Here is a 57671-nt window from a genome sequence, read left to right as displayed (position 1 = left end):
TCGGCGAGAAGTTCCCGATCGGAACGATCATCGAAGGTCAGGTCAAGAATATTACCGATTTCGGTATCTTTGTCGGGGTTGACGAAGGGATTGATGGTCTGGTTCATATTTCCGATCTGTCGTGGATCAAGCGCATTAAACATCCTTCGGAGCTCTATAAAAAAGGGGACACAGTCAAGGCTGTGGTACTTAACATCGATCGTGAAAATGAGCGTTTTTCACTCGGTGTTAAACAGTTGACCAGTGACCCGTGGCAGGATATCCCGAAGAAATACTTGCCGGGAACTATCGTTAACGGTGTCGTGACATCGGTAACGGACTTCGGTATTTTCCTTGAGATCGAAGAAGGGATCGAAGGGCTGATTCACGTTTCTGAAATCAGTAAAGAAAAAATTGATTCGCCGAAGAATTTCGCCAGTGTCGACGAAAACCTCGAAGCTGTCGTGTTGAATGTTGATACGGTTGATCGCAAGATCGCGCTGTCGATCAAGCATCTGGCACACCAGAAGGAGAAAGCGGAAGTTGATGCATTCCTTGGTGCCCAACAAACCGCGACGTCGAATTTCGGTGATTTATTGCAAGGGGCCATGGATAAATCAAATAGCGGATCTGAAGGCAAGGGAGTCAAGTAAACAGCGCATCGGGTGCTGCCGCCGGGCGGCTGCACCCGATGCGCGCTTTTTGTCTTGTTTTTTCGGTTCAGTATGCTCAATGTTATCATTGTGATGTTTGGTTGTTGAGCGGATAATCCTTGTTCCGCTGGAGGTGAAAAATGACGAAAAGTAAGTTGATTGAACAATTAATGGAGTCAAACGATATTCTGAACAAGCGTGATGCAGAATCGATTGTCAATACGATATTCGACAGCATCGGTGATGCATTGGTTGCCGGTGAACGTGTTGAGATCCGTGGCTTTGGTTCGTTTACAGTGCGTTGTCGTGATGCCCGCGAAGCAAGAAATCCAAAAAGTGGTGAAGTGGTGCGAATTCCGGCAAAAAAGACACCATTCTTCAAAACGGGGAAGGATCTGCGTGAAAGAGTCGCAAGCACATGAGTGTCGACCTCTGGCGGGACAACAGCGGATTATACAAAACTCGAAAGCCCTGTCATCAGACGGGGCTTTCGAGTTTTGTATTTCGGGATGGCGACGGTCACGCAATCATGACCCTGCGAAACAGTTAGGTTCAGGTAGCGGAACTTAAGGCGTCCCGTTCTTTACTACGGGCTTGCTCACCATTCCCTGAGTTGAACCTGCTTGGGTGTGTTGGTCATGCTCCTATGCCAATCATCCATCCCGAAGTTGTTGGCACTTCTTTGCCACGATATCATGGTCGAGCTCCAAGTCAATCTGTGAACAATCTTTTTTCGGTATATTATGGCGGATGTAAATAGAAAAACATATCGACGCTGTGTTGATGCCAGTCATTCCGGGATGCGCCTGGATCAATACCTGCCGGCCGTTGAACCGGAATTGAGTCGCACACTCCTGCGCAAGATTATTGATATCGGCGGTGTGAGTCACAATGGACGACGGATCAGGAAATGCGGTATGGACGTTGTTTGTGGTGATGTGCTTGAGGTCACACTCGACGGTTTACCGCTCATTCCATATCGCGTCACGGCGGATGATATTCTCTATCAGGATCAGTATTTGCTGGTTTTGTCGAAACCGCCACTGGTCGAAACACAACCAACTGCCGCACGTTATAAAGGGACACTTTACGAGGCGGTACTGACTTTGCTCGGCACTGATCGCAGTCGGCATGCGCAGAAGAAACCCGAGTTGGGGATGATTCAGCGACTTGACCGGGAAACTTCCGGGGCGATTCTTTTCTCAACTCATGTTCGGGCACATCGGCCATTGACCCAGGCATTTTCTGAACGACGGGTGAAAAAAAGCTACCTGGCGCTGGTTGCGGGACAGCCGCCGACTGCGGAACGGGAGATCGTTTCCAACCTGGCGCGAACACGCGATGCAAACCGTGTAAAGTCCGTGCCGTACGGTGGCAAGGAAGCGGTTACCCGCTACCGCGTGATTGAACAATTTGCCGACACGGCGTTGCTTGAAGTGGAAATCCTGACCGGTCGGTCTCATCAGATCAGGGTTCATCTGGCTGAAACCGGGTGTCCGATTCTGGGCGATCCCTTTTATGGAGGGGCCGTTGCATGGCACGAGCAGGATGTGCCACGCACGATGTTGCATTCGAAAACCCTTGCCCTGGCTCATCCGTTCAACGGTGAAATGTTAAATTGTACGGCACCGATACCAGCTGATATGGCCGATTTGTTGCGTAAAATTCGAGAACTGACGTAAACCGCTGAGATGTTCAGGAGGAGACATGCTTTCCTATCCACACTTTGATCCGATAATTTTTCGCCTCGGTCCATTGGCTGTTCGCTGGTACGGTCTGATGTACTTGTGCGGTTTTATCGGTGGGTACCTCTACATAAACTATCTGGTTCGCTTGCGTCATTTTGCGCTGTCCAAAGATGATGTCGGGGATCTCATCTTTCAATGTGTCATTGGTGTTGTTGTCGGTGGTCGGCTTGGTTATGTGCTGTTCTACAATTTGTCTTATTTTTTGGCTAATCCGCTGAGCATGTTTGCGGTATGGGAAGGGGGCATGAGCTTTCATGGAGGTTTTCTCGGGGTTTTTGTTGCCGGGATGATCTTTTGCTGGCGGCGCAAGTTGTCGCGGTTGATGGTCGGTGATCTGCTCGCTGGTGCGGCACCGATTGGCCTGTTTTTCGGGCGCATCGGAAATTTTATTAATGCTGAATTATGGGGAAGAACAACCACGGTTACATGGGGGATGATTTTCCCTGGGGCAGGGCCGCTACCGCGACACCCCAGTCAATTGTATGAAGCATTTTTTGAAGGGGTGTTCCTCTTTCTCCTGCTGTGGTGGTTTCATCGCCGCCATTTCCCGCTGGGTTTCGTTTGTTTCGCGTTCCTTTTCGGGTATGGGTTATGCCGCTTCGGAATAGAATATTTTCGCCAGCCGGATGCTCATCTGGGGCTCCTTGCTGCAGGATTGAGTATGGGGCAGTGGTTGTCTTTGCCGATGATGCTGACAGGTGTTGCCGGAATTTATTACGTCTGTCAACGCGGAGCGAAACAATGCCGGTGACGCGTGGTGTAGTCTTCGATTGCGACGGCGTTTTGTTTGAAAGTCGTGCCGCCAATCTTGCTTACTATAATACTGTTCTGGAATATTTTGGCGTCGCCCCGGTCCAGGCTGATGAAGAAGACCGGCAACGCGCCTACCTTTGTCATACGGCTGCAAGCCCGGTCGTTTTTGCGGAATTGCTCGGTCAGGAGCGGGTTTCCGCCGCACTTGATTTCGCAGCGACACTCGGTTTTCGGCAATTTATGCCGTTCATGCAGCTGGAGCCGGGGATTGAAGAGGCGTTGATCACATTGACGAAGCGGTTTCGGTTGGCTGTAGCAACTAATCGCGGCACGAGTATGCATGAAATTCTCGAACATTTTGCGTTACGACACTATTTTTCAGCTGTGGTTACCAGCCGCGATGTTGCCCGGCCCAAACCTTGCCCCGATATGTTGCAGCTGGTTTCACGACAACTGGGAATCGACCCGGATGAACTTGTGTTTGTTGGTGATTCACACCTCGATCAACTCGCTGCGCAACGTGCAAAGATTCGTTTTGTCGGGTATCAGACCAGTTTCCCCGGCGAATGTTGTGTCACTCACCATAAAGAGCTTGCGCCATTGATTGGTTGTTGGTTGTGACGAGAATTGTGCTGAGAATTGATCTGAGTTGTGTTGTCAGGCAGAGAGCGATTTGACCATGACGAGCACATAGCCGTTCTTCGACTTTTTATAGCTGATACGATCCATGAGGGAGCGCATAATATAAATACCGCGCCCTGACTCATGACAACTGTCCGGGTTATGGGCGGGCAGTGCGTCGATATCAAACCCCTGCCCCTGATCAAACACCTCAATGGTCAACACCCGCTCAAAAACTGATATCCGGACGTGTACTTCGGGATCCGGTGCATCCCGGTTGGCGTGGAGAATGGCGTTTGCCATTGCCTCGGTTAGTACGACGTTGACATTGTAGGCGAGCTTCTCCCTGTCACCATCGAATCTTTTGATGGTGCGTGCCACATCCTCACCAATCTTCCCGATCAAGCTTAAATAGCGGGTCTGATTTGGCACCTTGATGTCAATGTCGATACGTTCACGCATCACTTTCCCGAAAATCAGAAACTGCTGAAGGCTTCTTCACTGTCGGTGAATATTTCAAAGACTCGATGCAGCCGGGTCAATTCGAACATCGATTTAACCTGTGGCTGTAGTCCGCAGAGCTTCAGGCTGCCATTGCGCGCACTCGCGTTTTTAAAGCCTGATACCAGGGCACCAAGCCCTGAAGAATCAACAAAACGAACAGCCTTGAGGTTGACAATGATGTTACTTTTCTCATCCTCGAACAGGCTGGTCATTCTGGTTTTCAGTTCGCCACTGTTGTGTGCATCAAGGCGTTCCTCTTCTACGGTGATGGTGACGATGCCGTTTTTTTCGTCAAGAATCAGTTCCATTTTTTGCTCCTCGGTATACTTTCTGTCGCGGTTATTCAAACTACCTGAATATTAACATAGTTATGGATTTTCAGTCTGTAACTTTCATAATCAAGAGAGAGATGTCATCTACAAAAGAATGCAGCCCGGTAAAAAGTCTGACCTGTTGCATAATCGTATCAATCATTTGTTGTGCCTGTAAGGTATGGTGCTCATTGAGCAGTGCGCTCAGTCTTTCGATACCAAAGAAATCCCCTTGTGAGTTTTCTGCTTCAACAATTCCGTCTGTGTAGAGGAGGAGGGTGTCTCCCGGCTGCATGACGGTCTGATGTTCTTCAAAAACAACATTTCTCTTGATCCCCAGGATCATTCCTTCGGTATCAAGGTGTTCGCATGCTTCAGTGGCTTTTCTCCAGAGCAGAGGCTTGTTGTGCCCGGCGTTGGTGTAGGTCAGGGTTCTCCTGCCATGGACATAACGAAGGTAAAACATGGTAACAAACAGTTCGGCGCGGGACAAATCATCATGAAAAAATTCGTTCAGCTGATTAAGCATGACCGACAAGGGGTAATTCTCATTGATTTTAGAATGAATGAATGTTCTGGTTTCCGCCATGATCAGTGCCGCACCGACATTATGACCCGAAACGTCAGCAATCACCAGGTCAATAGTATCACGGTCAGTAGGGAGGATATCGTAGTAATCCCCCCCCACCTGACGGGCGGGCACGCAGATACCGGCAAGGTCAATTCCTGCAATGTCAGGGGCCTTTAAGGGGAGTAGCCCGAGTTGAATTGTTTTGGCGATCTGCAGCTCTTTTTGCTGTTCATGTGCGGCAATGAGGTGTTCGGTTTGATCCGCATTGCGTTTGGCGATACCAATCTGTACGGCGAGGCTGTGGAAGAGTTCGATAAACTCGGGAGTGAATATTCCTTTGACACTTTTTGAAAAAACTGAAAGGACGCCGATCGGCTGGCCTTCAATGGTAATCGGCATGTGGGCAAACGATTTGATACCTTCACGCTGGATAATGCCGATAAATTGTGATCGTTTCATCAACTCGACATCGTTGATGACGGTTTCCTTATTCGTCAAGAAGGTTGCACCGACATAATTGTTCATCGTCAAATCACGGTCCGCGTTATCGAAATGCTCGGTGCTCATGCCATCCTGGGCGATGACGGTCAGCAGTGAACGGTCTTCGTCCAACAGCCGGATCGTACACAGGTCAAATTTAAACTGCTGGCGCAATATATGTAAAATGTTGTCGAGGATTTCATTTAAGTTGTCGCCCCCGGAAACCGCACGGGCGGACTCGTAGAGAACACTGAGTTGCTCCCGGCTACTGGTACGGCTGAGCGTGACCGAGCCAAAAATATCGAAGACGTCTTCCATGGTACTGCCCCGGGTGACAAGGTAGTTGTCAATGATGATTCTGGCCGGTGCGGCACCGACGGACCCGGCTAACGTGCGTTCGGCAAAGCTTTTCAGGGTTAATAACTCATTCTCGGAAACGCTGCCTTTTTCGTCAATGTCACGATCGCCAAGATACTCGGAGATCGCTGCATGAGCTTGTTTCTCACCGATAAATTTGGCCATTAATTCGACAAATTCGAGCAGGGAGGGGGCTTTGTTGAAACGTTTACGTTCAATTTGGGGAACACGGGTTGAAAAAACATCAACGAATTTATGGACTTGTTCTCTTTCGGTCGCACTCGGAGTGGATAGTAATGAAATGGTCAGATAACACCCGAGATTAAAAAACAACGTCCAGAAAAGAGAATGGGTCCACATATCAAAACCGCTCAGGCCAAATAACTCAAGCGGTTTGAGCAAGGTGATGCCAAATAATCCATGGTCGATGATATCATTCGGCAACCAGTTTGAGCGACAGAATGCCGGGATCAGCAAGGTATAGAACCAGATAGTAAATCCCGCAATCATGCCGACACTTGCTCCAAATCGGGTCGACTGCCGCCAATAGATACCGCCGATCATCGCCGGGGCAAACTGGGTTGCGGCAATAAAAGAGATCAGGCCGATATTGACCAGTGCGTAGGAGTCGCCGATGATTTTGTAATAGATGTAACCGATCAGGACAACGGCCATGATTGCACTGCGCTTGATATTGATCAAGATGCGCGAAAGGTTCTTGTTCGCCAGGGACGGAATCCGCAAGATAATCGGCATGACCAGATGGTTGAGAATCATCGTGGCGAGGGATACTGAAGAAATCATGACCATTCCCGCTGCCGCGGAAAATCCGCCGATGAAGACGAAGAGTGCCAGCCATGGGTGATTGGCCTGCAACGGAATGGAAATCACGAAGTAGTCTGCCGCTGAGTTGTCTCCGCCAAACAGGAGCAAACCGCCCAGCGCAATCGGAATCACAAAAAGATTGATCAGAAAGAGATAGGTCGGGAATTGCCACATGGCCGATTTGATGTGGTCTTCCTGTGAATTTTCGATGACCATAATATGGAACTGGCGGGGCAGGAACATGAAGGCCATCATTGAGACAAAGGTCAGGGTGAACCAGGTTGAGTAGGGGACCTTTTCGGTATTCAACAAAAGCAGGTCGGCGCGTTCTGGAAAGCGTTCAAGAAAACGACTGAAAATATCCCCGAACCCGTCAAATATCCCGTAAGTGACAAAAATACCGACAGACAAAAAGGCCACCAGTTTAACCAGTGATTCGAACGCAACCGCCGCGACCAGCCCCTCGTGACGATCCGTGGCATCAAGACTTCGGGCTCCAAACAGGACGCCGAACACGCCAAGGATGATGGCTGCGAACAAGGCGGTATCGATGAAAGTCGGAAATTGGAGTGCATAGTCGTCAACTGCTGAATGGGAAGATAACGCGATCAGGTTGAAGGTGTGGGCAATGGCCTTTAGTTGCAGGGCAATGTAGGGGGTAATGCCGACAATCGCGAAGATTGTAACAACCACACCAAGAAAAACAGATTTTCCGTAACGGCTGGAGATAAAGTCGGCGATGGTGACGATATTTTGTTCTTTACTGATGCGCACCATTTTGCGTAGCAGAAACCACCAGGAGAACGCTATCAGCGTTGGTCCGACATAAATGGCAATGAAATCAAGACCGCTGGTTGCGGCCCGGCCAACACTGCCATAGAAGGTCCAGGACGAGCAGTAAACCGCCAGCGAAAGGGCGTAGATGTTGGGGTTTGAGATCAGGCTGCGACCGCTCTTGCGGCGCTGGTCCGCGTAGTAGGCGACCGAGAAGAGCAGCACAAAATACAAAAAAGTGATTGTAGTGACTATGCCAGTTGGAATCATAAGCTCTCAATGGGGGTTTTTTCTTTCTTTTCCCCTTTGGTGGTCAGCGAACGAGAAAAGAAAAAGATGACCAGGATCGAGATTGGCCAGCCAATGAAAAAATATGCAACCAGCAGGGGAATCCCCATGACTTGCACGGTTTTGTTGAATATCTCCAGAAAGGGATAGTTCAGCATGATGATGCCGAGGATGAAAAACAGAATCCACGCATCACGCAACCGTTCCTTGTTGATTCGTTTCATGTCAGACTCTCATGGATTGTGACAATTCACTTTACGGTTAAGTATAATGGAGCTTTTCCCCGGTGTCGATACCCTTGTTGGATTTGGCTGAAGTTACTGTTTTGAGCCGATTCAGAGCGGATGAAGAACTAAAAGAAAGTTTGACCACTTAAAGGCGAAATGATAATTTGATGACAGTTATGTTAAGAACATAAATGCTTTGAAGTTGGGCTGCAATCTAAATGTCGAAATCCGTTTATTTATTTTTCACAGGCCTCTTGTTTTTGTCCGGCTGTGCTCTCCCCCTGATTGATGGTGGACATTCTGCTGATACCGTTGTTGCCGACAGGTATCACTCTGTTTTTGATGCACCTGAGTCGAAGAGCCTTTATTTTTATGGCCGGGCTCGGCTGCAACTTGCCCGTGGCGACTTGTCAGCCGCGTTCAGTTCGATGCAACAGGCCGTGGACGCCGCTCCAGAGTCAATTTATCTGCGCAGGTTTTTTATTGAATTGGCACTTCGCAGCGAAGCTTATCCAGCCGCCCTGGAGGCAGCGGAAATTGTCGATCAACTGGACCCCGACAACCTCGAAACCTTATGGCAACTAGGTACGCTTGCTTTTCGAACCGGTCATTATCAAGACGCGGTACGTTACTTTGAGCGCCTGGTGATCTTGTCCCCTGAGATCGAAAAGCCTTATATTCATCTCGCCCTTGCTTATGACAAACAGGAAAACTTTTCAGCGGCTGAAGCCACTTTGCGCCGTCTGCTCGAATTACATCCTGCTACCCTGACCGGACGCATGGTCCTGGCGCGAATCCTTTTGAAAGAAAATTCGCCAGCTGCGGCGGAAAGGATGCTGCGCGAAATTTTAACGGATCAGCCCGATTACGAACCGGCGGTTATTGATCTGGCTATGATGTTGAATGAGCGCGGGGAATTTGCTGCTGCCAAGAGACTGTTAAACACGGCAATCAAAGCTACAGACGACAGCACCACCTTGCGGCGGAAACTGATAGACCTCTACATTGAACGAAATTTACGCACTGAGGCGAAAAGAGAATTGAAATTACTGCTTGTCGCAGACCCGCTTGATCTTGAGGCGCATCGAAAACTTGGTCTGCTGGAAATTGAGGACGGTCATTATCAGGCTGCGGCGGCTTCGTTTGCAACCATTCTTGCAGTTAATCCCGATTTGACTGAAATTCGTTACTATTACGGGTCGGCGCTTGAACGAGACGAACGTTACGGTGAGGCGCTTGACGCATTTGCTTCGATTCCGGAAAACTCGTCTCTTTATCTTGATTCACTCTATCACCGGGGATTCCTTTATCATATGTTGCAGCAGCGCGATGCTGCCATTGCGACTTTCCGGGAGATTATTGCTCACCACGAGGCGAGAGCTGAAGTCTATTCAGCTCTCGCCTCAGTGTATGAAAACGAGGCAGATTATTCTGTCGCAATCGGCATTCTCGGTCAGGGGTTGGAACGTTTCCCCGCAACGGTAGATCTGCTTTATCACCAGGGGGTTGTGCTGGAACAGATGAAGCAGCGTGATCGGGCGCGTGAGGTGATGCAACAAGTGCTCCTCGTTGAGCCAAAACATGCGGATGCACTCAATTACGTTGCCTACTCTTATGCTGAAGAAGGGATCATGCTCGAAGAAGCGTTGCGGATGGCACAAGAGGCCTATGCCTTGAATCAGGGAGCACATATTGCCGACACGATAGGATGGATTTATTTCAAGTTGGGACGCCTCGAAGAAGCGCGAGGTGCATTGGAAAAAGTCATGCTTGAACTTCCTGATGACATGGTTGTCACTGAACATCTTGCCGATATTTGTCGGGCAATGGGGGACGGGGATAGCGCGCGAGCTCTCTACGAGAAAATTATTGCGCGTGTCCCCGCCGAGACAAAACGTATCCGGCAGAAGATGGAGGCACTCCCCTGATGGTTCATGGTTCAAGGATGATGCGTTATTGGTACGGCATGTTCACTCTTCTGGTGGTGTTTGTCGGCGGGCTTCTGGGCGGATGTTCATCACTGTTTTCGACATCTGGAACACCAGCTTTTGAACAAGATCTCCTGCAAGAGGATTTTGCAAAATACTTCACGACCTTCTCATCCGTTACCGGTCTGGCGGATATCAGGATCACGATGGGTGACAAGAGCATCAGCGGCAATCATGCCCTGTTTGCTGAATCTCCCGATAAATTAAGAGCTGAACTTTACAGTTTGTTCGGACGCCCGGTCTATATTCTGGTGAACGACGGGGAGTCGCTCAGCTATTTTCTCCCCGCTGAAAATCGTTATTTCAAAAGTCCCGCCTCGGTTGAAAGTTTTTATCGTTTGACGCACATGCCTCTTGCCGGAAGCGATTTTGTCGCGCTGTTGCTGGGACGTTTGCCGTCGATCGGTCGTGCGGCGTTTCACGCGGAGATTGATGCTGACGGTCATCACGTAGTGACTTTGTCCGGTGACAGTTTGTCACAGGAGTTACGCTTTAATCAGCAGAAAATGCTGACTGCCGGGCGCTTGTGGCGCGGGGACCAGATACTGTTGACGGTCGAATATTCCGCTTTTACGGCGGAAGGCTTTGCATCCGTTATTCATCTCAAATTTCCGGCTGCCCAAAGTAGTGTGCTGATAGAATTTGATTCGCCGACCGTGAATGGCATCATTCCCGCGCAACGTTTTGAATTGGATGTTCCTGAAAGTGCGGTTAAATTCGAACTGAACGATATTTGATGGCGTCGCAAAAAGTCCGCCCTACTGCGTTACGCTGATTTTTCAGGATCTCAACCTACCTGATGTAGGTCTTCGCCCCTGAAAAACCACCAGGCCTTGCAGGACGAAATTTTGCTTAGCCATCCCATGAGTTTTTGCGAGAGCATCATATTTGAGGATCGAGAATTATGCACCGGTTTATGGTTATTTTTATCATGGGTACACTATTTATTGCGGGCTGTGATCGTCAGTCGGTGCCTGTCCAGCGCACGGCTGAAGATAAACCGGCGTTCGGTGACACGTTTATCGAGGCATCTATCGGCGAACCGAGCAACCTTCTGCCGGTGCTGTCCTCCGACTCTGCATCGGCTGACATTAACGGGTTGATTTATAATGGCCTGGTTCGTTATGACAAGGAGCTGAAGATCGAGGGAGACCTGGCGGAATCATGGGAGATTTCAGCAGACCAGAGAACGATCACATTTCATTTGCGAAAGGGGGTATTGTGGCATGACGGGACACCTTTTACGTCCGCTGATGTTCTCTTTACCTACCGCATGTTCATTGATCCGGCCACGCCCACCGCTTATGCCGAGCGCTATCGCCAGGTAACCAGGGCTGAAGCACCTGACCCCGGCACCTTTCGTGTCAGCTATGATCAACCCTATGCTCCGGCGCTGATCAGTTGGGGGGTGGCTATTCATCCGCAACATTTGCTCGCAGGACATGACATTACGACGAGTCGTTTGTCGCGTGCTCCGATCGGTACTGGCCCTTATCGGTTTAAAGAGTGGGTGAGTGGTGAAAAGCTTGTCCTTGAGGCGAATCCTGACTACTTTGAGAAACCACCCTACATAAAACGCATCGTTTATCGTTTGATCCCTGATTTGTCGACACAATTTCTGGAACTGCAATCAGGAGGGCTGGACTTCATGGGGTTGACGCCGATGCAGTATCAAACGCAGACCGATACCCCGGCATTTTCGCGCAACTTTAATAAATTTCGTTATCTTTCATTTGGCTATACGTATCTCGGCTACAATCTGCGTAACCCGCTCTTTCAGGATAAACGGGTGCGTCAGGCGTTGTCGCACGCGATCAACAAGGACGAAATTGTTGACGGCGTCCTGCTTGGTCTCGGTCGCCCGGCAACCGGGCCCTACAAACCGGACTCATGGGTCTATAACGAGCGGGTGAAGCACTATCCTTATGATCCGGTGATGGCCAGGAAGCTGTTGGCGGAAGCTGGCTGGACGGACACCGATAGCGACGGAATCGTTGATCATGATGGAAAACCGTTCACTTTTACGATCATCACCAATCAGGGGAATGATCTGCGTGTCAAAACGGGAGAGATCATTCAGCGGCGCTTTCGTGAAATTGGTGTCGACGTCAAGTTGCGGGTCATTGAGTGGGCCTCGTTTCTGCAGGAATTTATTAATCCGGGAAACTTCGACGCGACGATTCTCGGCTGGTCCGGAACACCTGAACCTGATCAGTACAACATCTGGCATTCAAGCAAGACTGGCCCGCGTGAATTAAATTTTATCGGGTTTAAAGATGATGATGTCGATGACATGCTGGAAAAAGGGCGGCGTACTTTCGATTTGGTCGAACGCAAAAAATATTATGATCGTTTTCAGGAAATTTTGGCTGAAGAGCAACCGTATACTTTTCTTTATATTGCTGAAGCGTTACCCGTTGTTGCCAAGCGTTTTCGAGGGATAAACGCGGCGCCTGCCGGTATCAGACATAACTTTATTCGCTGGTACGTTCCCGCCGCCGAGCAAAAGTACTCTCGATAGGGGGGGCATGATGCTGCGGTATATTTTTCGACGTCTGCTGATGATGATTCCGCTCTTGCTCGGAATCACCCTCATTTCTTTTGTAGTTATCAATCTCGCGCCCGGCGAGCCGACCGACTTGCAGACCCAGATGAACCCCGACGTAAGCGCGGAATTCCAGCAACGGCTGCGGCTCCAGTACGATCTGGACAAGCCGTTGCTGGTCCGCTATGGAAAGTGGCTCGGGCGGCTCGCGGTCCTTGATTTCGGGCGTTCCTTTGCGTCCGATCACCGGCTGGTGCGAGACAAGGTGCTTGAACGTTTGCCGGTAACAATCATGATTAACCTGTTGGCCATTCTGGTGATTCTCGCGGTCGCGATTCCCCTGGGAATCGTTGCGGCTATCCGGCGTAATTCATTTTTCGATAAATCAACAACGATTCTGGTTTTTATCGGCTTCGCGATGCCGTCGTTCTGGTTGGCCCTGCTGCTGATGGATTTGCTTGGCGTTCGCTACGGTTTATTGCCGGTTTCCGGTATTAAATCACTCGGCTACGAATACCTTGGTCCAGTCGGACGTTTTTTTGATGTTGCCCGCCACTTGATCCTTCCGGTACTGATCTCCGCGTTTGGCGGACTGGCGGGGTTTTCCCGTTATATGCGATCCAATATGCTTGAGGTCATCGGGCAGGACTTTATTCTCACCGCTCGCGCCAAAGGGTTGCCGGAGCAGGTTGTTATTGGCAAACATGCCTTGCGTAACGCCCTTCTTCCGCTCATTACTCTTCTTGGCTTGTCGGTTCCCGGCTTGATCGGAGGCAGCGTGATCTTTGAGACAATTTTTGCTATTCCTGGCATGGGCAAACTTTTTTATGACGGGGTGATGATGAGAGACTATCCGTTAATCATGGGGGTTCTGGTGATGGGCGCCGTATTGACTCTGGCCGGGAATTTATTAGCAGATATCGCTTATGCTATCGCTGACCCGCGCATTCGCCACTCGCCTGCTTCGCGCTAGCGAAGAGACCATTGATTTTTATTATGTTTTCCTGTAACTATGTCCTGTTACTTTTAACTTGACAAGAGATTGATCTATGTAATTTTTATGGGGGATGTGATGCGTATAATGTTGTTTAACGCAAAATTGGTTGCGCTTTTGTTGGTTGTTTTTGCCTGTCCGTTCACGGCTTTTTCAGAAAACCGGGGTGGTGCGATTACCGTTAGTCCAACGATAGGGTATTACCATTTTGACAACGATCAGCCCTGGCGTGATACTAAAATCTATACCCTCGGCCTGGGGTATAACTTTACCGAGCACTGGCAGATGGAAGCTTCGGCGGCAGTCGCGGATGATGTCTACAGTCGCGTTGGTGCGGCGCATATTCCCGACATGTTTTTTCTCAAAACCGACGTACTCTACCACCTGAATCCTGCGGATTTGTCTGTTTTTTATCTTGCTGGCGGGGTTGGACGCTGGAGCGTTAACCCCAGCAGCGGATCCTCTTTCTCTGAAGAGTTTGTAAATTACGGCGCGGGGATGAAGATTGACGTTTTTCCTGGGCTGCCAGTCAGAATTGATGTTCGTCACGTTCTTTTCTGGAGCGAGACGATGCAGGATAAGCGCAACGTTACCTACTCAATCGGAATCAATTCTCAATTTGGTGGCGTAAAACCACAACCTGCCGATACTGATGCCGATAACGACGGAATTATCGACAGCCTTGATCGTTGTCCGGCGACACCGCTCGGGACGCCGGTTAACACGGTGGGGTGTCCGCTTGTCAGTGACGCGGAAGCTGTTACCCCTGCGGATGATGGCCACCGCCCCGCCACGTCAGCGGGCAGGGTCGATAATGAACCTGTCAGTGTTGCCGAGGATGTTGCCGTGCCTGCACCTGTCAATGCCGTAGCAACAGCTCCGGTGGTTCCGGTTATGGAAAAGGCCGTTCCACAACATGCTGTAATTCGTTTCCAACCGGGGTCGAGTGGCGTGCAGGAACGAGACCGGGAGATGTTGAAAAGCATTGCCGAATACTTGAATGAAAATCCGCAAAAAAGTTTACGTGTCGAGGGGCATACAGACAGCACTGGGTCAGCGGGTGTCAATCAGCGCCTTTCACAAAAGCGTGCGGAAAAGGTTCGTCAGCAGCTGATTGATGCGTTTAATATCGCGCCGGAGAGAATCCGGGCGATCGGTTTTGGTGAGGGAAAACCGCTGGAGGACAACTCAACACAGTTTGGTCGGCAGATCAATCGACGCGTCGAAATCATTCTTGAATAATGTAGACGGCACTGGTCGTCAGGAGCATTAACACACTATGTCACGAAAAAGTCTGAAACTTGGAGAAATTCTCATCAATGCAGGCGTTATTGACGAATTTCAATTGAATTCGGCGCTGTCCCATCAACGCAACTGGGGGGGGAGACTTGGTAACTCCCTGATTAAACTTGGCTATGTTACCGAGGAAATACTGCTGAAATCACTGTCTGATCAACTGAAGTTGCCACGAGTCAATCTGGCCGGTAAAGATATCCCTGATAGCGTGATTAAATGTATTCCGGTGGCCAAAGCCAAGGAACACAATATTATCCCGGTCGCCAAGAAGGAAACCAACGGCGTGCAGTTTCTGTTGGTGGCGATGAATGATCCGACAAATCTTAATATTATTGATGAAATTCAGTTTATGACAGGCTGTCGGGTCAGAGCTGCCTTATCCACCGAGGTTTCTATTCAGAAGGCGATCAGTAAGTTTTATGACAAGGAAGAGATCGACAGCGCCGTTGATCAATATAACTCGATTCAAATGATTACCCCGGAAGAGGATGAGGTCGCCGGACGCACTCTCGATAATTTACAGAAACCGGTTGTAAAACGCGCGGAGACCATGGAACAGAGGATGGATCTGCTGTGCAAGATATTGCTTGATAAGGGGATTATCACCTTAGGTGAGTATGAACGTTTGAAGTGATTCTCTTCGATATGACGGTTATTTGGGTACAGCAAAATTTTATTGCGCGGATGTTGCGTAATCGCATGGCAGTTTGCGGTGCTATCATCGTGTTGTTCATGTTTTTTTTGGCTTTTGTTGCTCCGTTTTTTTGCCAGGATCCTGGTGCCATCGATGTCTCCCGACGTCTCTCCCCCCCCAGTTCCGCACATTTGCTCGGCACCGATGATCTTGGCCGTGATGTTTTGACCAGGATCGTCCATGGCGCACGGATTTCGTTGCTGGTCGGTTTTGTTGCGATAGGCATTGCTTCCGTAATCGGTGTAACGTATGGCGCGCTTGCCGGTTACTACGGGGGGAAAACAGATGCGGTGATGATGCGTCTGGTCGATATCATGCTCTGCTTTCCAACCTTTTTTCTGATCCTCGCGGTAATCGCGTTACTTGAACCCTCTATCTGGAATATTATGATTATTATCGGTCTGACCGGATGGATGGGGATCGCGCGGATGGTTCGCGCTGAATTTCTCTCTCTGCGTGAACGAGACTTTGTCCTCGCCGCCAGGGTCGTGGGGGGGAGTGATCTGCGCATTATTTTCCGTCATATTCTGCCCAGTGCCTTGTCGCCGGTGCTGGTTGCCGCGACACTTGGAATTGCTGGAGCCATATTAACTGAAAGTGCGCTGTCTTTTCTCGGGATCGGCGTGCAGCCGCCGACGCCTTCCTGGGGGAATATGTTGATTGCCGGAAAACAGACGCTGGGGACGGCCTGGTGGTTATCCTTCTTTCCTGGTTGCGCTATTCTGGTCACCGTCCTTGGTTATAATCTGCTCGGGGAAGGGGTGCGCGACGCACTTGATCCCCGCCTCGGCGACTGATGATCGTTATGGACAGCCTTTCTCCGCAACAGGTTATTGAAAAACGTGTTGTGGCGCACGCTGCTGGCGATTTTGTCGCGATTTACAACAGCGCCCACAGCGCTTCGAACTTTCGTGCTTATTTTCCCGGCGTTGATGATTATCTTGATCATGCTCGTCAGCACCAGCTTGAGCTCCTCCATGTTGAAGACTTTGCTGTTGAATTTTTGTCCGTAGACGGTTCGTCTGCCTCTGTTGGTGCAACATCCAGATGTGTTGTCACCGGCGTGACTGAATATTTTTTTGAGTTGCATGAGTTACAGCGGGAAGATGGTTGCTGGCGTTTGCTGTCGAGTTGTCGTCTGGTCGTCACTGAAGAAATTTATCGACAGAACTTGGTTACCGCCGATTGTTTTAAAGGACATCCCTGGTTTTGAGCAGAAAGATATAACCGTGCCGGAACTTCCTGAAGTTGAAACAAGTCGTCGCGGCATCGCCCGCGTTGTCGAAGGGCAGACAATCACATCGGTGGTCTGTCGTGTCGCGCGCTTGCGTCTGCCACTGCCGGCCGATTTGTCATCGCGGTTGTCTGGACGAAAAATACTTAAACTTGACAGACGTGCCAAATACCTGCTCTTTCGCCTTGATGTTGGCACCTTGCTGATTCATCTTGGCATGTCAGGTCATCTCAGGATTGTGTCGCCGGGAACACCTTGCGACCGCCACGATCATGTCGACATTCACCTTGGCAATGACACCGTTATCAGATTTCACGATCCGCGCAAATTCGGACTGGTGGCGTTGATCGGTGATTCTGCTGAAGAACATCCGCTGTTATGCCATCTCGGGCCGGAACCCTTAACCCGTGAATTTGACGGTCAATACCTGTTTCAAAGATCACGTGGCCGTAAAATCGCGGTTAAACCTTTTATCATGGATCAGCAGATCGTTGTCGGGGTCGGGAACATTTACGCCAGTGAAGCGTTGTTCCGGGCCGGGATCCATCCGCTACGTGCGGCAGGGAGAATAGCCGCCACCCGCTATCAGCTGTTGGCCGCATCGATCAAGGATGTTCTCAACGAAGCGATCGATGCTGGCGGCACAACCTTGCGCGATTTTTTCGACAGTTCGGCCAGGCCGGGCTATTTCAGGAATAATTTACTTGTTTACGGCTGTGGCGGGCAACCGTGCAGAACTTGTGGTTGCGCCTTGAAATCGATCAGAATCGCGCAACGATCAACGGTTTATTGTCCCCATTGTCAACACTGATAATGATCTCCGGGTACCCGTATGGATCACTATAACTTCATTCTTCCTTACTCAGTGCGTGTTGCAGACGTTAATTACGGTGGTCATGTCGCGAATTCTGCCGTCCTTAATTTTTTTCACGATGCGCGAATTGCCTATCTGGCACACCTTGGCCCTTATTCAGAACTTGATATCGGGCAGAACTGCGGCATCATTCTCCTGGAAGCGCAGGTTTTTTATCGACAGGAAATGTTTCTCGGTGACCTCCTGGAGATCGGTGTCAAGGTCAGTGCGTTGCGTCATTCTGCCTTTGTCATGGAATATCGGATTGAAAGGGAGCAGATTGTTGTTGCCGAGGGTGTTACGCAACTGGTCGCATTCGATTATAATGAACGTCGGCCACGACGTTTACCGCCAGCGTTCAGGGCGGCGATCATGCACTACGAGAAGCTTTAAACCAACGCGAGGAGGTTGTTATGGCGGAGATTCGTCGATGTATCAGCTGTAATTACGAGCGCGGTTTTCACATTTCTTTCATGGCCACAGAAAAAGGGAACAAAGTTGGCCTGATCTGCCCAAGCTGCGGGCAGTCATTCGATATTGGCTGGGTTTTGCAGGAGACTTTCGAAAAACCGCTTCCCGGTCGCAAATACGTCTGATCGCGCAAGATACCGAGGGAGCATCGAGGGCACTTACTTTCAAAGGTGAGAGACTGTTTTGTAATCACTGACCGTACAAGCTGCCTAAATTATAGGCGTTTGGTTTTTAAACGATTTCTTATGCACGTTTTTGTTTTTATAACTAATCTTTAATATCATCAAGTTACAGGTATTTTTTGCAGTGTGGTGGGGTTGGCAAAATATTTGCTGACAGATAATGTCCAGTCTCATCAAGATTGAGGTTTCAAGACGGGTGTGACCAACGTAAATGTCATCGGGAACAGCTTGCGGAGGTAGAAAAATGCGGAAGATCGAAGCAATCATCAAACCGTTTAAACTTGATGAAGTCAAGGAGGCGTTGAGTGAAATCGGTGTTCAGGGGATTACCGTCAGCGAGGTCAAGGGGTTTGGACGCCAAAAGGGACATACCGAACTTTATCGCGGTGCGGAATATGTCGTTGATTTTATTCCAAAAATAAAAATGGAAATTATTGTTGGTGACGACATGGTTAATCAGGTTATTGAGGTTATCGCCGAGGCCGCCAAGACCGGGCGCATCGGTGATGGTAAAATTTTTGTGACTCCGGTCGATCAGATCGTGCGTATTCGGACCGGTGAAACCGGTGAAGACGCGGTGTAGTCCTGTCGTAATGATCCGTCACAAGCCCTACTGATAATGAGGAGAAAAATAAACATGACCCCCAAAGAAGTATTGAAGTTTGCTGAAGAACATGGTTGCAAAATGGTTGATTATAAATTTCTTGATTTTGTCGGTATCTGGCAACATTTCAGTACCCCGATGGCCGAGTTTGGTGAGGAGATATTTGAAGAGGGGGTCGGCTTTGATGGCTCGTCGATCCGCGGCTGGCAACCGATTCACAACAGTGACATGCTGATTATGCCCGACCCGACAACGGCAAAAATTGATCCTTTTGTCAAGGTTCCGACCCTCAGCCTGATCTGCAACATCATCGACCCGGTCACCAAGGAAGGGTATACCCGCGATCCGCGTTTTATCGCGCAAAAGGCCGAAGCCTACCTGAAATCGACCGGTATTGCTGACACCGCTTATTTTGGTCCCGAGCCGGAATTTTTTATTTTCGACAGCGTTCAGTATGACAGTGCCTCGAACCATTCCTTCTACGCGGTTGATTCCAAAGAAGGGATCTGGAACACCGGTGCTGACGAGGCGGGGGGCAATCTCGGCTATAAACCACGCCACAAGGAAGGGTACTTCCCCTGCGCCCCGACCGATTCGATGATCGATCTGCGCAACGAAATGGTGGAAGTGCTGCAAGGTGTCGGCATGAACATCGAAGCGGTTCATCATGAAGTTGCGACCGGTGGCCAATCTGAAATCGACATGCGTTTTGATTCACTGCTCAATATGGGCGATACCCTGCAATGGTTCAAATATATCGTTAAAAACGTCGCCTTCCGTAATGGCAAAACGGTTACTTTTATGCCGAAACCGATCTTTAAAGATAATGGCTCAGGCATGCACTGCCATCAGTCGCTGTGGAAAGACGAGGTCAACCTCTTCGCCGGTGACGGCTATGGGGGGCTGTCGAAAATGGCGATGTACTACATCGGCGGGATCATGAAGCACGCCAAGGCCCTGTGCGCCTTTACCAATCCGACCACCAATTCTTACAAGCGCCTGGTTCCAGGGTTTGAAGCCCCGATTAATCTGGCTTATTCGAATCGTAATCGCTCCGCTTCCTTGCGCATCCCGATAACCAATAATGATAAAGCCAAGCGCGTTGAATATCGGACTCCTGACCCGGCGTGCAACGGTTATCTTGCTTTTGCCGCGCAGTTGATGGCTGGTCTTGACGGCATTGAGAACAAAATTGATCCGGGGCAGCCGCTTGACAAGGATATCTACGGTCTTGCTCCCGAAGAGTTGAAAGATGTCCCGACGGTGGCCAGCTCGCTGGAAGATGCGCTCCTCAACCTCAAGGCAGATCATGAGTTTCTGCTTAAAGGTGATGTTTTTACAGATGATTTGATTGACAAATGGATTGAGTACAAAATGGAAGCCGAAGTCAACCCGGTGCGGATGCGTCCGTGTCCGGAAGAATTCGCGCTTTATTTTGACTGCTGATTTTAGAGCTGTGTGTTGAAAAAAAAGCCCCCGACCAAGTCGGGGGCTTTTTTGCGACGAATGAACGCGTCAGGAGATGAAGATCAAAACGCCTCATTGATCATCACCATCGGTGCCACACCATGTCTGGACAGGCCGATATCGACGCGCAAGTTGACACGATTTTCAGGATCAACGGCAAAGCGGATCCCGCACCCCCCGGTTAACAGCGGGGTGTCGTCAAAAAGTTCTTCAGGCTGTTCAGCAACGTTGCCGAGGGCGGCAAAGGTGGTCCAGCTGAAGCGCCCGGTAAGGTGGGCGCGATACTCCGTTTGTGCGGCATAAAGCCAGCGGTCACGATAACGTCCGCCGTACAGGCCGCGGAGCAGACGTGACCCGCCGAGCTGGCGTAACGCGTAAAGGGGCGGGGCGCCGCCAGTTCCTGAGGTGATGATGCGCAGGGCAACCAGGCTGTCGGTACTTAAAAGCCGGTAGGTGCGCAGGTCGAGGTTGTACTCGTTGTAGTTGTAATCTGACCCGACAGCGTTGCGATGGACAACAGCGTTCAATTTGCAGAACGATCCAGTGGTCGGCCAAAAGGTTGAATCGCGGCTGTCCATTTCGGTGAGCAGACCGAAACCAACGTCTTCGCCGCCAGCGGAGCCTTCCAGCGTGCCCCTGGCGAGTAACCCTCCGGGCTCGACATCACTGAACTTTTCATGATTGTAGGAGAGCGACATGCCGACCCGGTACGGGCCATCGATGCGTGCGGTTCCGGCAACGGTAAAGCCGCGTGTTTTACTGGTGAAGTCTTCATCGCGGTCACTGTCGCCAGCCTCCTTGCCGACTCCCCAAAAGGTGCTTGGCGAATAGGCGGTAAAAACGGCTCCGGTGAAGTGATAATCCCCTTCGTTCAAAAAAAAGCTTGGCTTGAGGGACAGGCTGTAGAGTCCCTTGCTGGAGTAGTAGGCATATGCTTGAAGATTATCGGGACGGTCCTTGCTGCCGTTGCTGAGAACCTGGTTGTACATCACCCCGATCGCCGCGCCGGTTTCGTTGGTGCTGAAGGCGATGGGGATAACCGGAAAGGTTTGCGGCGCGGAGTCTTCGGTTTTGGCTGCGGCGCTGTCAGTGACTTGTGCACAGATGCCTGCTGAAAATGTAGTCAATAAAAAAAGTGCTGCAATAATCAATGTGTACATTGCATATCAGCCTTATATCAGGTGCAGATCGAGTGGCTAAACGAAGGAAATAAAGCGGGCAATCGGTTCATGATGTCGACAAGTTTTAATCGGCGTCGTTCTTCATGCGCTCCGGAATACACACGTCGCGACCGGGACAATCTTCGCGTTTGCACGGCTCCATGTGAATCGTCACGTCTGCACCCAGAATGTCGTTCTCGATCTTTTGCTCCAACTGGTCGGCAATGTCGTGAGCTTGTTCGACGGTCAGATGACGACAGACGGTCAGATGAAAATCCATAATTTTCTGCGACCCCGCCTGTCGGGTGCGTAGATTGTGATAGTTGATGATATCGGCGCGGTGTTCATTGAGTAGTTGCTCAATGTGCTCCCGGTGCTCTTTGGGTAATTCCGCATCGAGGACATCGTTGAGACTCCTCCGCACCAGTTGCAGTGCTTCAAACAGAATATACAGAGCAACGCCAAGCGACAAGATTGGATCGAGTTGCGGGATATTAAAAATATTGACAACAACCAGACCGACGAGGAGGGCGAGGTTGGTGTAGACATCCATGGCAAAATGCAGCGAATCGGTTTCAAGCGCGGGTGAGTCGGTTGCACGTGCCACTTTACGCAAGTGCCGGGCGATCAGCCATGAACAGACGGCACTGAAGGCGAGGACGGCAATGCCGGTGTCAATGCGTCGCAACTCAATCTCACCGAAGAGGCGTCGGATCGATTCGAAAATGATCCATAATCCCGAAGCCGCGATGATCAATGCCTGAATAAAAGCGGCAAGTGTTTCGTATTTACCGTGGCCGAAGGGGTGGCACTCGTCGGCGGGTTGTTCGGCGCGCTGGATGGCAAAGAAATTAATGCTCGACATGAGGATGTCGAGCAAGGAGTCAACGGCGGACGCCAGAACGGCCAGTGATCCGGTGGCGAGACCGATCAGAAGTTTGATTGCCGCCAGCGATATTGCCGCCGCGACAGACAGATAGGCAGCAGATTTTTTAGGGCTTGTAGACATGATCTTCGTTCTGATCTGTCGGTTGACAGGCATCGTTCCAGGCAAAAAAACCGTCGCCGACAAGGTCAAGAAATGATTCTATCCGTTGTTGATAGAAATCGAGTTCGCGGCATTGAGCGCTGATTTCGTCACGCGTTGCACGGTCAATTTTACCGATTTGCTCGCAATAATAGTAGAATCCCATGACCCCGGTCAGCAGCTCCGTCAGCTCGGGCAAGTTCGGTTCAAGGTTGTTGACTATATACCAGTTGCCAGCGAATTGGCGAACAGTTCGCGGATCGATCTGGAAAATATTTTTCCGACAATGAGGAATAACGAATTCGCAGAGGAAATATGCGGCGCCGCGGGCCAGTTTGCTGGCCTCTTCCGGGTCAGCTGCATCGTTGTCAATCAGCTCATGGCAAAACCTTTTAAGCAGTTCGGTACAGAGCTGATCGGCGCGAATTTCATCCTCAAGTGTTTCGATATTGTAGGCGTTGGTGTCCAGAAGCTGACTGGTTGTTTCGTTGCGGGGCATAAGTCTCCGATAGATGAAGTTGTGCAGAAATAACCGCCTGTTTATTAACATTAGCATGCCTCTTGGTCAAGGTAAACTGTTGCTGGAGCGCGTCGGTTGAGAGTTTACTTCATGCCCTGATTTTGTTAATATCACCGTGTTTTTAAATGATTTTTGGAATTTATCTTTTGTCGATTGGTGGTTATGTCCAAACTCACTCCAATGATGCGTCAATACCTGGAGATCAAAGACCAGTATCCCGATGCGATTCTTTTTTTTCGACTTGGTGACTTTTATGAAATGTTTCTTGATGATGCAATCACTGCCGCGCGGGTTCTTGATATTACCCTGACGTCACGCAACAAGGGGGCGGCTGACGAGGTTCCCCTCTGTGGTATCCCCTATCACAGCTGTCGTCCGTACATCGCGAAGCTGGTCGAGAATGGGTATAAAGTCGCAATCTGTGAGCAGATCGAAGATCCGAAGGACGTCAAGGGGATTGTCAAACGCGCGGTGGTCAGGGTTGTTACGCCGGGACTGATCGTTGATGAAAATTCACTTCAGCCAAAGCGTAATAATTATCTTGTCGTCATCAATGATCATCGGCATCAATGGGGGATTGCCTCGGTCGATATTACGACTGGTGAATTTCGGATTGCGGAAATTTCATCATTGGAAGCGCTTGGCAATGAAATCGCCGGGCTCGATCCGCGGGAAATTGTTCTCAACGGGGCCGATGATAACGCTGCGCTGCCTGAGCAGCTGGTGGAGCTGTGTCGCGACCGGACCGTCACCCGCCTGCCATCGTGGGTGTTTGCCCGTGACCGTGCCGAGAGCCTGCTGCGTGAGTTTTATCGTTGTGACACCCTGGATGCTTTCGGCTGCGGCGAGCTGCCTGCCGCGACAGGTGCGGCGGGCGCGGCGCTGCACTATCTGCTGGAAACCCAGCGCGGGATGCTTAATCATTTGCGATCGCCGAGCACCTATGCTCCCGGTGATTTCATGATGCTTGACGATGCTACCCGGCGCAACCTGGAACTGACGGTCACGCTGCACGATGGGCGTAAAGCAGGTTCCCTGCTCGGAGTTCTGGACCGCACAGTAACGGCGATGGGGGGAAGAAAATTACGTCACTGGCTTCAACAACCGCTGATTTCATTGCCTGCGATTGTCGCTCGCCATGAGGCGGTCGCCGAACTGGTCGATGAAAGTATGTCGCGCGACGATTTACGCACCGCCCTGGATGGTGTTTACGATCTGGAACGACTGAATTCGCGGATTGCCATGGCGACCGGAAATGCACGTGATCTGGTGGCACTGCGCGTGTCGCTCGAACGGCTGCCGGATGTAATTCGCCCTCTTGGCCACTGCCATGCACCCCTGCTGCACACTTTACGCGAGGCGATTGATCCACTGCAAGACCTTGCTGCACTGATTGAGCGGTCGATCGTTGCTGAGCCTCCGGTCAGTCTCAGAGATGGTGGGCTGATACAGTCCGGTTACAATCTTGAGCTCGATGAATTGCGCACCATCAGTCGGGAAGGAAAAGGCTGGATCGCACGTCTGGAAAGGGACGAACGCGAGCGCACCGGAATCAGTAATCTGAAGGTCAAATTCAACAAAGTTTTTGGCTACTTTATCGAAGTCACCAGAAGTCATCTGGAACAGGTTCCCGATGACTTCATGCGCAAGCAGACGCTGGCTAATGCGGAACGGTTCATCACCCCGGCACTCAAGGAATATGAAGAGAAGGTGCTGGGGGCCGAAGAGCGTATTGTCGAACTGGAATATCAGCTTTTTCAGGCGCTGCGGACGGAGCTTGCCGGTCATGGGCAACGCCTGCAAACGACCGCTGATGCCCTGGCAAGCATCGACGTTATTGCCGGGCTGGCTGATCTGGCCCATCAGCGCGACTATGTCCGTCCGCAGATGACGACCGATACGACCTTGATGATTACCGAAGGGCGTCATCCGGTCATCGAAGCAATGACCCTCAATGAACCGTTTGTGCCGAATGATGTGTTCATCGATGCCGAAAAGGAACAGCTGCTGATCGTGACCGGGCCGAATATGGCAGGGAAGTCGACATTCATGCGACAAGTTGCGCTGATCGCACTCATGGCGCAAATGGGGAGCCTGGTTCCGGCACATTCGGCCCGGATCGGCATCATCGATCGTATCTTTACGCGGGTCGGAGCAAGTGACAACCTGTCGCGAGGTCAATCAACGTTCATGGTTGAAATGACAGAAACCGCACATATTCTCAATCATGCAACCTGGCGCAGCCTGATTATCCTGGACGAAATCGGTCGCGGCACCTCAACTTTCGACGGGCTGAGTATTGCGTGGGCGGTTGCCGAGTATCTTCACGATCATGCCCCGTGCGCGGCCAGGACTCTTTTTGCGACGCACTATCATGAATTGACGGAACTTGCGACAACGCGTGAGCGCGTCAGAAATTACAACGTTGCGGTCAAGGAGTGGAATGACCGGATTATCTTCTTGCGCAAGATTGTACGTGGCGGGGCGAGTCACTCCTATGGGATCCAGGTTGCGCGCCTGGCTGGATTGCCTCATGAGGTCATCGACCGCGCAAAAGAAATTTTAAAGAATCTCGAATCGGGTGAATATCTCGGCGAGGGGCAGCCGCGCCTGGCGCGCAGTACACACGATACCCCCATGCACAATCCACAACTGGCTCTTTTTGATCAGCTCGCTGACCCTTTGCGTGAGCGTCTGCGGACTGTCGACCCCGCCAGCACTACCCCCCTTGAAGCACTTAATCTGCTGGCTGAAATGCAGGAGTTGATCTGATATGCGCTGCTTACTGCTGATTCTGCTGCTCATTTTTTTCAGCTCCCCGGTTGGCGCAGCTGTCCCGGCAGAAACAGCTTACGGGAAAGCGCGTGACGCCTATTATCGTTTGATCGAGTCTTCACAAAAAAAACTTTATCGCGATAACTGGGGGAAGGTGATTGACCTTTTTACCGTCGTGCACAAAAACTACCCGGATAGCGCGCGCGGTGCCGATGCGGCTTTCATGGTCGGTTCATCACGTGAACAGCTTTACGCGATATCACGCTTGCGTGGTGATGCGGAGCGGGCGGTGGAATCTTATGATGAGATGGCGACAGCCTATCCGCAGAGCAATCTTGCCGATGATGCGCTGATGGCGGCGGGAAAACTTCTTGAGCAGCCGTTGCTGATACCGTCTGAGGCATTTCTTCGTTATCAGCGCATCGTTGACGAGCTCCCCCGCAGCGACATGGCAGCTGAGGCACGTCGGGCCGTTACCCGGCTGAAGCATTTTGCCCCGCAGCTGATGGATGCCCGTGAAAAGAGTAACAAGTCCGCCGGGAAAGCAACTCTGGAAGCGATTCGTTTCTGGTCCAATCCAGGGTATACACGCGTTGTTCTTGATTTAAGTACCGCGGTCAAGTATCGAACCAATTTTCTCAAAGACAATCTGACCCAAGGGGCTCCGCCACGATTGTATATCGATTTTGAAGATTCAACATTGGGAGCCGACATTGTCGATGCCACCACGGTTGACGATGGTTTGTTGCGCCGTATCCGGACCGGAAAGCCTAAAGACGGTTGCGTGCGGGTGGTTATCGATCTGGACAGTTTTCAGGATTACAAGGTGTTTGCCCTTGAGGAACCGTATCGAATCGTTGTTGACGTGCAGGGGAATGATAGCGCGCGAACCAGGATTAAAGAAGCTTCGAAAGCAGTTCCCGAACAAGCCGGAAAAACATCCCCGGATGACTCGATTGCCGTGCTGCTGAATGAGCACGGCAGATCCGCAGTCCCACGCGCGGAGATAACGAAAAAACCGCCAGCACTCGCGGGGGCTGAACCGGTGCTGAAGCGGGTTGTTATCGATGCCGGTCACGGTGGTAAAGATCCTGGTGCGGTCGGGCCCAACGGGGTTTTTGAAAAAAATGTCGTCCTTGACTTCGCGAAAAAACTGGGGAAGCGCCTGGAAGATGAGCTTGGCTGCGAGGTTATTTTAACGCGTGACCGGGATGTCTATCTACGTCTTGAGGAACGTACCGCAATCGCGAATCAGGTGAATGCCGATCTCTTCATTTCGATTCATGCCAATGCCAACCAAAATCGCAAAGTGCATGGAGTTGAAACATATTATCTGAACTTTTCCAAGAATGACAAAGCCGCCGCCGTTGCCGCACGGGAGAACGGGACATCCCTGAAACAGGTGGGAGACCTGGAACTGATCCTCTTCGACCTGATGGCCAATGCAAAGTTGAATGAATCGAGTCGCCTGGCAAACGATATTCAATCTTCACTGGTCAGTAAACTGACCCGTCATTACTCCCCGTTACGTGATCTTGGCGTGCGTCAGGGACCTTTCTATGTCCTGCTCGGAGCGACAATGCCATCAGTTCTGGTCGAGGTGGCATTTATCAGCAATCCTCTTGGTGAAAAACGTCTCACTAATCATGACTATCAGAACCATGCGATCAGCGGAATTGTCAGTGGCATCCGTAAATATACCGGTTCATACAAAGTGATTGCTGCAAAATGATGAGTCATGACAATCTTTCTTTTTTCCCCGCATCATTACTGAATGATCGTCACACTCGCGATGACGAGCGGCGGAAGCTGCTCCGCAAGGCGGCGGAGGAATATCTTGATTATCATGCCCGGCGCATCCGTGAACTGCATCGCAACGGTGCGAGCGGAACGCTGGTTGTCAGTGAATTAACGCAGACTTACGATGAATTGTTGCGTTCCCTGTTTCGTGGAGTTGCCAATGACCTGGGCGGTTCCGGGGCGGATTGTCTGCTGCTGGCTATCGGTGGCTACGGTCGCGCCGAGTTGAATCCACGCTCAGATCTTGACCTGTTGTTTTTTTATTCAGGGAAAGATCAGGTGGTTGCCAGGCAGATTGCGGAACGACTGCTCTATCTGCTCTGGGACTTGAAGCTGGATGTCGGCTATAGCGTGCGTACTGTCGACGATTGTCTGGAAATGGCCGGATCTGATTTGACCGCGCGGACCGCCTTGCTCGATTCGCGTTATCTGGCGGGGAATGAGAACTTGATGTTAACCTATGAGCGGCTTGTTCTGAAGCCGGTTTTCGGTGCAAACAGTCGTCGTTTCATCGCGGAAAAACTTGCTGAATATGAGGCCCGTCGGCAAAAATATGGGTCTTCAGTCTATCTGCTTGAACCGAATATCAAGGAGAGCGAGGGGGGGTTGCGCGATTTGCATTCCGCACTCTGGATTGCGCGAAGCAAGTTCAAGGCAAAATCTTTGCGTGGTCTGGTGACGAGCGGTGTTATCAGTGAGAAAGCTGCTGACGAGTTTCAGGAGTCGCTCGACCGCCTCTGGCGCATTCGCAATGAGCTGCATTACCTTTCCTCTCGTAAAAACGATCAGCTTCATTTTGATGAGCAGGAGAAGATTGCCAGCTTTCTGGGGTATCGGGACAATCATAAAGCCCCCGCCGTTGAGCAGTTTATGCAGGATTACTATTCATGGGCGACGCAAACGGAACACCTGGCTTCGGTGTTGATCGCGACGGCAACCAACCAGTATGACCAGCCGAATAAAATCGTCGGTTTTTTGCGACGCCGCACTGTTGAAGAGGGCTTTTATATACTGCGCGGTGAGCTGTGGGCAACCCGACAGGATCTCTTCGAGTACGAACCGGCCCGGATGATGCGCGCTTTCCGTCTCAGCCAGCAACACAACGTCCAGTTCAGCGTGCCGCTGAAGTCGATGATTCGTGACAACCTCAAGCGGATCAACGACAAGGCACGTCGTTCACGGATGATGGCCGAAGGATTCATGCAGATCCTGCGCGATCCCCATAATATCTTTTCAACGTTGATGACGATGCACCATCTGCGTTTCCTGAATCATTTTATTCCTGAGTTTGGTCGCATTTATTGCAAGGTTCAGCACGATGCTTATCATATCTACACGGTCGATGTGCACTCAATCTTCGCGATTGAAGAAATTGCCAGGCTATTGCGCGGTGAGTGTCGTGAAGAACGCCCGGGATTGACTCAGGTGGCGGCTGATGTCGAACTGAAGGGGCTGTTATTGCTGGCGACATTACTCCACGATATCGGCAAGGGGGAGGGGCGCGATCACTGTAATCAGGGCGCCGATCTCATCCCGAAGATTGCCCGGCGCTTCGGATTCAGCAAGGAAAACACCCAGCGGATCGAATTTCTGGTGAGAAATCATCTGTTGATGACGCATATTTCGCAACGGCGGGATCTTAGCGACGATCAACAGATCATCGATTTTGCCCGGCAGATGGGGATGAGTGAAAATTTACGGATGCTCTACCTGCTGACTTATGCCGATGTTCGCGCTGTCGGGCCGGATGTCTGGTCGGAGTGGAAGGGTTTTCTGCTCGAAGAGCTTTATGAAAAAGCTTATCGTGTGCTGGAACAAGGTAATTTCCGCCTCGAAGGGCGCTCGGAGAAGGTGCGCAATCGCAAGCGCAACGTTCTCACCTGGCTCCATGGCGAGATTGAAGAGCGCCGGGTCCGTGATCTTCTCAAGCACGTCAGTACCCGTTATATCCTGAGTTATCGTTCGCTGGACATTGCCGAACATTTTCGTTTTATGCTCAGTCGGGGGGATCGGTCAGTTGCGATCAAGATCGACCACGATGTGCAGAATCAATTCTCCAGCGTGATGGTGACGACGCTCGACCAGCCGGGTTTATTTTCCCTGATAACCGGTGTGCTTGCGGCAAACGGGATTAACATTGTTGGTGCGCGCGTTCATACGTTGAAAAACGGAATTGCCCTCGACATCCTTCAGGTTCAGGGGCCAAATGATAACGTTTTGGTTGATAAACGGAAATGGCGCAAAGTAGAGGACCAGCTCTGTGCCGTGATTGAAGGACGCGAACGTGTTGATAGATTGGTAGAACGCAGACGCGCCGGGCTTTTCAGCGGTGAGCGACCGAAGCCACGTCGTCCGACGCGGGTTGTCATTGATAATGCCACCTCCGTCGATCACACGATTGTTGAGGTTTACACGGAGGATAAGGTCGGCTTGCTGTACGAAATTACCAAAACGTTTCTGGATCTTGGCATATACATTGCGGTATCAAAAATTTCAACCAAGGTCGATCAGGTTGCCGACACGTTTTACGTCACTGACATCTTCAATCACAAGATTCACTCTGACGAGCGTCTTGATGAATTGCGTCAAGCCCTTAGCGGTCGGCTTGATGCCGATCTTGAGCTGAGATAGTTTTATGGATCAGTATCTTGATATTTTTCTTAATTATGTGACGGTTGAGAAGGGCCTGTCAAAAAATACCCTGGAAGCCTACGGGCGCGACCTGACCCGCTATCTCGATTTCCTCGGCAGTATCCCGCTAACGACCGTCAATGAGGTGACCCCCGCGATTGTTTTACGCTTTCTCGGTTATCTCAAAGACGAAGGGTTGGCGCCGCGCTCGCGGGCACGAGTTCTGGTTTCATTGCGGATGTTTCACAAATTTCTGGTCGCTGAAAAACATTCCTCAACCAACCCGACACTTCAGGTCAGTGCGCCGAAAAGTATGCGCTCGTTACCGTATGCCCTCGCTCCAACCGAAGTTGAACGGCTGCTTGCCGCGCCTCAAGGGAATGAACCGATGGCGTTGCGCGATCGGGCGATGCTCGAAGTCCTCTACGCGACAGGGTTGCGGGTATCGGAGCTGATTGGTCTGAAGTGTGGTGATCTGCAACTGGAGGTTGGCTATCTGACGGCATTTGGAAAAAGAAGCAAACAGCGTCTGGTGCCGATGGGAGAGCTGGCGATAACGGAAGTGCGTGATTATTTGAGGTTGGTTCGACCAAAGCTGGAAAAAGGTACCGGCAGTCTTTATTTGTTTCTCAATCGCTCAGGACATGGCTTGACACGCCAGGGCTTCTGGAAGATTATAAAGCGCCGCGCACGCGAAGCGGGGATTGCCAAGAACATTACCCCGCACACATTGCGCCATTCATTTGCTACCCACCTGCTTGAGAATGGAGCTGATCTGCGTGCGGTGCAGACACTGCTTGGCCATGCGGACATTTCAACAACACAGATTTATACGCACGTGACCCGTGAGCGGTTGCGGCGCATTCATGAACAATATCACCCACGTGGATAATATCGCGTGGTAAACAATGAGGTGAAAATGAAGTACATCGTGTTACTTGGTGACGGCATGTCCGATGAACCTGTTGCTGAACTTGACGGGCAAACCCCGCTGCAGGCTGCCAAAACCCCGGTTATGGATGAACTGGCGGCAGCCGGTCTGACCGGCGTGGCGGCAACCGTCCCCGAGACATTTCATCCTGGCAGTGACGTCGCCAACCTGTCTGTGTTCGGTTACGATCCGGCGACCTGCTACAGTGGGCGGGCACCGCTTGAGGCTGCCAGCATGGGGGTCAAACTGGCACCTGACGATGTTGCCTTTCGCCTTAATCTGGTCAACCTGCAAGCGAATTTCGGCAAGCTCTATATGGCCGATTTTTCAGCCGGGCACATCTCTACGGCAGAGGCCGCTGAAATCATCGCCATGTTGCAGGGAGAGCTGGGTGGTGACGAGTTCATGTTTTATCCGGGAGTGTCGTATCGTCATCTGCTGGTCTGGCGCGGGGGGAAGGATCAGTTGCACTTCACCCCACCGCACGATATCAGCAATCAACCGGTTGATAACTATCTTCCCAGCGGTGACGGGGCGGACACCCTGCTGCAACTGATGACCTCGTCGCAACTCCTTCTCCACAATCACCCGGTCAATTTGCGGCGTGCGCAGACCGATCAGTTTACTGCCAACTCAATCTGGCTCTGGGGACATGGACGTTCCCCGCGAATGGAAAAGCTGACGACAAAGTTTAACCTGTCCGGCGGCGCGGTGATCTCTGCGGTCGACTTGATTAAGGGGCTTGGCATCTACGCCGGGCTGGATGTGATCGAGGTCCCCGGCGCGACCGGCTATATCGACACAAATTATCGCGGCAAGGCTGAATACGCGCTTGAGGCGCTGAAAACCCGCGACTTTGTCTACCTGCATGTTGAAGCACCCGACGAAGCGGCACACGGTGGGCTGCTGAAGGAAAAAATTCAGGCGATAGAATCGTTCGACGAGCTGGTGGTCGGGACCGTGTTGAACGGTTTGCGTAACGCCAAAGAAGATTTCCGGATTCTGCTGACCCCCGACCATCCGACGCCGGTGGCTAAAATGACCCATACCCGTGACGCGGTGCCGTTTGTGCTGTATGGATCGTCCGGTGAGTACAAATCTCCCGTTGCTGTTACTGGCTACTGTGAAACACAGGCGTTGTCGACCGGTGTTGTTGTTGACCCCGGTCATCAGTTGATGACACGGTTGATTAAAGGATAACGATAGTCCGGGTTATTTCATCAACTGAATACGTCCGACCTGCGGTTGCGGTACCAGGGCCTTGGTGACCGAGCTGACTCCGGCGCCGACATATATGGCGGAAATAAAAACCACTGCGGAAAGGAGAATGCCAACGGCGAGATTGCCATTTTTCAGCATTTTACCCAAGTGCATTTCCGGATTGATTTTTCGAGTTAATTTGCCGAACAGGCGCAGCGTAAAAGAAATGGTTAACACGGCAATCGCCAATGAAATAAACAGATGACCGCAGATGAGCAGCCCCGCTTGCCAGAGTGGTGTTGCCATCGCGCTCGGTGCGTTCAGCGCCAGACGAAACGACGTGACCGACGCTTCCAGACCATTCATCAGCAACAATGCTGCAGAAACCATGATTGCCGCCATCAACGTTCCCACTGCGGCATTCCCTTTGCAGATTTCTTCTTCCATATCAAAGTCGGGATTGGCTTTAATAAAAAGCCGGTAAATGACCTCTATAATCAGTCCCGACATGACAATCATCAGTGCAAGCTCCAGCAGGCTGGAACCAAGGCGCATAGTAAACATTGGGGTTGTACCTCCGTTACGGGGTGCAGGTCAAATCGACAACGGTTCGATCTGCAGTTCGCCACCGCTATTCAAGGTTTGCAAGGTATATTCACTGACCGCTCCAACCGGGAGCCATGCCGGTCCGGCCGGTTCCATCAAAACGTACGGCACCCCCTGGTATTCGATAAACAAATCACCTTTGCCGGGATTTTTCATAACCCCCAGCAGATAATGATCAGGCACGCCCAGGCCGATCAGGCGGATTTCATCCCAGTTGAGGAGCATCGCCGCAAGCAGTGCCGCCTTGCTGTCGCAGTCTCCCGCTCCTTCGGCAAGGGTTACCAGTGGCGGGTAAATGCCAGCCGTGTGACGCTGGTCAATAACTTCTGGAATGTTGCGATAGGCGAGTGCCGTCTGCACCAGAGTGAGTGCGGTGGGGAGAATATCCGCCGCCGCATAATGCATCTGTGCGGTTAACTGGTCAAGTGCTACGGCAACCGGTTTGAGATGATGAACATTGCGCCTGACAATTCCGGGGAGATCGGGAGTGACCAGTTGGGCGGACAGAAACCTGAAACCGCGTTCCTCAAAAAAAGAATGAACCTTTGCGTCGAATTCCTGATTGATTTTTGCCGACATTTTGTCAAGCTCAGCCTGGTCAAGGAATAATTCGACGGCATGCTGATAGGCCCCCGTAAGGGCGGCCTGGTGCTGCTCAGTCAGAGCGTCAAGCTCGGTTTGGTCATAGCCGTAGTCGCGCTGATAGGTTCTGAGTTCATTGCGGGGAATCGATACCGCAAGCGTCAAACGATCTCGGTGATAACCGTGAAAATTATATTCATTTGCAATGACTGACGGATCCTGAGCAGTGTGCTTCATGTCGGCGGATGCGGAGGGTTGGTTTCGGCTTAACGTCGCGGAAGCCGCTGCGTAGGTATTTAATTCGAGGATGGACGCAACGGTTTGATTTGTATATTGACTCAGCCAGAGACTGTTTCCCGCAATGACGGCAACCAGCAACACCAGCCAAAAAAAATGTTTGGTTGAAAAACAGGAAAAGGAAAGGTTCACACCAGGTCTCTTCTGCTCAGAGCGGAATTGTCAGGTGAACGTTAATTTGCGCTCAAGATCAGTCGAATGAGTGAAACGTTTAGCTTCCTCAATGGTAATGACATCTTGTTCACAGAGTTCAATCAGATGCTGATCGAGGGTCTGCATATGGTACTGTGAACGCCCTTCTTCAATGTGTTTTTCAATCTCGGACAAGCGGCCTTCACGAATGCAGGCCTGGATTGTCGTCGTGGTGCGCATGATCTCGACCACCGGAAAGATTTTTTCGCCGCTCTTGTCTTTGATCAGCCGAAGCGAGATCGTCGCGACCAGAATATCGGCGAGCCGCTGGCGGATGATATCCTGCGCTTCAGGGGGAAAGTTGCCGACCAGTCGATTGATCGTCGAAACGGCCCCCTGGGTATGCAGGGTCGAAAAGACCAGATGCCCGGTTTCTGCCGCCTTGATACAGGAGTCGATCGTCTCCGCGTCACGCATTTCACCGACCATGATAACGTCGGGATCCATGCGCAGGGCGGATTTCAGCGCCGTGGCAAAGTTGTCCGTATCGATTCCCACTTCACGTTGAATAATGCAGCTCTTGTTTGATGTGAAGAGAAATTCGATCGGATCTTCAATTGTGATGATGTTGTAACTGAAGAAATTATTGAGGTGACTGAGCATCGACGCCATGGTCGTCGATTTCCCGTTTCCGGTCGGTCCGGTGACCAGGATCAGTCCATTCGGGGATTTGGTGATTTCACCGAGAACCGGCGGCAGGTTCAATGCGCTGAAATCGCCGATATGTGGAGGAATGACGCGCATCACGATGCCGAAATGACCACGCTGCCGAAAGATACTGACCCGGAACCGTCCACCGCTATCTAACGCGTATGATGCGTCGAAATCCCTGACTGAATCGTTCAGCTCACGGTTGTTCTGTTCGAGAATGGTCTTGGTTATGAATTCAGTGTCTTCGTGGACAAGATTGGGAAGTTTTGAGCGGATGATCTGACCCCGCCCGCGAAAAAAAGGCGGGTTGTCGACTTCAAAGTGTACATCTGATACCTTCTTTTGAAAGGCAATTTCAAGAATCTGATTAAATGTTTTTGCATCCATAACGATTCCTGCAGGAATAAAGTTGTTTGCAATGTACTCTTAATGAGTCGTCTTTTCAAGCTGTTTGCGGAAGAGGGCTTCATCAAGGACCAGCCCGGCGTGATCTGCAAGTGTCTTGAGTAGATCAATGTGGGTGGCGGTCGGAGCGTTCTCGCCAAAGTCGGCGTAGATCAGCGCAATCACCCGGCCGCGACTCTTGAACGGCAGCAGCAGGACACGTTCCGTGCGCGGGGTGCCGATAACGGAAAAAAGGTGCTCTTTAAGAACCGCATTGTTGCTCTCGGCATAAAAGGTTTTTCCGGTTGCAACCGCCTGGCGAAAAATTGAATCTTCCGCAAGGGGCAGATTGATCTTCGGAGCGCGTGTCGGACCGTCCTCTCGCGGAGTATTAATCCCGATTCCACGTTCAGCAATCAACTCATTTTTGGCGACAATCAATGTCAGGCCGCGCTGAAACATTTCACTGACAAACGAGAGCAGAACCGCTGAAAGTTCCGGCGCCAGCGACAGTTTTTCCAGCTGGTCACAATAGCGACCGAACCGGGCAAAGGGCTGTTGCTCCTGACGTTCAATAAAGTGCGTGGAAAACTCCTGAAGGGTTCGATAAAACGCAATCGTTGCATCGATATCAACATCCTGATCCCAGCGCGGCATTACCGCCAGAACCCCGTCGCGATAAGCCTGGAGTGAAAACTCCGGGGTCGCCGGGGATGCCAGTTGGACAATTGCTGCCTGGGGATGTGTGCTCTGAAGGTGCCGCCGTTGCTCTGTAACGGACGCTTCGCTTGCACCATCCCCGCAACGAACGGGGGAATCAAAAAATACCAGGGGGATGAGCCCCCTGGATAAATATTGTCCGGTCATGAATTCAAGATCGGTTGCGTCACCCGTGGCAAAGACCTGAAAACCGAGCTGTTTGAGTATGGTTGTGACGGTCAATTTAAGCAATTCATCATGACTGAAGAGAACGATGCCCCCCGCCTCCTCGTTCCCGTGAACGTTTTTTGAACTGGCGGTGAATGTTTTCAGAAATCGATCAAAACACTCCTGCTCCTCATCCGTGGCCGTGGTCAACAGTTTCCGCAACCGTTCGCGCTGACTGTCAAGCGGAGGGTGGTCGCGCAGCCCCGCATAGACCTGAGGGATGGCGCGCTCCAGTTTGTCGAGTTCATCCAGCCCCAGAAGTTCTGCTGAAAGCTCAAGGTCTGTTTCCGTTGCAACCAGGTCCTCGTCTGCCCAGACGCCATCCTGAAGTTCGCCATCGCGCATTTTTTCGTCAAAGATGCGTAACGCATCCATCAGTACGCCTTGCGTGCCGAGCAGGAAATCCTCGTGAAGCTGTTCGGGGAAATAGCGGTAATTGTCGCCGATATTGCCGCTTTCAACGTCCAGGATAAAGGTTCCTTTGTGCCACGAAAGGATCTGGACAATGGTCAGATGGATAAGGGATTCAAGCCCCTTGAAAGCGTCTTCTTTTTTGATTGAACCCCCTTCAATCAGGGCGGCAATCAGCGGCTGGCGCCGGTCCCCCGCTGCCGATTGCTCAGCCAGGGTCTGCTCAAGTTGTTCTTCAGTTATCGCGCCGTTTTTAACCAGAATGTTGCCAATGCGAACGTTGTTGTTTGCGTGGTTGGCGCTGACGATATAGCCTTTTTCAAAAACCAGCTGACATTCGCTGCGGCCATTCGTTATGCGCAGGGTGCCGGTTTTCTGCGTCGAATGAATCAGTTGAATCACATCGACGATGGGGAGATGTTCGAGATCACCACTGAAGGACATATTGTTCCTTTCATACGCGTAAGACATCTATCAACCCGGCATTAAACTAAATTCTGAAAATTTTATCAACTATGATTGCGTTTAAGTTTAGTATCTCCGCCAAGTTGAATCAATTTAATCGAAACGATTCGTGGAGCAGGACGCCCTCTTTTTTGATTCAATAATAGTTGACATATACTGTCAGGTATGTTAACAGTCTCAAAACTGACATGATTACTCAGGTAAAGGAGGTTGGTGGTGATAAAACGATTTAAGGAAGATATCAAGGCGGTCTTTGAGCGTGACCCGGCAGTGCGCAGTGTTTTTGAGGTTGTTTTGTGTTATCCGGGGTTTCATGCGATGATTTTTTATCGCATTGCCCATTTTTGCTGGGAAAATGACTTTAAGCTGCTGGGACGTTTCATTTCACATCTCGGTCGATTCTTTTCCGGGATCGAGATCCACCCGGGGGCCAAGATCGGTCCGGGGTTTTTTATCGATCACGGCATGGGTGTCGTGATTGGGGAGACCGCCGAGATTGGCACCAACTGTACGCTCTATCACGGCGTCACCCTTGGCGGGACTTCCTGGGCCAAGGAAAAGCGTCACCCGACTTTGGGAGATAATGTCGTCATCGGTTCCGGGGCCAAGATTCTCGGGCCGTTCAAGGTTGGCGATAACGCTAAAATCGGTTCAAACTCTGTTGTTGTTAAAGAGGTTCCGAACAATTCAACCGTCGTTGGTATCCCCGGTCGGGTCGTTATCTCTGATGGTGACAAGGTTGAGCAGGAGCGGAATGATCTGGAGCACAGCAATCTTCCTGATCCGGTTGCCAAAGCCTTCAGTTGTCTTTTTGACCAGGTACGACATCTTGAAGAACGGGTAAAAAACCTGACCAGCGAGCAGGAACAACTGCATGCTGCTCTTGATGCAAAAAGAACGAAGGGCGCATAGTTATCATGCGGTTATCAACCAAAGCACAATATGCCGTGCGCGCCATGGTCAGTCTTGCTCTTAACGGTGGGGAAACGCCGATGACCCTCAAGGATATTTCGGTGCGGGAGAATATTTCCCTGACCTATCTGGAACAGCTCTTTGTCAAGCTGCGGCGTGGCGAGATTGTCAACAGTGTTCGTGGTCCCGGTGGCGGCTACGTGCTGGCCCGACCAGCTGATCGCATCATGGTTGATCAGATTATCGACAGTGTTGAGGAATCGCTGGTGCCGGTTTCATGTATGGATGACGATGGAACCTGCTCATGTGTTGATCAATGCGTGACGCGTGCGGTGTGGCACGGCCTGGGGGAGAAAATCAGACAGTTTCTGGCCGCGATTTCGCTCGAAGAATTGACACATGATGCACAAAACCGGATACTGCGCGATCGCGTGGATGAAAATCAGTTGGCGGAGGATGTAACGTGAGACAGATATATCTTGATAATAATGCAACAACCCGGGTGCGGCCGGAAGTTCTTGAGGCGATCCTGCCTTTTTACAAAGAGCAATTCGGTAACCCCTCCAGCGTGCACTGGGCAGGTCGTGCCGTGACCGGAGCCATTGAAAAAGCGCGTGAGCAAGTGGCCGCCCTGATCAATTGTTCACCGGCGGAAATTGTTTTCACTGCATGCGGCAGCGAAGGGGACAATATGGCCCTGAAAGGGACCATGGACGCTTTGCAGAACAAAGGGGATCATATCATCACCACGACGGTCGAACACCCGGCGGTGCTGGAAACCTGTGGTTATCTGGAAAAAGCTGGCTACGCAGTCACTTATCTGCCGGTTGATGCGGACGGGATGCTCAACCTCGCTGATCTTGAAGCAGCGATCACCGACCGAACGGTGTTGATCTCGGTCATGTGGGCGAACAACGAGACCGGGAATCTTTATCCGATTGCGGAAATCGGCAAGATTGCCCGCAAGCACGGGATTCGTTTTCATAGCGACGCGGTCCAGGCGGTCGGTAAAGTTCCGGTCGATGTGCAGGCCGCGAATGTTGACCTTCTGGTCATCTCCGGCCATAAGCTTGGTGCGCCTAAAGGGGTCGGCGCGATCTATATCCGCCGTGGCACCAAGTTGACGCCTTTCATGCATGGGGGGCATCAGGAACGGCATCGCCGTGCGGGTACCCACAATGTTGCCGGTATCGTCGGCCTCGGGCTGGCGTGCGAATTGGCTGGCAAAAAAAATGATCTGGTCTGGGGGCGGGTAAAAGAACTGCGTGATCGGCTCGAACAGGGGATCTTTGACAATGTGTCCGAGATCAAGCTCAACGGCCATCCGACGGAACGTTTGCCGAACACATTGAACGTCAGCTTTGCCTATATCGAAGGGGAGGGAATCCTTCTCAACCTTGATATGCTTGGCATTGCAGCCTCCTCCGGTTCAGCATGCACCTCCGGTTCGCTCGAACCGTCCCATGTGCTCGGGGCAATGTGCGTCGAAGTGTCACTGGCGCATTCGAGCACGCGCTTCAGTCTCGGCATCGATACAACGCAGGAAGATATCGATTATGTGATAGAAAAATTACCGCCGGTAATCCAGCGGCTACGCGATATGAGCCCATTGTATAATTGTGGTCATATCGATCGTTGCGAAACCTGTTCGGTTTTAACGAAATAAAAAAATTTGAGGAGCCAACATTATGTATACCGATAAAGTCATGGACCACTTCAGCAACCCCCGCAATGTCGGCGAAATCGAAAATGCAGATGGTGTCGGGGAAGTAGGCAACGCCTCCTGCGGCGATATCATGAAGATCTTCCTCAAAATTGAGAATAATGTTATCACTGATGTCAAATTCAAGACGTTCGGTTGCGGTGCCGCCATTGCGACCTCCTCCATGGTCACTGAAATGGCGATCGGCAAGACGTTGGATGAGGCGATGGAATTGACGAACAAGGCGGTCGAGGAAGCTCTTGACGGCTTGCCACCGCAGAAAATTCACTGCTCGAATCTGGCTGCGGATGCCTTGCATGAGGCAATCAAAAACTATCGCGAAAACAAGTAGTCAGATCGTCTTTACTCAACCAGTTTCAAGATAAGGGCTGTCGCGATGCGATGGCCTTTGTCGTCAGGATCGTCATTGGAAATGTCTCAATACGCCGGGAAACGAATCGTCGTGGCAATGAGCGGAGGTGTTGATTCCTCCGTGACCGCCGCCCTGTTGCAAGAGCAGGGGGCAGAGGTGATCGGCATGACCATGCAGATATGGGATTACTCCGCCTATGCGGAAAATCATCCGGATGCCTGCGGATCGTGTTGCTCCCCTGACGATGTCCACGATGCGCGCCGCGTTGCCGAACGTCTCGCTATCCCGTTTTACGTGGTCAATTTTGAAGATGCTTTTCAGCGGGAAGTCATCGACCGGTTCCGGGCCGATTATCTGGCCGGGAGAACGCCGAATCCTTGTGTGCTCTGCAATCAGATTCTTAAATTTGAATTATTGCTGAGGCGCGCCCGTGAACTGAACGCCGATTATCTGGCCACCGGTCACTATGCTCGTATCGACGGGGAAGGGGATACCCTGGCACTCCGTCGGGGGCTCGATGAGAACAAGGATCAGAGCTACTTTCTTTTCCCGATGACCCGTGAGCAGCTGCCCTTTGTGCTCTTCCCCCTTGGTGCCATGACCAAGTCGGAGGTGCGGAATCATGCCGTTCGTTGCGGACTGCGCGTGGCGGAAAAGGCCGAGAGTCAGGATATCTGCTTTGTCCCGGATGGAGATTATGTGCGATTTCTGGAAGAGCATGAGGATCTGTCACGCCTGGGAGGGGATATTGTCCACGTGGATGGCACGATTGTGGGGCGTCATAACGGGTTTTATCGCTACACCATCGGACAACGGAAAGGGTTGGGGATCAGTTGGCGGGAACCGCTCCACGTGATCGGTATCGATGCCGCCCGGTGCCGGGTGATCGTTGGCGAACGTCGCTATCTTGACACCATGGCGTGTACGGTTGATCGTGTCAACTGGCTCATCGACGTACCACAGGAGACGCTGAGCTGTACCTGCCAGATTCGCTACCGCCATGCCGGTGCCGAGGCCGAGCTGCTCCCCCTTGATGATGGTAAGGTCAAGGTTCGCTTTGCTGTTGCCCAGCAGGGGGTCACCCCCGGTCAGGCCGCAGTTTTTTATGCCGATGATCGGGTTCTCGGCGGCGGGTGGATCGCGTGAGCCCGACAGTTGCCATCGCCACTCTCGGCTGCAAAACCAATCAATTTGAATCCGCCGCGCTTGAAGAGCAGCTCCATGCCGCCGGTTATACGACCGTGCAATTTGAAGCCGGGGCCGACCTGATGGTGGTCAATACCTGTACCGTTACCGCCGCGACCGACGCGCAATCACGCAATCTGATTCGTCGCGCCCGGCGCCTCAATCCGGCGTGCCGCGTCGTCGTTACCGGTTGTTATGCGCAAATCAATCCGCAGGAACTGGCCGCGCTCCCCGGCGTCTCAGTCGTCCTCGGCAATGAAGAAAAAAACGCCTTCCTCGCGCATTTGCGCGCAGACCGACCGCACGTTGCGGTGTCCGATATGCGTGCCGTCGGCACCGCGAAACCGCTCGAAATATCGACTTTCGCGGATCGCACCCGCGCCTTTGTCCAGATCCAGAACGGCTGTGATGCCTTCTGCTCTTATTGCATCATCCCTTATGCGCGCGGCACCAGTCGTTCGGTTCCTGCTGATGACGTCGTCAGACAGGTGCGAACCCTGACCGCCAAAGGCTACCCCGAGATCGTCCTGACCGGGATTCATATCGGTGGCTATGGCCTTGATCTGACGGCGGATATGACCCTCGTTGAGCTGTTGAAACGTCTGCTTGATGAAACGGATGCGCGCCGCGTTCGGCTCGGTTCAATCGAGCCAACAGAGCTTTCTCCCGCTTTGATCGATCTGGTCGCTGACTCCGCGGTGATTTGTCCGCACTTCCATATTCCGCTGCAATCCGGGGATGATAACATTTTGCGGCGGATGAATCGCCATTATGACACCGGCAGCTTTCGGACGCTGATCGCATCGATCCGGCAGCGGTTGCCGGACGCGGCCATCGGCCTCGATGTCATTAGCGGCTTTCCGGGAGAGACGGCGGCAGAACATCGCAACACCCTTGAGTTCATTGAAACGCTTGCCGTTTCACATCTGCACGTCTTTCCCTTCAGTCGTCGCCCCGGCACCCCGGCGGCGCAGCTCCCTGATCAACTTTCCGGAACGGTCAAAAAAGAACGGGCCGCGCAGCTGCGTGAGCTCGGCGACCGCTCCTGGCAGCAGTACGCTGCCCGTTTTGTCGGTGCGCAACTGGAAGTGGTCGTGGAAGGTGGCACTTTGCGCAAGGGGTTGACGCGTAATTATCTGTCGGTGAGTGTTGCCGGTGGGGATGCGTCGGTTGGACGGGCGGTTATGGTTCGGATTGACGGGGTTGATGGAGAGCTGCTGCGCGGGACGCTGGTTGACTCGCCGACTCGTTGATTCCGTTGAAGACAGAACCGGCGGGTTTCGTCCCGCCAGCCGACATCCTTTTGCCCGGCAGCAAAAGGATGCAAAAGTGCCTGCGCTCGCAGCGAGCATGGTGGTTTGCGTGGGGTGGTGGTTTCTATGGAGGGCGCGAGGAGAGACGATATGCTGCTCATCTGCACCGGGACGGGGCCTTTTCTTATGGGGCCCCGTTGGCGTTGAAAATTTCTATAGCCGGGTTTCATGGCGGCATCAATACAACACGCCCCGTTCGCTACGAAGACGCCGACAGGCACGGGGCGAAAAGAACAGCCCCGTTAGACGCGGCAGATGCGCACCGACCGCGTCCCTCGTACACAGCTTCTTGAATTCCTCACTCTGCGAACCCGACATGCTCCATGCAATGGCAGGCCCTTTTCTGCTCACTCTTTTGGGCCAGCAAAAGAGTGAGGCGGCTGCGGGCCGCGACCCGCGAAGTTGTTTTTCGATTCAGTTGAAGATTGGTAACTGTTCAGCTCTTTCGTAGGAGCGGCTTTAGCCGCGAACCATCGCGCCTGAAGGCGACTCCTACAGCGTCATTCCGGCAAGATTTCAGCCGGAATCCAGGGTTTTCAAGGTTGAACGTCTGGATCCCCGACAGGGTCACTCGGGGATGACGACCCTTGGACGGGCAGGTGAATAGTTACGAAGATTGAAACATAAACCGGCGGGTTTCGTCCCGCCAGCCGACATCCTTTTGCCCGGCAGCAAAAGGATGCAAAAGTGCCTGCACTCGCAGCGAGCATGGTGGTTTGCGTGGGGCGGTGGTTTCCATGGAGGGCGCGAGGGGAGACGATATGCTGCTCATCTGCACCGGGACGGGGCCTTTTCTTATGGGGCCCCGTTGGCGTTTCCCATTTCCTTTGGTTTCAATCTTCCCGCAATATGTTACGATACTACTCACTCATTTACAGAAAGCCGTACCCTTTGAATATATAACAGCTTTAAGGAGGAATACGATGAGCAAGACAATCGGGATTTTGACGGGTGGGGGCGACTGCCCCGGCCTCAATGCGGTGATTCGCGGGGTGGTGCGTTCGGCAATCTTCACCCATGACTGGCGGGTCGTCGGGATTCGCGACGGCTTTGAAGGGTTGGTCGGTGAACTGCAAACGGTCGAACTGAACCTGCCGCAAATCGGTGGCATCTTGCCTCGCGGCGGAACGATTATCGGCACCTCCAATCGTGGCAACCCGTTCAGCTTTCCGGTTGAGCGAGACGGACAGATCGTTCAGGAAGATCTCTCCGACAGCGTGATCGCCAATTTTAAAAAAGCCGGGATCGATGCCCTGATTGCGGTCGGTGGCGATGGCACCCTGAAAATCGCCAATCAACTTTATGCCAAAGGATTGCCGGTGGTCGGGATTCCGAAGACGATCGATAATGATCTCTCCGCGACCGATGTCACCTTCGGCTACAATACCGCTGTCGAAGTGGTGATGGAGGCGCTTGATCGCCTGCATACGACGGCTGAAAGTCATCATCGTGCGCTGGTCGTCGAAGTTATGGGGCGCGATGCCGGCTGGATTGCACTGGAGGCGGGGATTGCCGGAGGAGCCGATGTGATCCTGATTCCGGAGATCCCGATCGATTTCTCTGCCGTCTGCGCCGCAATGCGGGCACGGCGGGAACGTGGTCGTCGCTTCTCAATCATCGTGGTCGCCGAAGGAGCGACTCCGCTTGCGGGAAAAAAAGTGGTCGTCAAGAGCGCAGCGGAGAATCTTGGCGTCGAACGGCTGGGCGGAATTGGTGCCTATGTGGCGCACCAGGTTGGTCAGTGCATGGCGATGGAAACGCGCACCGTGGTGTTGGGACATTTACAGCGCGGCGGTTCACCGTCGTCATTTGATCGCATCCTCGGTTCACGCTTCGGGGTTTATGCAGTGGAAATGATCGCCGCACAGCAGTTCGGGCGGATGTGCGCCTTGTGCGGGAGGGATATCGTCTCGGTTTCCCTTGCGGCGGCAGTCGGTCAGCCTAATCAGGTCGATCCACGGGGTAATCTGGTTGCCACCGCCGAGCAACTGGGGATCAATCTCGGGCGTCAGAAAGTGCCCTGGTCGCCCGTTGTGGATTGACGGTCATCAACAGCGCACCGCCGACGAGAAAAAAGCCGATAAGTGAAAAGATTGCCCAGCGGTTCGAACCGCTCAGGTCGATGATCAAAGCGAAGATCAGCGGCCCGAAGATCGACGCGAATTTGGAGCTGATGGCATAGAACCCGAAAAATTCGGCCTGTCGTCCGGGCGGTGTCATCGTTGCAAAGAATGAGCGACTGATCGCCTGGCTGCCGCCCAGCACCAGCGCGACAAAAAAGCCAAGAATCCAGAATTCTGTCGCGCTGCGCAATACCGCCGCGTAACAACCGATCCCGGTAAAAATCACCAGGCTGAAGATAATGGTCCATTTGGCGCCGATTTTTGTCGCCAGTGTACCGAAGAGTAATGAACCGGGCATGGCGACGAACTGAATCATCAGGAAACAGCCGAGGATCGTTCCGGTCGACAGTCCCAGCTCTTCGCGGGCAAAGATTGCCGATACCGCGATAATTGTCTGGATACCGTCATTGTAGAGCAAAAAAGCCAGTAAAAATCGCAGTAAATCAGGATAACGACGTAAGTGACGGAAACTCTCACGCCATCCCGGATGACTGTTTTTTTGAACCCTGAGCGGGGGCTCGTCGACCAGGAGCAGGCAGGGCAGGGCAAAGATCAGCCACCACCCCCCGGTAAGCAGAAAACCGATCCGCGCCGCCAGTGCCGGATCACCAATCCCGAACCACTCTCCGCGTTGAATCAAAAGGAATACCAGCAGCAGTGCCAGCCCTCCGCCCAGATAGCCGCTGGCAAAACCGTAAGACGAGAGTCGGTTGATGTCCTTTTCCCCCGGAGCAACCAGCGTGGGGAGCAATGCGTTATAGAATATATTCCCCCCCGCAAAAGAGATGTTGCCGATAATGAAGAGGGCAGCGGCCAGCAAGTAGCTTCCCGGTCCGGTCATAAAGAGCGTTGCCGTTGCAATCGAGCCGCATACACAAAACAGACGGAGCAGGCGTACGCGGTAACCATGACGGTCCGCCAGCGCCCCGAGGGGAGCGGCGACCAGCGCCACAACAAGCATTGAAAGGGCCACGCTGTACCCCCAGAACGCTGTCGCCGGAATATTGATTTTCCCCGCAAAGGCGGCCCCTTGTTCAGGAACCAGAGAAGCAAAATAGACCGGCAGAACCGCCGCAAGGATTATCGTGGCAAAGGCCGAATTAGCCCAATCGTAGAGGCACCAGCTGATCCGCGCGCGGATTTGGCGGCGTTCCGCAGGGGGGCGTGTTTTCATTGTTGACTCGTGGCACAGGGGAGGGGGGCTGCTGCATAAAAAAATGACCCCGGGCGTAAGTAAAGGGGAGAACGCCGGGGTCGATTCAAGGATGTTGTAGATATAAAGGTTTGCATTTGCTGTACCACTTTTAAAGTTGTTATAAATTAACCGGTTACGCAAACGGCTCCGGTCTGATGCGTCAGAATATCGACACTATGCGCTGCACGGCAGATAATTTTGACGCGCAAGCGCTCAGGGGATTGGTGTCTGTGGCAAGGAATGACCATTGATTTCCAGAAACTGTGCCGTCAATCGATAGGTAATCCCCCACAGAACCTTGTGCTTTGGACCAAGGATGTCAAGCGCCGGACGCTCGAAACGGTCACCGCGAAAATGAACGGTGGTCATGCGTCGCCGGGCAGGATCAAGAAGGTCTCGGCACGGAATCCAGAAAGCCTGGTGAACCTCGGCGTTCAGTGTCAGCGCCGCGCTCAACGGCGTGGGGAGGAGATAAACGAAACAGCAGACGATAATCGACAGGTGTGCTCCGGCAAGGTCATCAAGTCTGCCAAGAAAAGTCGCATTGCGCAGATCCAGCCCGGTCTCTTCCAGTGTTTCGCGCTCGGCGGCAAAGCGCGCATGATCATCATCAACTTTAATATGTCCACCGGGAAAAGCGATGTCGCCCGACCAGGGGTCCGCGTCGCAGTGCGAACGCAGGATATAGAAGATTTCCGGTCCGTCGGGCGTTTCACGCAGAATACAGGCGACTGCCGCATGACGGTAGCCGGGGTAATCCTCCATCCGGGTAACACGGGGACGGTACCTGCGCAAGGAATTTTCAAGCTCACTGAGGTTGATCATCGACAATGACCGAAATTAATCCGTTTGTCTGGCTGCCAGAAAGAGAGTCAATATCCCGGTGGGGTGCGCCACCAGAAAGGTGAATAGGGATAGTAAAGATCCGGATCATAGGGGTTGTGCCGCAGATAGTCCCGGCGGTCAAAGGGTACCGGCGTAAGGAATCCACTATTTGGCGGCAGGGCGTACCGATAGGGGGTTTCCCACAGATAAACGTTGTCAATTGACAGCACCGGGTAGGTGTAGTCGATCTCCCCGAGGGGTTTGGTTTTGCGTCCCTGCACGGTTGCTACCAAGGTTACAAAGCGCCCCGGAGCGAAGAGCGCCGGATCAAGAAAACGGTCGGTTCGCGCCAGAAATCGTCCGCTGTTCTCGTCGGTATAGACCGGCTCACCGGTGAAATCGAGCCCGTAGCTGAAGATCTCAAGGGTGGTGCCTTCGCGTACCAGTTCAATATCGACCACCAGTCCACCCAAAAGCAGGGTTTGTCCGAGATACTGATCGGGATTATTTTTGATGGTGGTGAAATCCAGATTCCGGTCCGCTTTGGCGCGCGCCGCCGAGGGGATAACGTGGGTGCAACCGGGCATTAACAGGGTCGCAAGAATCAGGCAGATAACGAAGAGCTGGGGCCGGATTGAGCTACGCATAGGAACCTCCCGCAGAGCGCTGGTACAGTGGAACCGTACGGTCCTCAACATGAAAGATAACGTGCTGAAATTCCAGATGATTATATCCCATATAGAGCGGTATTCAAGTTTAAAATAGGTTGACCGTCGATCGTTCCCTCTGCTATCTTTCCGGGCACCTTTCAACCCCATGGTTGCCAATGACAAAAATTGACTTTATTAAACTGAAAAAACCTGAGAAGGCCATGCATCTGTGTCGGCTGGCGACGGAATTCCTGTCCGCCGGGCACCGCGTCCTGGTGATGGTTCAGGATGAAAATCAGGCTGTTACCCTTGATCGTTTCATGTGGACCTGGAAGAAAGACACGTTCCTCCCCCACACTTACGACAACGGTTCAGTGGAGTGCCTTGGCGAACCGGTAGTGATTGTGTGCAGTGAGCGCAATCCGAACGGCGCACGCATCCTGATCATGGGTTCTCCCTGTTCCGTCGACTTTTTGCGCCAGTTTCATCAGGTGATCGATTTCGCCGAAGTTTATGATGATGCGCTGGCACAGGCGGCACGTGATCGCTACGCGCGCTACCGGGAAGTTGGTTTCGTCACCGGAATGCGCAGCGTAGCTGACGGTGCCAACCCGAAAGTGGACAGACAATAGTATGAAACAATACTTTCCCCGCATCAAGGTGGTCCTCGTCGGCGCGCAGGGGCCGCTCAATATCGGCTCGGTGTGTCGCGCGATGGGCAATTTCGGTTTCAGTGAACTGCGCCTGGTGGCGCCGGAGACCGATCATCTTGCAAACGATGCGCGACAGATGGCGGTCAAGGCGAAAGATATCCTTGAAGGGGCTCGCATCTATCCTGATCTGGCTGCGGCGCTGGCCGACTGTTCCTTCGCCATCGGCACCACCCGGCGTTACGGCAAATACCGCGAAGATCTCTACGCTCCCGACGGTGCCGCCGAGGCGCTGGTCGCTCGCCCCGCCGAGGAAACGGTCGCCCTCGTCTTCGGGCGTGAGGACCACGGTCTCTTTACCGAGGAACTCGACCTCTGCCAGCGCACCTTGACGATTTCCACCAATGATGACATGCCCTCGATGAATCTGGCCCAGGCGGTGTCGCTCTGTCTCTATGAAGTGACCAGGGCCGCCCGCAGAGCGTCAACCACGATCGATGATGAAACGAACGGCAAGAAGCTGGCGAGCAATGAGACGCTCGAAAGTATGTTCTTTCACATGCGCCGCTCCCTTGTCGAGGCCGGCTATCTCGACCCGGTCAACCCCGATCATATCCTGCGCGGTTTTCGGCGCATCTTTGGCCGGGCCGGTTTGAACGATCGCGAAGTACGCATCCTCCACGGACTCTGGAGTCGCATCGACTGGCTCGAAGGGGAACGGCGCAAACTGACGGAACGACTGAGGAACAATGATAAATGAGACGCCGGTGTTCCGGACGATAGCGCTCAACGGCGGCCTGAACCTGCGGGTCGATGATCATTCGAACCGTTATTTTGGCGATTATCACCGCATCAAGCTGGTCATCAGCTGCGAGCTGCCGGTGACCGCCGCGAGCATCCCCGAAGCGTGGCGCGAGCGTGCTGCCGAAGTACGCGAACGGCTCGGCGAGTCACTTCATTTTGAGCACTCGATGGAACGCATGGGGGTGGCCGGGGACGATGTCCCTGCCGTCAAGGAGGAGATGCTCGCGAGCTTTCTGACCTCCACCGGGCATTATCTTGCCCGCCCGGCGTTTGTTGCCCGTCTGGTTGCGGATAAGCTGGGCAAGAAAGATGCGTCGCAGCGGCGTTTTACGTTGATCAAGTAAGAAATTATTTCACCACGGAGGGCACGGAGAACACGGAGAAGGTCAAGGGCTTGAGGCTTTGGCTTAAACCAAAAAAGCCATTGGTTTTGATCTTATGTTTTCTCCGTGATCTCCGTGATCTCCAGTGAGCGCAGCGAACGGGTGGTAAGAAGGATCTGAATGTTTCACCACGGAGGGCACGGAGAACACGGAGAGAATCAAAATCTTTAGGGTTTAAACCAAAATCAAGTCTTTGGCTTTGATCTTAAGTGTTTTCTCCGTGATCTCCGTGATCTCCAGTGAGCGTAGCGAACGGGTGGTAAGAAGGATCTGAATGTTTAGCGCAGCGAACGGGTGGTAAAAAGAGATTGATGATCGAACTGACCATTGACCGCCTCACCAACGGCGGGCGCGGCTGCGGTAGATATGACGGCAAGACCGTCTTCGTGCCGTTGACGGCACCGGGGGATACGGTGTGCTGCCGGATCGTCAAGGCGAAGAAACGTTATGCCGAGGCCGAGCTGGTCGAGGTATTGACCCCCGCAGCCGACCGGATTGCGCCGGTCTGCGCCTGGTTTGGCGACTGTGGTGGCTGTCAGTGGCAGTTTCTGCCCTATGCCGCCCAGCTCGACGCCAAGGTGCAGATCTTCACCGAGCTGCTCACGCGTCAGGCAGGAATCGCTGACGTCCCGTTGTGCGCCCCGCTCAGCGCCCCTGATCCCTGGCACTATCGCGGTCGCGCCCAATTCAAGTGTCATGCAACCGCCGCCGGTCTGACCATCGGTTTCTATCGTCGCACCAGTCATCACGTGGTCGCCATCGACACCTGTCCGATCCTCGCTGACCGTCTCAATCAGGCGCTGGCTTTGCTGCGCCAGCACCTGCCGTCCGCACCTGCTGCGCGCCAGATCTCTCAGGTCGATGTCCAGGTCGGCACCGATGGCCGTCTGCGCGTAACGGTGATCTTTCAGGGGGAAGCGCCTGATCGTCTGCTCTCCTTTCTTACGCCGTTCTTTGCCGCCGAGAAGATCGCGCTGGCGATTCAGTACGGGCACAAAAAGGCTCTGAAGGTGGCGGCGGATGAGGACGATCTCTTTATCAGCGTCGCTGAACCGCCCCTCGAACTGCGCTATCGTGCCGGTGGCTTTGTGCAGGTCAATCAGGCGCAGAACCGGCAGATGGTGGCACAGGTGCTGCGCGACGCGGGTGATCTGCGCGGTCGGCGGGTGCTTGATCTGTACTGCGGGATCGGCAACTTTTCGCTGCCGCTGGCCCGGCGGGGCGGGCAGGTGGTGGGGGTGGAGGAGTATGGACCGGCGATTGCCGATGCAAAGCGTAATGCCGCACAGGCCCGGCTGGACAATTGTTCTTTTCATGCGCGGGATGCGGTCGGGGCCGCAACAGCTTTGTGGGGGGACGGTTTCGATCTGGTGCTGCTCGATCCGCCGCGCTCCGGCGCGGCCGAGGTGGTGCCGGAGCTGGTGCGGCTGCGTCCGCCGCGCATCATCTATGTGTCGTGTGATCCGGCGACGTTGGCGCGCGATCTGAAAGTGCTGATCGAGGGCGGTTACCGGCTGGTTGCAACGCGGGTTGTCGATATGTTTCCGCAGACGTTTCATATCGAGTCGATGTCGCTGCTGGAACGGGTCGCTTGACCGGGCCGACCGATGAATACATCCCACTCGCGCGGGGGCGCGATTGTGGTCATGACGAAAGGATGCAGTCGATGAGCAACATGCAAAAGCGCGGCCAGTGGGCGTCGCGCCTGGGTTTTATCTTCGCCGCCGCCGGCAGTGCGATCGGTCTCGGCAATATCTGGAAATTTCCCTATATCACCGGGCAGAACGGCGGCGGTGCCTTCGTCCTGGTTTATCTCCTGTGCATCGCCCTGATCGGCCTGCCGATCATGATTTCCGAGCTAATGCTCGGACGTCACACGCGTAAAGATGCGGTCGGGGCCTTCATCGCCATGGAGGGGAAAGGGACTTCCTGGCAACTGGCGGGGTGGGTCAGTGTGGCGGCCGCGTTCATCATCCTTTCGTATTACTCGGTCGTTGCCGGCTGGACCCTTGACTACGTCTGGCGCGCCCTCCATGGCGCCTTTGCCGGCCAATCCGCCGCCGCGATCGAACAACAGTTCGACGGCCTGATCGGGGACGGCACGCGCCAGATCATCTGCCACCTGGGGTTTATCGTTCTCAGTCTCGCGATCGTTATTGGCGGGGTGCACAAAGGGATTGAACGCTGGAGCAAAATTCTCATGCCGGTCCTCTTTGCCTTGCTCCTCCTCCTCTTTGTCAACGGCCTGCTCAGCGCGGGAGCTGCCGAGGGGCTGCGCTTCATGTTCTATCCCGATTTCAGTAAGTTGACTCCCGCCTCTGTGCTGGAGGCGATGGGACATTCCTTCTACACCCTGTCGCTGGGGATGGCGATCATCATCACCTACGGTTCTTATCTCAATAACGATGTCAATCTGGTCGGGGCCGGCTTGCGGGTCGCCCTGCTCGACACCGCCATCGCCCTGATGGCCGGTCTGGCGATCTTTCCGATCGTCTTCGCGGTTGGTATGGCACCCTCCGCCGGTCCGGGACTGGTCTTCAAAACCATCCCGATCGTCTTTGCACAGCTCCCCGGTGGTTACCTCCTGGCGATCCTCTTTTTCCTGCTCATCGCCTTCGCCGCCCTGACCAGCACCATTTCGCTGCTCGAAGCCCAGGTCGCCTACCTGATTGATGAACGGGGCTGGGGACGGAAAAAAGCGACCACCTTTCTGGCGCTCCTCTGTTTTGTCGTCGGTATCCCGTCGGCCCTGTCGTACAACGTTCTGGGCAGCTGGACTTTCCTCGGGGAGCGGACCTTTTTTGACAGCATCGACCTGGTCGCCTCCAACTACCTACTGCCGATCTCCGGCCTGCTGATTGCCCTCTATGTCGGCTGGTTCTGGAAAGGGGACGCCGAAAAAGAGGAACTGCTGGCGGGCAACGCGCCCTGGGTCTTCCCGGTCTGGCATTTCATGATCCGCTACGTTTCTCCGCTGGCGGTGGCGATGGTCCTCTATGCCAAGATCAAGGAATCGGGGTTGTTCACCTATCTGGGCACCCTGTTCAGTTAACGCGCCTTCCCCGCTCAGGGCGCGGCATACCGCCGTTATTCAGAAAGGACGCAGCGATGAAATTGCTGATGATCTACACCACGCGCTTCGCTTATCATCCCGCCCATAAAACCCTTGCCGAGGAACCCGAATGCACCCAGCCGGGGGAGGTTCATGACGCACTGATCGGACTGATCCACGCCGAGGCGCAAGACGCTGCGGATGCGGCGAAGGTCGAGAAAAAACTGGTCAAGAATCTCAAGTGGGGTGCGCGTAAAAACGACACCACCACCATCGTGCTGCACAGCTTCTCTCACCTGGCCGAAACCAAAGCCGACGCGGCCTTCACCAAAGAGCTCCTCAATCAGGCCGCGACCCGTCTGAAGAGTGCCGACTATCAGGTGCAGCAGACCCCGTTCGGCTACTTTCTCGACCTCGATCTACAGGCTCCGGGGGTATCGACCGCGCGAATTTTTGCTTCTTTTTGAACCACAACCGCGTTTCTCGCCCGGTATGGCGGACAGATCGTTAGGATTATTTGTTTATTGTTTGTTGGCCGGGGGTGTGCTACTTAAGAACTTATATTTTTTCTTGGTTACTGAGGAAGGCTGGGGCTGGATGGGGCAGATCGGTTTGTGAGGATGGATGAAGCCATTTCGACCGGTGGTCGGGGTGTCTTTTTGTGTTTGTGATGTCTGTGTGGGAGATAGTCGTAAAATAAGTCTGACCCGTTTTGGGGTGGATAAAATTTACTGGAAATCCCAACTTCCTAAGTTGCAATCCTGGCACCATAGATTTTCAATCCTGGCACCATAGATTTTCATACCAACACCCTTGCCGAGAACCTCGCCGACGTGCAGGAGAAGGATCGCTTCGACATCATCCTCGCTAATCCCCCCTTTGGCGGCAAAGAGCGCAAAGAGGTACAGCAGAACTTCCCGATCCGCACCGGCGAGACCGCCTTTCTCTTTCTTCAGCATTTCATCAAGATGCTTAGAGCCGGTGGCCGTGCGGGCGTCGTCATCAAGAATACCTTCCTCTCCAATACCGATAATGCTTCGGTTTCTCTGCGCAAGTTGCTGCTGGAGAGTTGCAACCTGCACACGATCCTCGACTGCCCCGGCGGCACCTTCCAGGGTGCGGGCGTCAAGACCGTGGTCCTCTTCTTCGAGAAGGGCGCACCGACGCGCAAGGTCTGGTACTACTCGCTGGATGTTGGCCGCAATATGGGTAAGACCAATCCGCTGAATGATGTGGATTTGGCTGAGTTCATCGAATTGCAGAAAAGTTTTACCGATTCGCCGAAGAGCTGGAGTGTGGATGTTGGCGGGATCGATCCGGCGACCTATGACCTGTCGGTGAAGAATCCCGATGGCGGTGAGGTTGTGGTGCACCGCTCTCCGCAGGAGATTATGGATGAGATAGCGGCTTTGGATGCCGAGAGTGCGCTGGTGCTGGCGAAGATTCGGGGGTTGTTGTGATTGATAGTAGCGATGGGAATCATAGGAAGCATGAGAGTTATGGGAAAGCAACAACGCCCTCACATGATTCCCATAATTCCCATAACTCCCAGTCTTCGATTTTAATTCCTCGAGGGGACTACCAGACCCTGCTCTCATACCAAAAATCCGAGATCGTCTACCAGATCACCTACCGCTTTTGCCAGAGTTTTCTCAAAAAGGGCGACCGCACCGTCGATCAGATGGTGCAGGCGGCCCGTTCCGGCAAGCAGAATATCGTCGAGGGGAGCAAGGCGGCGCCGACCTCGAAAGAGATGGAGATCAAGCTGACCAATGTGGCGCGGGCCAGTCTCGAAGAGCTGCTGGAGGATTACCGGGATTTTCTCAAGGTCCGCGACTTTCCGATTTGGGATAAAGATTCCAAAGAGGCTTTGTATGTGCGCAAGCTTGGTCATGGGAATGATGTGAGTTATGAGACTTATAGGACTTTTGTCGATACCCGCCCGGCCGAAGTGGTGGCGAATATTGCGATTTGTCTGGTTCATCAGGCCAACTATCTGCTCGATCAGCAGCTCAAGCGCTTAGAGAAAGATTTTCTCAAAGATGGCGGTCTGCGCGAGCGGATGACGAAAGCGCGGCTGCAGGCGCGGGATCAGCAGCGGTTGGATGAGCGGAGGAAGGGATGAAGGCGGGGTGGGAAGTTAAGAAGCTGGGTGAAGTGGCCGAAGTGATCGCTGGACAGTCTCCAGAAGGTTCGTTCTACAACTCTTCCGGTGATGGCTTGCCGTTCTATCAAGGAAAGAAAGAGTTCAACGAAAGATTCATCGGTGCACCAACAACATGGACGAGTCAAATTACAAAGGTCGCCTTGGAAGGCGATGTGCTGATGTCTGTAAGAGCACCAGTTGGCCCAGTTAACTTTGCGACTCAGAAAATCTGCATTGGCCGTGGTTTAGCGGCAATCCGTAGCAACAAACACTTGGATAGGGACTTTCTTTTCTATTTTTTGTTGTCGAAGCAGGATGAAATTAGCGGTACTGAAGGTGCTGTTTTTGCTTCAATTGGGGCATGGGGTCGGACCAACTTAACCATCTGAAAATATTGAAAAATAGGACTGAATTTCCTGACAAAATCGGCCTATAGCTCGATTTTTTAGGTCAAAATCGGCGCTATCATTATAGGAGAAACAAGTCACTTCGGAGAACATAACACTTATTTAGAAAACAATCGTCATAAGGAATGCCCCCGACTTCGGTTCATGCGCCTCGAAGCCATCGGCCATCAAAAACTCGAAGCCATCGCCGAACTCAAGCAATCCATCCTGCAAAAAGCCTTCGCAGGTGAACTCACCGCCCTGCCCGAAAAAGCAATCGAAGAGGCCATCGCATGAAAATCAAACCCGTATTTTTTGAGGATCACACCATCCGCCGTGTTTATGACGAAGAGACTGAAATCTGGTGGTTTTCAGTCGTAGACATCATTCAAGTGCTGACCCAACAGCCTGATTATCAGGCTGCCAGAAATTACTGGAAAGTGCTGAAAAATCGGCTGGGCAAAGAAGGTAGTCAGTCGGTTACAAATTGTAACCGACTGAAACTCAACCTCCCAAGTTGCAATCCTGTCACCATGGATTTTATTATGCCGAAGTAGTTAGCAAGATGAAGGGAGCCGGAGGGTTGAATGCCGGAAAGGACGCGCATAGTTATAAAGTACCTCACGAAATGCGGAGAATGGAGCCGTTGGTCGGGGCGTGCAGGCTGCCGGAACGACCGTTACTCGGCGTACCCTCGCAGATTCATGCAAATGGCGTCAATATCTAGCCCTGCCCGTCGAGATTAACGGCTAAAGGTTGCATCTTCCAAAACCACCTTATAAGCGTAACCCATGCCGAGATCAATATCGGTCTTGACCGTTCCTGTTGCCGCCAGGGTGGCGCCGATCTCGACTTCCTGCAAGGTGGTGACGCGCAGAACATTGTCCGGGGCCACTCCGCTGCCGTCCGACAGAGTCACCCAGGTTTTTCCCAGGATGTTATTGCTCACCTTCAACACTTTCCCCCGCACACTCACCACTTTCCCGGCCATAGCGCTGCGCTGCGCAAAGAGTTGAGCAATACTGAGTTCGGTTTCGGCTTTGACCACTTCTCCCGGCGCCGGTGCGGCAATCACGGGTTGCGCAGAAACAAGATTGCGGTGATTATCGTCGTTGGGCATCTCCGATTCCAAGATGGACTTTGCCTCGGGTTTCTTGCGGATATTGGTGAGAAAGAGGATTTCATCAAAGGTCCGATCGAGAGCCTTGGTGTGAAAATCATACATTTGCACCCCCCACATGTACTCAATCAATCGACGGGTAGCGTCCCAACATTCACACTCTTATTTGTAGATCAATCTAGACCTTTTTTGCCGCTGATTCGATCTGATCACTGCGGATTGTTCAAAGGCGAAAATCTTCGATCCCGCTGGGCTTCGAAGTTAACAAGATGATGGATCTTCTGGCGTAGATTCCTTTCTTATGGCATGTAAACCACGCATCCGTTCATCTGCGCGCCGCTTGTCAGATCGCATGCAGGAAGATCCTGGAATAATGATCTGAGATTAAATGTTGCGGGTTAACTCTGCACGGATGACAAGGAAAATCTCTGGCAAATTTCTTTCGGTTGATGCCTTTACGTCGCTGTTTTCCAGGTGTCGGTGATGGGGGAAGGATATGACTTCGCTGTGATGTGGAGCGTTGTCCCAACGGGACAGGAGAGTGCCGGATTTATCCTGCCAGTGATAGGAATACTTTCTCTTGCCGTCAATAAAGAGGTAGTCCTTGATAAAGAGGATCTATCCGTCAATGAATTCGACGTGAGCCACGAACGACATGGCCGAACCATAACGGCGAAAATCTGTGACTTTGTAACCGGCAACAATGTCGGAGAATTCGCGGACGGTGTTATAAAACATGGTCAAGCTCTAGCAGCCGTCCCTGCCAGTATTCCCTCCCTTCCTGAGCAAATCGCCATGCCATGAGATCATCGAATACCTTGAAGTTCTCATCAACCTTGGCAAATTCATTATTAATCGTCAGGTAGTCTTTGCCGTACTTGCTTTCAAACCCTTCAACTTCTTCGCTAAATCCGGAAATCCGGGAAAGAATTTGAGTCGCCAGCACATCCTTGATCAGCCCCTTTACTCCGCCAAAATCCAGCTCTATCGCCATTTTCTCAAGGTTGTCGTCGTAGGCCAATGTTGTCATTGTTATCTCCTCCATTTAAGGGAGTTAAATGTCTATTCTTCGGTGACTTTAAATAGATCAAGTGAGGATGTCAATTTGTCGGCGAACAAATACTCAAATGCCCTCGGGAAAAGCCGGAGATTTCCGGAGCAATAACGTTGTTGCGAAAGTCTCATTCTGTTAAAATCCCCCCCCTCTCTTCAACTCTGAATTCGGGTTGAATCTTATCTTTTGTGCCAAGTGAGGGCCATGTGAAAATTTTTTACCTGTTGTTTTCAGGAATCGCGGGGCTCAGTTTATTCGTGTCCCCCGCTTTTGCCTCTTTTCAGCCCGGCGAGATGACGCTGACTCCGCAAGTTGGTTATTACCTCACCAATGGCTATCGAGATCTGGACAGCGCGTTGCTCACCGGGATCGGTCTCGATTTCCGCATCAGTCAACCCTTGAGCGTCGAAGCGTTTGTGGGCAAAACCTTGGGAACCGCCGCTACCTTGTCGCAGGCGCGCCTGGAGGGTCTTTCCCATCTTGGTGTCGATAAGACCGGGCCGCCGCAGCGTTTTATCCCCTATAACGCACTCGGGGTCGGGCTCAACTTGATCGACTTTGACGATCAACAGAGCGCCGCCAATCTGCTGGTCGCCGCCGGTGGCGGGATAAAATATCTGCTCAGTGATAACTGGATGCTGCTACGACTCGATGGTCGGCTGATCGCTTCAGGTGGCAAGGTGGCGTCGATGCTGACATTGGGACTCTGTTTCCCTTTTGGTGCGAACCAGTTTGAGCAACCCCTCGGCTATATCGAGAAGAAAGAACCTGTGGTTGTTGTTGCTAAAAGCAAAACTAAAAATAAGGCGAAAGTGGGCGC

General features: G+C 52.5%; 56 protein-coding genes and 1 pseudogene (1 of these 57 running past the window's edge). 41 read left to right on the top strand and 16 right to left on the bottom strand.

Features of this window, described 5'->3' with window-relative positions; all coding sequences use genetic code 11:
- The 5 genes from K0A93_02805 to K0A93_02785 all read left to right on the top strand — a co-directional run.
- On the top strand, nucleotides 1-632 hold the end of the coding sequence (locus K0A93_02805; GenBank protein MBW6511036.1) for a 30S ribosomal protein S1. 1117 nt of this gene lie to the left of the window's left edge; only the last 632 of its 1749 coding nucleotides appear in the window; the start codon falls outside the window, past its left edge; it ends in the stop codon at nucleotides 630-632.
- A gap of 140 nt (nucleotides 633-772) precedes the next feature.
- Entirely contained in the window at nucleotides 773-1054 is a 282-nt protein-coding gene (locus K0A93_02800; GenBank protein ID MBW6511035.1) for an integration host factor subunit beta, read from the top strand.
- Between the two features lie 321 nt (nucleotides 1055-1375).
- Nucleotides 1376-2314: an RluA family pseudouridine synthase gene (locus K0A93_02795; protein MBW6511034.1), complete on the top strand. Its 939-nt coding sequence runs from the start codon at nucleotides 1376-1378 to the stop codon at nucleotides 2312-2314.
- Between the two features lie 25 nt (nucleotides 2315-2339).
- Nucleotides 2340-3131, top strand: a complete 792-nt coding sequence (gene lgt, locus K0A93_02790) for a prolipoprotein diacylglyceryl transferase (GenBank protein MBW6511033.1) — start codon at nucleotides 2340-2342, stop codon at nucleotides 3129-3131.
- Nucleotides 3122-3754 carry an HAD family hydrolase gene (locus K0A93_02785; protein ID MBW6511032.1) on the top strand — a complete coding sequence of 211 codons (633 nt, stop codon included), beginning with the start codon at nucleotides 3122-3124 and terminating at the stop codon, nucleotides 3752-3754. Before lgt ends, K0A93_02785 begins: the two co-directional genes overlap by 10 nt.
- A 36-nt stretch (nucleotides 3755-3790) precedes the next feature.
- On the opposite strand, the gene K0A93_02780 is transcribed toward K0A93_02785, so the two are convergent.
- From K0A93_02780 to K0A93_02765, 4 genes are all read right to left on the bottom strand, one after another.
- The gene (locus K0A93_02780; GenBank protein MBW6511031.1) at nucleotides 3791-4216 is read right to left on the bottom strand and encodes an ATP-binding protein; all 426 of its coding nucleotides are present in this window, start codon (nucleotides 4214-4216) and stop codon (nucleotides 3791-3793) included.
- A 14-nt stretch (nucleotides 4217-4230) separates the two neighbouring features.
- Nucleotides 4231-4566, bottom strand: coding sequence for an STAS domain-containing protein (locus tag K0A93_02775; protein ID MBW6511030.1), 336 nt, complete (start codon nucleotides 4564-4566; stop codon nucleotides 4231-4233).
- 70 nt (nucleotides 4567-4636) lie between these two features.
- The gene (locus K0A93_02770; protein MBW6511029.1) at nucleotides 4637-7846 is read right to left on the bottom strand and encodes a SpoIIE family protein phosphatase; all 3210 of its coding nucleotides are present in this window, start codon (nucleotides 7844-7846) and stop codon (nucleotides 4637-4639) included.
- Nucleotides 7843-8088 carry a hypothetical protein gene (locus K0A93_02765; GenBank protein ID MBW6511028.1) on the bottom strand — a complete coding sequence of 82 codons (246 nt, stop codon included), beginning with the start codon at nucleotides 8086-8088 and terminating at the stop codon, nucleotides 7843-7845. Before K0A93_02765 ends, K0A93_02770 begins: the two co-directional genes overlap by 4 nt.
- A gap of 263 nt (nucleotides 8089-8351) precedes the next feature.
- Here K0A93_02765 and K0A93_02760 point away from each other — a divergent pair, with 263 nt between their 5' ends.
- The 13 genes from K0A93_02760 to glnA all read left to right on the top strand — a co-directional run bounded on the left by K0A93_02760 (nucleotide 8352) and on the right by glnA (nucleotide 20398).
- The gene (locus K0A93_02760; protein MBW6511027.1) at nucleotides 8352-10019 is read left to right on the top strand and encodes a tetratricopeptide repeat protein; all 1668 of its coding nucleotides are present in this window, start codon (nucleotides 8352-8354) and stop codon (nucleotides 10017-10019) included.
- Between the two features lie 17 nt (nucleotides 10020-10036).
- The gene (locus K0A93_02755; protein MBW6511026.1) at nucleotides 10037-10816 is read left to right on the top strand and encodes a DUF4292 domain-containing protein; all 780 of its coding nucleotides are present in this window, start codon (nucleotides 10037-10039) and stop codon (nucleotides 10814-10816) included.
- 167 nt (nucleotides 10817-10983) lie between these two features.
- Nucleotides 10984-12600 carry a peptide-binding protein gene (locus tag K0A93_02750; protein MBW6511025.1) on the top strand — a complete coding sequence of 539 codons (1617 nt, stop codon included), beginning with the start codon at nucleotides 10984-10986 and terminating at the stop codon, nucleotides 12598-12600.
- 10 nt (nucleotides 12601-12610) lie between these two features.
- Nucleotides 12611-13597, top strand: a complete 987-nt coding sequence (locus K0A93_02745; GenBank protein ID MBW6511024.1) for an ABC transporter permease — start codon at nucleotides 12611-12613, stop codon at nucleotides 13595-13597.
- A gap of 99 nt (nucleotides 13598-13696) precedes the next feature.
- Nucleotides 13697-14860 (top strand): OmpA family protein, encoded by a 1164-nt coding sequence (locus K0A93_02740; protein ID MBW6511023.1) that lies wholly within the window; start codon nucleotides 13697-13699, stop codon nucleotides 14858-14860.
- 37 nt (nucleotides 14861-14897) lie between these two features.
- Nucleotides 14898-15548, top strand: coding sequence for a hypothetical protein (locus K0A93_02735; GenBank protein MBW6511022.1), 651 nt, complete (start codon nucleotides 14898-14900; stop codon nucleotides 15546-15548).
- 11 nt (nucleotides 15549-15559) lie between these two features.
- Nucleotides 15560-16405 carry an ABC transporter permease gene (locus K0A93_02730; GenBank protein ID MBW6511021.1) on the top strand — a complete coding sequence of 282 codons (846 nt, stop codon included), beginning with the start codon at nucleotides 15560-15562 and terminating at the stop codon, nucleotides 16403-16405.
- 8 nt (nucleotides 16406-16413) lie between these two features.
- Entirely contained in the window at nucleotides 16414-16821 is a 408-nt protein-coding gene (locus K0A93_02725) for a hypothetical protein (GenBank protein ID MBW6511020.1), read from the top strand.
- A gap of 16 nt (nucleotides 16822-16837) precedes the next feature.
- Nucleotides 16838-17653: a bifunctional DNA-formamidopyrimidine glycosylase/DNA-(apurinic or apyrimidinic site) lyase gene (gene mutM / locus K0A93_02720; GenBank protein ID MBW6511019.1), complete on the top strand. Its 816-nt coding sequence runs from the start codon at nucleotides 16838-16840 to the stop codon at nucleotides 17651-17653.
- A 21-nt stretch (nucleotides 17654-17674) separates the two neighbouring features.
- The gene (locus tag K0A93_02715) at nucleotides 17675-18088 is read left to right on the top strand and encodes an acyl-CoA thioesterase (protein ID MBW6511018.1); all 414 of its coding nucleotides are present in this window, start codon (nucleotides 17675-17677) and stop codon (nucleotides 18086-18088) included.
- Nucleotides 18089-18108: 20 nt separating this feature from the next.
- Entirely contained in the window at nucleotides 18109-18291 is a 183-nt protein-coding gene (locus K0A93_02710; protein MBW6511017.1) for a hypothetical protein, read from the top strand.
- Between the two features lie 301 nt (nucleotides 18292-18592).
- The gene (locus K0A93_02705; protein ID MBW6511016.1) at nucleotides 18593-18931 is read left to right on the top strand and encodes a P-II family nitrogen regulator; all 339 of its coding nucleotides are present in this window, start codon (nucleotides 18593-18595) and stop codon (nucleotides 18929-18931) included.
- Between the two features lie 54 nt (nucleotides 18932-18985).
- On the top strand, nucleotides 18986-20398 hold the full coding sequence (gene glnA, locus K0A93_02700) for a type I glutamate--ammonia ligase (GenBank protein MBW6511015.1): 1413 nt from the start codon (nucleotides 18986-18988) through the stop codon (nucleotides 20396-20398).
- An 83-nt stretch (nucleotides 20399-20481) separates the two neighbouring features.
- On the opposite strand, the gene K0A93_02695 is transcribed toward glnA, so the two are convergent.
- The 3 genes from K0A93_02695 to K0A93_02685 all read right to left on the bottom strand — a co-directional run bounded on the left by K0A93_02695 (nucleotide 20482) and on the right by K0A93_02685 (nucleotide 23105).
- A complete protein-coding gene (locus K0A93_02695) occupies nucleotides 20482-21579 on the bottom strand; it encodes a BamA/TamA family outer membrane protein (protein MBW6511014.1) in 1098 nt (365 codons plus the stop codon).
- 85 nt (nucleotides 21580-21664) lie between these two features.
- Nucleotides 21665-22591 (bottom strand): cation diffusion facilitator family transporter, encoded by a 927-nt coding sequence (locus K0A93_02690; protein MBW6511013.1) that lies wholly within the window; start codon nucleotides 22589-22591, stop codon nucleotides 21665-21667.
- Nucleotides 22572-23105 (bottom strand): hypothetical protein, encoded by a 534-nt coding sequence (locus tag K0A93_02685; GenBank protein ID MBW6511012.1) that lies wholly within the window; start codon nucleotides 23103-23105, stop codon nucleotides 22572-22574. The genes K0A93_02690 and K0A93_02685 overlap by 20 nt, the downstream gene beginning before the upstream one ends.
- Nucleotides 23106-23288: 183 nt before the next feature.
- On the opposite strand from K0A93_02685, the gene mutS reads away from it, so the two are divergent.
- Genes mutS through K0A93_02660 form a run of 5 tightly spaced genes read left to right on the top strand, consistent with a single transcriptional unit; the run spans nucleotide 23289 to nucleotide 32463 of the window.
- Nucleotides 23289-25898: a DNA mismatch repair protein MutS gene (gene mutS / locus K0A93_02680; GenBank protein ID MBW6511011.1), complete on the top strand. Its 2610-nt coding sequence runs from the start codon at nucleotides 23289-23291 to the stop codon at nucleotides 25896-25898.
- 1 nt (nucleotide 25899) lies between these two features.
- Nucleotides 25900-27633, top strand: coding sequence for an N-acetylmuramoyl-L-alanine amidase (locus tag K0A93_02675; protein ID MBW6511010.1), 1734 nt, complete (start codon nucleotides 25900-25902; stop codon nucleotides 27631-27633).
- Nucleotides 27633-30332, top strand: coding sequence for a [protein-PII] uridylyltransferase (gene glnD, locus K0A93_02670; protein MBW6511009.1), 2700 nt, complete (start codon nucleotides 27633-27635; stop codon nucleotides 30330-30332). The genes K0A93_02675 and glnD overlap by 1 nt, the downstream gene beginning before the upstream one ends.
- Nucleotides 30333-30336: 4 nt before the next feature.
- Nucleotides 30337-31224, top strand: a complete 888-nt coding sequence (xerD, locus tag K0A93_02665; protein MBW6511008.1) for a site-specific tyrosine recombinase XerD — start codon at nucleotides 30337-30339, stop codon at nucleotides 31222-31224.
- Between the two features lie 27 nt (nucleotides 31225-31251).
- Complete coding sequence (locus tag K0A93_02660; protein MBW6511007.1) at nucleotides 31252-32463, top strand: cofactor-independent phosphoglycerate mutase; 1212 nt, start codon at nucleotides 31252-31254, stop codon at nucleotides 32461-32463.
- Nucleotides 32464-32475: 12 nt separating this feature from the next.
- Here K0A93_02660 and K0A93_02655 read toward each other — a convergent pair whose 3' ends face one another.
- The 4 genes from K0A93_02655 to K0A93_02640 form a co-directional block, all read right to left on the bottom strand.
- Nucleotides 32476-33027: a hypothetical protein gene (locus tag K0A93_02655; protein ID MBW6511006.1), complete on the bottom strand. Its 552-nt coding sequence runs from the start codon at nucleotides 33025-33027 to the stop codon at nucleotides 32476-32478.
- Nucleotides 33028-33057: 30 nt separating this feature from the next.
- Entirely contained in the window at nucleotides 33058-33888 is an 831-nt protein-coding gene (locus tag K0A93_02650) for a hypothetical protein (protein MBW6511005.1), read from the bottom strand.
- 222 nt (nucleotides 33889-34110) lie between these two features.
- Nucleotides 34111-35178: a PilT/PilU family type 4a pilus ATPase gene (locus K0A93_02645; protein ID MBW6511004.1), complete on the bottom strand. Its 1068-nt coding sequence runs from the start codon at nucleotides 35176-35178 to the stop codon at nucleotides 34111-34113.
- 39 nt (nucleotides 35179-35217) lie between these two features.
- Nucleotides 35218-36957, bottom strand: coding sequence for a DUF4388 domain-containing protein (locus K0A93_02640; GenBank protein MBW6511003.1), 1740 nt, complete (start codon nucleotides 36955-36957; stop codon nucleotides 35218-35220).
- Between the two features lie 237 nt (nucleotides 36958-37194).
- On the opposite strand from K0A93_02640, the gene cysE reads away from it, so the two are divergent.
- The 7 genes from cysE (at nucleotide 37195) to K0A93_02605 (ending at nucleotide 44505) form a co-directional block, all read left to right on the top strand.
- Nucleotides 37195-37890: a serine O-acetyltransferase gene (gene cysE, locus K0A93_02635; GenBank protein MBW6511002.1), complete on the top strand. Its 696-nt coding sequence runs from the start codon at nucleotides 37195-37197 to the stop codon at nucleotides 37888-37890.
- Nucleotides 37891-37895: 5 nt separating this feature from the next.
- The gene (locus K0A93_02630) at nucleotides 37896-38357 is read left to right on the top strand and encodes an Rrf2 family transcriptional regulator (GenBank protein ID MBW6511001.1); all 462 of its coding nucleotides are present in this window, start codon (nucleotides 37896-37898) and stop codon (nucleotides 38355-38357) included.
- On the top strand, nucleotides 38354-39556 hold the full coding sequence (nifS, locus tag K0A93_02625) for a cysteine desulfurase NifS (GenBank protein ID MBW6511000.1): 1203 nt from the start codon (nucleotides 38354-38356) through the stop codon (nucleotides 39554-39556). The genes K0A93_02630 and nifS overlap by 4 nt, the downstream gene beginning before the upstream one ends.
- Nucleotides 39557-39578: 22 nt before the next feature.
- Entirely contained in the window at nucleotides 39579-39944 is a 366-nt protein-coding gene (gene nifU / locus K0A93_02620; protein MBW6510999.1) for a Fe-S cluster assembly scaffold protein NifU, read from the top strand.
- A gap of 81 nt (nucleotides 39945-40025) precedes the next feature.
- Nucleotides 40026-41111: a tRNA 2-thiouridine(34) synthase MnmA gene (gene mnmA, locus K0A93_02615; GenBank protein ID MBW6510998.1), complete on the top strand. Its 1086-nt coding sequence runs from the start codon at nucleotides 40026-40028 to the stop codon at nucleotides 41109-41111.
- Nucleotides 41108-42403, top strand: a complete 1296-nt coding sequence (mtaB, locus tag K0A93_02610) for a tRNA (N(6)-L-threonylcarbamoyladenosine(37)-C(2))-methylthiotransferase MtaB (protein ID MBW6510997.1) — start codon at nucleotides 41108-41110, stop codon at nucleotides 42401-42403. The genes mnmA and mtaB overlap by 4 nt, the downstream gene beginning before the upstream one ends.
- A 983-nt stretch (nucleotides 42404-43386) precedes the next feature.
- On the top strand, nucleotides 43387-44505 hold the full coding sequence (locus tag K0A93_02605) for an ATP-dependent 6-phosphofructokinase (GenBank protein MBW6510996.1): 1119 nt from the start codon (nucleotides 43387-43389) through the stop codon (nucleotides 44503-44505).
- Here K0A93_02605 and K0A93_02600 read toward each other — a convergent pair.
- The 3 genes from K0A93_02600 to K0A93_02590 form a co-directional block, all read right to left on the bottom strand.
- A complete protein-coding gene (locus K0A93_02600; GenBank protein MBW6510995.1) occupies nucleotides 44459-45760 on the bottom strand; it encodes an MFS transporter in 1302 nt (433 codons plus the stop codon). The two genes, K0A93_02605 and K0A93_02600, sit on opposite strands and share 47 nt — an antisense overlap.
- Before the next feature lie 234 nt (nucleotides 45761-45994).
- Nucleotides 45995-46546, bottom strand: coding sequence for a CoA pyrophosphatase (locus tag K0A93_02595; protein MBW6510994.1), 552 nt, complete (start codon nucleotides 46544-46546; stop codon nucleotides 45995-45997).
- Between the two features lie 107 nt (nucleotides 46547-46653).
- Nucleotides 46654-47253, bottom strand: coding sequence for a Slp family lipoprotein (locus tag K0A93_02590; protein ID MBW6510993.1), 600 nt, complete (start codon nucleotides 47251-47253; stop codon nucleotides 46654-46656).
- Nucleotides 47254-47432: 179 nt separating this feature from the next.
- Between K0A93_02590 and K0A93_02585 the strand changes: the two genes are divergently transcribed.
- The 10 genes and pseudogenes from K0A93_02585 (at nucleotide 47433) to K0A93_02540 (ending at nucleotide 55234) form a co-directional block, all read left to right on the top strand.
- On the top strand, nucleotides 47433-47888 hold the full coding sequence (locus K0A93_02585; GenBank protein MBW6510992.1) for a DNA polymerase III subunit chi: 456 nt from the start codon (nucleotides 47433-47435) through the stop codon (nucleotides 47886-47888).
- Nucleotide 47889: 1 nt separating this feature from the next.
- The gene (locus tag K0A93_02580) at nucleotides 47890-48666 is read left to right on the top strand and encodes an RNA methyltransferase (protein MBW6510991.1); all 777 of its coding nucleotides are present in this window, start codon (nucleotides 47890-47892) and stop codon (nucleotides 48664-48666) included.
- A gap of 7 nt (nucleotides 48667-48673) precedes the next feature.
- Nucleotides 48674-49054, top strand: coding sequence for a hypothetical protein (locus K0A93_02575; protein MBW6510990.1), 381 nt, complete (start codon nucleotides 48674-48676; stop codon nucleotides 49052-49054).
- Nucleotides 49055-49404: 350 nt separating this feature from the next.
- Nucleotides 49405-50688: a methyltransferase domain-containing protein gene (locus K0A93_02570; GenBank protein ID MBW6510989.1), complete on the top strand. Its 1284-nt coding sequence runs from the start codon at nucleotides 49405-49407 to the stop codon at nucleotides 50686-50688.
- Between the two features lie 80 nt (nucleotides 50689-50768).
- Nucleotides 50769-52145 carry a sodium-dependent transporter gene (locus K0A93_02565; GenBank protein ID MBW6510988.1) on the top strand — a complete coding sequence of 459 codons (1377 nt, stop codon included), beginning with the start codon at nucleotides 50769-50771 and terminating at the stop codon, nucleotides 52143-52145.
- A gap of 56 nt (nucleotides 52146-52201) precedes the next feature.
- The gene (locus K0A93_02560) at nucleotides 52202-52612 is read left to right on the top strand and encodes a threonyl-tRNA synthetase editing domain-containing protein (GenBank protein MBW6510987.1); all 411 of its coding nucleotides are present in this window, start codon (nucleotides 52202-52204) and stop codon (nucleotides 52610-52612) included.
- Nucleotides 52613-52945: 333 nt separating this feature from the next.
- Nucleotides 52946-53605 (top strand): annotated as a pseudogene (locus K0A93_02555) (SAM-dependent methyltransferase).
- Nucleotides 53602-54270, top strand: coding sequence for a four helix bundle suffix domain-containing protein (locus K0A93_02550; protein MBW6510986.1), 669 nt, complete (start codon nucleotides 53602-53604; stop codon nucleotides 54268-54270). Before K0A93_02555 ends, K0A93_02550 begins: the two are co-directional and overlap by 4 nt.
- Nucleotides 54267-54680: a restriction endonuclease subunit S gene (locus tag K0A93_02545; protein ID MBW6510985.1), complete on the top strand. Its 414-nt coding sequence runs from the start codon at nucleotides 54267-54269 to the stop codon at nucleotides 54678-54680. The genes K0A93_02550 and K0A93_02545 overlap by 4 nt, the downstream gene beginning before the upstream one ends.
- 290 nt (nucleotides 54681-54970) lie before the next feature.
- Entirely contained in the window at nucleotides 54971-55234 is a 264-nt protein-coding gene (locus K0A93_02540) for a hypothetical protein (protein ID MBW6510984.1), read from the top strand.
- Nucleotides 55235-55419: 185 nt separating this feature from the next.
- Here the strand turns inward: K0A93_02540 and K0A93_02535 are convergent, their stop codons facing one another.
- Both K0A93_02535 and K0A93_02530 read right to left on the bottom strand, forming a co-directional pair.
- On the bottom strand, nucleotides 55420-55902 hold the full coding sequence (locus tag K0A93_02535) for a hypothetical protein (GenBank protein ID MBW6510983.1): 483 nt from the start codon (nucleotides 55900-55902) through the stop codon (nucleotides 55420-55422).
- 622 nt (nucleotides 55903-56524) lie between these two features.
- Nucleotides 56525-56827, bottom strand: coding sequence for a hypothetical protein (locus tag K0A93_02530; protein ID MBW6510982.1), 303 nt, complete (start codon nucleotides 56825-56827; stop codon nucleotides 56525-56527).
- 230 nt (nucleotides 56828-57057) lie between these two features.
- On the opposite strand from K0A93_02530, the gene K0A93_02525 reads away from it, so the two are divergent.
- Nucleotides 57058-57671 (top strand): porin family protein (locus tag K0A93_02525; GenBank protein ID MBW6510981.1); only part of this gene is annotated, 614 nt, incomplete at its 3' end.

This window comes from Desulfuromonadaceae bacterium (assembly GCA_019429445.1).
Lineage (GTDB): Bacteria > Desulfobacterota > Desulfuromonadia > Desulfuromonadales > JAHYIW01 > JAHYIW01.
The sequence above is the reverse complement of the archived record's forward strand: the minus strand, read 5'-3'. Positions and strand labels throughout refer to the sequence as shown.

Bases quoted from the DNA above. Each gene is read 5' to 3' on its own strand.
- K0A93_02800 (MBW6511035.1), top strand. From the start codon at position 773: ATGACGAAAAGTAAGTTGATTGAACAATTAATGGAGTCAAACGATATT.
- K0A93_02795 (MBW6511034.1), top strand. From the start codon at position 1,376: ATGGCGGATGTAAATAGAAAAACATATCGACGCTGTGTTGATGCCAGT.
- lgt (MBW6511033.1), top strand. From the start codon at position 2,340: ATGCTTTCCTATCCACACTTTGATCCGATAATTTTTCGCCTCGGTCCA.
- K0A93_02785 (MBW6511032.1), top strand. From the start codon at position 3,122: ATGCCGGTGACGCGTGGTGTAGTCTTCGATTGCGACGGCGTTTTGTTT.
- K0A93_02780 (MBW6511031.1), bottom strand. From the start codon at position 4,216: ATGCGTGAACGTATCGACATTGACATCAAGGTGCCAAATCAGACCCGC.
- K0A93_02775 (MBW6511030.1), bottom strand. From the start codon at position 4,566: ATGGAACTGATTCTTGACGAAAAAAACGGCATCGTCACCATCACCGTA.
- K0A93_02770 (MBW6511029.1), bottom strand. From the start codon at position 7,846: ATGATTCCAACTGGCATAGTCACTACAATCACTTTTTTGTATTTTGTG.
- K0A93_02765 (MBW6511028.1), bottom strand. From the start codon at position 8,088: ATGAAACGAATCAACAAGGAACGGTTGCGTGATGCGTGGATTCTGTTT.
- K0A93_02755 (MBW6511026.1), top strand. From the start codon at position 10,037: ATGATGCGTTATTGGTACGGCATGTTCACTCTTCTGGTGGTGTTTGTC.
- K0A93_02750 (MBW6511025.1), top strand. From the start codon at position 10,984: ATGCACCGGTTTATGGTTATTTTTATCATGGGTACACTATTTATTGCG.
- K0A93_02745 (MBW6511024.1), top strand. From the start codon at position 12,611: ATGCTGCGGTATATTTTTCGACGTCTGCTGATGATGATTCCGCTCTTG.
- K0A93_02740 (MBW6511023.1), top strand. From the start codon at position 13,697: ATGCGTATAATGTTGTTTAACGCAAAATTGGTTGCGCTTTTGTTGGTT.
- K0A93_02735 (MBW6511022.1), top strand. From the start codon at position 14,898: ATGTCACGAAAAAGTCTGAAACTTGGAGAAATTCTCATCAATGCAGGC.
- K0A93_02730 (MBW6511021.1), top strand. From the start codon at position 15,560: ATGACGGTTATTTGGGTACAGCAAAATTTTATTGCGCGGATGTTGCGT.
- K0A93_02725 (MBW6511020.1), top strand. From the start codon at position 16,414: ATGGACAGCCTTTCTCCGCAACAGGTTATTGAAAAACGTGTTGTGGCG.
- K0A93_02715 (MBW6511018.1), top strand. From the start codon at position 17,675: ATGGATCACTATAACTTCATTCTTCCTTACTCAGTGCGTGTTGCAGAC.
- K0A93_02710 (MBW6511017.1), top strand. From the start codon at position 18,109: ATGGCGGAGATTCGTCGATGTATCAGCTGTAATTACGAGCGCGGTTTT.
- K0A93_02705 (MBW6511016.1), top strand. From the start codon at position 18,593: ATGCGGAAGATCGAAGCAATCATCAAACCGTTTAAACTTGATGAAGTC.
- glnA (MBW6511015.1), top strand. From the start codon at position 18,986: ATGACCCCCAAAGAAGTATTGAAGTTTGCTGAAGAACATGGTTGCAAA.
- K0A93_02695 (MBW6511014.1), bottom strand. From the start codon at position 21,579: ATGTACACATTGATTATTGCAGCACTTTTTTTATTGACTACATTTTCA.
- K0A93_02685 (MBW6511012.1), bottom strand. From the start codon at position 23,105: ATGCCCCGCAACGAAACAACCAGTCAGCTTCTGGACACCAACGCCTAC.
- mutS (MBW6511011.1), top strand. From the start codon at position 23,289: ATGTCCAAACTCACTCCAATGATGCGTCAATACCTGGAGATCAAAGAC.
- K0A93_02675 (MBW6511010.1), top strand. From the start codon at position 25,900: ATGCGCTGCTTACTGCTGATTCTGCTGCTCATTTTTTTCAGCTCCCCG.
- glnD (MBW6511009.1), top strand. From the start codon at position 27,633: ATGAGTCATGACAATCTTTCTTTTTTCCCCGCATCATTACTGAATGAT.
- xerD (MBW6511008.1), top strand. From the start codon at position 30,337: ATGGATCAGTATCTTGATATTTTTCTTAATTATGTGACGGTTGAGAAG.
- K0A93_02660 (MBW6511007.1), top strand. From the start codon at position 31,252: ATGAAGTACATCGTGTTACTTGGTGACGGCATGTCCGATGAACCTGTT.
- K0A93_02655 (MBW6511006.1), bottom strand. From the start codon at position 33,027: ATGTTTACTATGCGCCTTGGTTCCAGCCTGCTGGAGCTTGCACTGATG.
- K0A93_02650 (MBW6511005.1), bottom strand. From the start codon at position 33,888: ATGAAGCACACTGCTCAGGATCCGTCAGTCATTGCAAATGAATATAAT.
- K0A93_02645 (MBW6511004.1), bottom strand. From the start codon at position 35,178: ATGGATGCAAAAACATTTAATCAGATTCTTGAAATTGCCTTTCAAAAG.
- K0A93_02640 (MBW6511003.1), bottom strand. From the start codon at position 36,957: ATGTCCTTCAGTGGTGATCTCGAACATCTCCCCATCGTCGATGTGATT.
- K0A93_02630 (MBW6511001.1), top strand. From the start codon at position 37,896: ATGCGGTTATCAACCAAAGCACAATATGCCGTGCGCGCCATGGTCAGT.
- nifU (MBW6510999.1), top strand. From the start codon at position 39,579: ATGTATACCGATAAAGTCATGGACCACTTCAGCAACCCCCGCAATGTC.
- mnmA (MBW6510998.1), top strand. From the start codon at position 40,026: ATGTCTCAATACGCCGGGAAACGAATCGTCGTGGCAATGAGCGGAGGT.
- K0A93_02605 (MBW6510996.1), top strand. From the start codon at position 43,387: ATGAGCAAGACAATCGGGATTTTGACGGGTGGGGGCGACTGCCCCGGC.
- K0A93_02600 (MBW6510995.1), bottom strand. From the start codon at position 45,760: ATGAAAACACGCCCCCCTGCGGAACGCCGCCAAATCCGCGCGCGGATC.
- K0A93_02595 (MBW6510994.1), bottom strand. From the start codon at position 46,546: ATGGAGGATTACCCCGGCTACCGTCATGCGGCAGTCGCCTGTATTCTG.
- K0A93_02590 (MBW6510993.1), bottom strand. From the start codon at position 47,253: ATGCGTAGCTCAATCCGGCCCCAGCTCTTCGTTATCTGCCTGATTCTT.
- K0A93_02585 (MBW6510992.1), top strand. From the start codon at position 47,433: ATGACAAAAATTGACTTTATTAAACTGAAAAAACCTGAGAAGGCCATG.
- K0A93_02580 (MBW6510991.1), top strand. From the start codon at position 47,890: ATGAAACAATACTTTCCCCGCATCAAGGTGGTCCTCGTCGGCGCGCAG.
- K0A93_02570 (MBW6510989.1), top strand. From the start codon at position 49,405: ATGATCGAACTGACCATTGACCGCCTCACCAACGGCGGGCGCGGCTGC.
- K0A93_02565 (MBW6510988.1), top strand. From the start codon at position 50,769: ATGCAAAAGCGCGGCCAGTGGGCGTCGCGCCTGGGTTTTATCTTCGCC.
- K0A93_02560 (MBW6510987.1), top strand. From the start codon at position 52,202: ATGAAATTGCTGATGATCTACACCACGCGCTTCGCTTATCATCCCGCC.
- K0A93_02545 (MBW6510985.1), top strand. From the start codon at position 54,267: ATGAAGGCGGGGTGGGAAGTTAAGAAGCTGGGTGAAGTGGCCGAAGTG.
- K0A93_02540 (MBW6510984.1), top strand. From the start codon at position 54,971: ATGAAAATCAAACCCGTATTTTTTGAGGATCACACCATCCGCCGTGTT.
- K0A93_02535 (MBW6510983.1), bottom strand. From the start codon at position 55,902: ATGTATGATTTTCACACCAAGGCTCTCGATCGGACCTTTGATGAAATC.
- K0A93_02530 (MBW6510982.1), bottom strand. From the start codon at position 56,827: ATGACAACATTGGCCTACGACGACAACCTTGAGAAAATGGCGATAGAG.